The sequence below is a fragment of the Paracoccus tibetensis genome (genome assembly GCF_900102505.1).
Taxonomy (GTDB): domain Bacteria; phylum Pseudomonadota; class Alphaproteobacteria; order Rhodobacterales; family Rhodobacteraceae; genus Paracoccus; species Paracoccus tibetensis.
The window spans coordinates 1-54,955 of record NZ_FMVT01000011.1; the positions used below are offsets into that span (position 1 = coordinate 1).

Sequence of the window (54,955 nt, forward strand, 5' to 3'; positions counted from 1 at the left end):
CTCTATTCCAGCCCCAACAACGACATCGCCCTCCGTCCCGGCGACCTGATCGTGGTCGAGGAAGACCAGCGCAACTTCACCGCGCTTGGCGCTCTCGGCGGGCAGACCCGCGTGCCGCTCGGCAACGAGATGATCAACGCAGTCGAGGCGATCGCGATGGTCGGCGGCCTCAGCTCGACCCTGGCCGACCCGACCGGCGTCTTCATCCTGCGCGACGAGCCGCCTTCGGTCGCCAGCCGCGTGCTGGGCAAGCCCGTCGCCACGACGCAGCGCTTCGCCTATGTGCTGGACCTGACGCGGCCGAACGGGCTGTTCCTGGCGCGTGACTTCATCATCCGCGACGGCGACACGGTCTATGTCACCGAAGCGCCCTACGTGCAGTGGCAGAAGGTGCTCTCGGCCATCACGGGCAGCGCGAGGACTACAAGTGAGCTCTCAAGTATAGGTGGATGAGCAAGCTGATGTTTCGCGGGCGTGCTTGACGCCGCCTCCGGGACGAGACGCAATCCTATCACGGCGCCGGCGCGGGTTGCAGATTGTTCCGCGTCGGCAGGGGGCCAGAGAAGGTCTACCTGAGGTTGACAATAAGATGGGCCAATATCCTACGGCAAGACATGGCAGCGCCTCGCGTAAAGCGGGATGCTTTGGCTCATGCTTGCGCCTCGCACGCGTGAGCCGGCGCCAAGCGTGTCAGGCACTGGCGGTAGATTTACTGCGGGTCGGGCTCTCCCAAGGTTTCGAAGGAAGCTTTCGGCTGATCTGCGGCACGCAACGAAGGGCGCGCCATCATCCAAGCCGAGCATGACAGGCACAAGGTGCCAGTTGGTCCACGACTTGTCGAAACCGGACGGTCTCGAGGAGGGCAAGGAGGCGCTGCGGGCACTGATAGAAGATTTGGCCGGTGCTGATCGCGGGTGAGCGTGGCGCCACGATCCTAGTGATCGACTTAAAGCGCGCTCTGGCAGGCCTTATGCGCTGGGTGACGGGGCAGCCTTTGAACTCGGAGCCGTGGCAAGCGTTTGAGAACCCCGCCGAGGCGGGTTCTTAGACGATTTTTTGTGTCGGGAATAGTGCTGGCTGGGAGGTATGATGTGAACCTGCGACCACCATGCTACAAGTCCGTCAATTGCAGCTGCTCAACTCACTTTGCTGAAATCGGCACCATCGCTAGCCCTAACCCAATTGCGTTGTTTCCTGGACGCTAGACCGGTTTGAAGCTGGCGTTTCCGTGACCTTCCCCTGCCTACCGCTCGCACACGAACATGCGGAACAAGGGAGAGCTGTCGAACATGTCGATGAAGGTCTCGATGGGGATGGCGACGGCAGTGACTACCGATCCTGCGATCCCGTCGGCATTGTATTCTTCCAGCTTCATTGTGCTGCATAAGATGAGGACGCTGAGTGCTCCTGGTCCGAGGTGGAAGGCAGGTATTGATCGACCTTCCTCTGGCGGACGTTGAACCCGGACGTGGCCGGACAAGATAACGAGGATCCGATGGCACGCATCACCAGGCACAAAGACCCGATCCCCGGTCTGGACGATGACGATTTTGCCCGCGGCTTCGAGACCGGCACGGAGGTCCGGCGACAGCCCTCGCAGCAGGGAGAACTGGTCGATCCAGAACGGCACGACCGGCTCGCCATTCCCGGGATCTGCCGGAGCGGGAGCGTCCTTCGCCACCGCCACCGGCACCCGCTCGCCGTTCCGCAATTCCTGCTCCCGCTCGAAGGCCTCCTGGGCGGCGGGCTTGCTCCGGATCCTGAAGCGGTCCATTTTGGATCTGCGCCAGCGTTCCCGTCGGGTGATGATGTCGCGGTAGATCTCTCCGCGGCGCAGCGCTTCCAGTTCCTTCCTAGTCAGATTCTGCCTGACCTCTGCCGGAGGTTCCGGCCATCGACCCTCGTTGAGGCGCTGCTCCAGTTCCCGTTGCTCGAAGCTGTCTTCTGTCACCTGCCACGCCGCGAGGGAGAAGACGGTCATCAGCCTCATGGAAAAGAATAGCGCGAAGTATTCATGAACATCGATCGTCTCGCGCAGCGATTTCTCCTCCTCTGCGTGCTGCGGACGAAGCCGGGAGAGCTTCTCTTTGGCGCGTTCGATTTCCCACCTGAACGACCACAAGGATCCCCACATCCGATCCCACTCGACTTTCTGCTGCAGGTCGGCAGGCCCCCGGATGATCATGTGGCCGGTGGTACGGTCCATGACGATGTGATCCGGATCTGGCACGAGGTCCTCCTCGATGCCGCGCTCCCTGTTCAGGCGCCGGCGCTGCAGCTGGCTGGCGCGCAGAGCGAGGAGTCCCCGGTCGTGCGCCTCGAGGTCTGCCGCCGCCTGGGCGTCGAGTTCGCCTTGGAGAGCGATGACGTGCTGCTGGGCCTGGACATTGCCCTTCATCGCCTGAACACCCAGAGACCGGGTCGTCGCCTCGACGACCGACAGCATCTCGGGTCCATCGGCCCCGCGGATCTCGACGGTGCGGCCGAGCTCCCGTCGCAGGACATCGTTGATCGCCCTGCCTACGAGCTTCGGCTTGTTCTTCGCCCCCCTTGGACGCCCGGCCGGGTTTCCCGATTTCCCCTTGCGGAACTGTGTATTCTTGGGGGGTCGGCCATAACCGACCTCGTAGCCTTTTCCGGCCGGAGGCGCGGGCTGTTCTGTCATCCAAGCATCCTCCGGATCTCGGCATCTGAGGGCGCCACGACCGGGCTCTCCGCCGGAGCGCTGACTTCTTCCCGCCGCTCGACCAAGACCGCCTCGTCCTTTGCCCAGGCTTCATAGCGGGCCAGAATGATGTCACAGTACTGCGGGTCGATCTCGCAGAGCCGGGCCCGACGGCCGGTCTTCTCGGCGGCAATCAGCGTCGAACCGGACCCTCCGAACAGATCTAGGACGATCTCGCTGCGCGCGGAGACATCGCGGATGGCATCCGCAATCATCTGCACCGGCTTCACCGTCGGGTGCAGCTTCAGCTCCTCGAGATTGGCGCCCCGGTACTCCCAGGCATTGGTGCGGTATCGCCCGTGCTGCCCGAGCTCGAAGCTATTGGTGTGCACCGCGGTCCCCAACTTGTAAGCGAAGATCAGCTCGTGCCGGGACCGATAGAAGGTGCCCATGCCCCCACTGTCCTTGACCCAGACGATCAGGTTCTTCAGTTCGCTGTAGACGCCTTCCGCCGCGGCCAAGACCTCGGCGATGTGACGCCAGTCCATGCAGATGAAGTGGATGGACCCATCGAGCGCATGGGCGGCAAGGTTCTCGAAGACCTTGCGGAGAAACTCGGTGAACTCACCGGCAGACATCTCGCCGGAGGCCATGGCGAATTCCCGGTGCTTCAGCTTGCCCGATCCGCCGACGTGGCCATCGATCGGAACGTTGTAAGGGGGGTCGGTGAAGACCATGCGGGCTGTCTCGCCCGCCATGAGGCGGTCGACGGTTGGGCGTTCGAGACTGTCGCCGCAGATCAGCAGGTGGCGCCCCATCTGCCAAATATCCCCGGGCTGCACCCGGGCCGGCGCATTGGCGGGGATGGCATCATCGCGCGGATCCAGGTCCTCCTCCGGCTTGTCGATGGAGAGAAGGCTGTCGACCTCCGCGATGTCGAAGCCGGTGATGCTCAGATCGAAGCCGGCGTCGATGCTGGCCAGCGCTTCCAGTTCCTCGGCCAGCAGCTCCTCGTCCCAGGTGGCGTTGAGGGCCAGCTTGTTGTCCGCAAGGGTATAGGCTCGCTTCTGCGTCGCTGTCATGTGCTCGATCCGGACGCAGGGGACAGTCGCCATGCCGATCAGCTTCGCCGCCTCGACCCGGCCATGACCGGCGAGGATGGTGCCAGTCTCGTCGATCAACACCGGGCTGGTGAAGCCGAACTCCCGCATGCTGTCGGAAATCTGCCGCAACTGCTTGCGCGAATGCTTGCGAGCGTTCCGGGCCCAAGGCTTAAGATCGCTTGGCGCGAGATGCTCAATCCGCAGTCCTGTCGTGGTCATCAACCAGCCCTCCTTCCCGGTCCCAGGCCTCAAGCGCCTTCTGGTCGAGGAGCCGCGCGCACAGGAAGAGCAGGTCCCCCGTCGATTTTTGGCCGTCAGGATCTCCGCTCTCCCGCCGCGGGTCCCCGGCTGCATCGACCACTGCGTCGGGCAAAGATGCCATGTGCTCGAAGGCCCGGCCTTGGGTCAGGAGCACCAGCGTATCCGCTAGGCGGGCGGTCGTGCCTGCTCGCAGATCGGCCCGCACCTCCTTCAGAAAGGCGTGGTAGGAATGCCAAGCTTCCGCCTTCTCCGCAATCGCCTCGACGTCGGTGAGCACCAGCTCCAGGGAGGTCCGGACCCGAGCAGTCGCCGAGGACGCTGCCTCGGCGAGCAGGGCGTCACCAATATCGCGCCAGCGTGCCCGGAGGCGCGCAAGGTCCTTTTCCTGATTCACGTCGTGGTCGCGCAGGAACACTGTAAGGTTAGAGACGTCCTGCCGGACCAGAGCGCCGGCCGCGTCCCGAAGCAAGGCCTCGTCTGCCGCGCGGAACGGTGCAGAGCCCAGCGGACGCCCGGGGCGCCGCGTCGAGAACTCGTCAGAAGGTGTCGGTGCATCCATACATGTTGTCTAGCCCAAGGACGCGGCTAGAACTACTAATTAATCTTCGCGGGCAGAAAAAAAAGTCTTCCTACGGCCCTGACACCGGTCGCGTCCTTAAAGTGCAGGTCCGCCGGGGCAGCGAAATTCCGGCGCTTCCGACTGGACTTTGTCGGCCGACAGAGCGTGATTGTCTGCGATCCCGAATCGCACCTCGGGGTTTTTCGGGTAGCAGGCGGCGCACGCGGCCGTCCCCAATCCGAGGTGACCATGCCAAGAGTTTCCATGACCCTGTCGACGGCTGATGCGCTTCCCGTCGCCGAGATCCTGAGTCTCGACCGCCAGGGCCTCGTCGCCGCCTGGACTGCGCTGCACGGTGCCGCGCCGCCCCGGTCGATCAGCCAGCCGTTGCTGCGCCGGATCCTGGCGCTCGACCTGCAACTGCGCGCGGCAGGCGGTTGGCCCCACGGGCTCGAGGCGCGTCTCGCCAAAGCCGCCGCGCAGGGCGTGCCCGCCAGGACGCCGGAGCCGGTTGCCGGCGGGAGGCTACTGCGCGAGTGGAACGGGATCACCCATGTCGTTGAGATCTCCCCCGACGGCTATCGCTGGAACGGGCAGCACTGGCGGTCACTGTCAGTGATCGCCCGCGAGATCACCGGAGCGCACTGGTCCGGCCCCCGGTTCTTCGGCCTGACGGTCGAAAAGAAGGCCCGGGAGAAACGGACCAGAGAGATACTCGTGCGAGGAGGCAGCGGGACCGGAGCTTCGGCCCGTTCGAGGTCTGCAGCCTCGGCCACCGCCACGTCGCGCGACCAGGTCTCGCCATGAGCAAGGTCGTCCGCTGCGCGATCTACACGCGAAAGTCGACCGAGGAGGGGCTGGAGCAGGGGTTCAACACCCTTGATGCCCAGTACGAGGCCTGTGCCGCCTATGTCGCCAGCCAGAAGCACGAGGGCTGGAAGCTGACGAAGGACCGCTACGACGATGGCGGGTTCTCCGGCGGCAATACTATCAGGCCAGCGCTGCAGTGCCTGCTGGCCGAGGTCGATGCAGGGCGCATCTCGATGATAGTGGTCTACAAGATCGACCGGCTGACCCGCTCGCTCGCCGACTTCGCCCGGCTGGTCGAGCGACTGGAGGCGAAGGGATGCTCCTTCGTCTCGGTCACCCAGGCCTTCAACACCTCGACCTCGATGGGCCGGCTGACGCTGAACGTGCTGCTGTCATTTGCGCAGTTCGAGCGGGAGGTGGCGGGCGAGCGCATCCGCGACAAGATCGCGGCTTCCAAGAAGCGCGGTCTGTGGATGGGCGGCACCTTGCCGCTCGGCTATGACCGGCACCCGGATCCGCGTGAACAGGTGCTGGTCGTCAACGAGGCCGAGGCGGCCGCGGTGCAACAGATCTTCGATCTTTACGAACAGACGGGCTGCCTGCGGCGCCTGACCGAGGAAGTCGCGCGCCGCGATCTGCGCTCGAAGCCCCGAACGGCACGCGACGGGCGCGAGATCGGCAATCGGTCGTTCGGGCGCGGACAGTTGCACTACCTGCTGACCAACCCGGTCTACCGCGGTCGCACCCGGCATGGCAGGACCGATCACAACGGCCGACACCCGGCCATCATCGGGGAAGACCAGTGGCAGCGGGTGCAGCAGATGCTGCAGCAGAAGGCAGGCAGGGGACGGGGCGATCAGGGTCTACATGCCGGCGCCGCCCCACTCACAGGCAAGCTGGTCGACGAGATGGGAGACCGCCTGACCCCGACCCACACGGCGAAGGGCTCACGGCTCTACCGGTACTACGTCTCCAACCGCATGATCTCCGCACCACCGGACCCGGCCGGCTGGCGACTGCCGGCGGCGACGCTGGAGGCGCAGATCGCGGGCGCCGTGCGCGGGCATCTGGCGCGCGCCATAGACGGGCATCAGCTGCTGGCGAGGCCGGACTTGTCCCGGCATGACCCGCTGGCGGAGAAGCTTGACGCCTTGGTGGCACCCGATGCCACGACTGATGTCGTGCGACGGCGCAGGTTGCTGATCCTGGTCGAAAGCGGCACCCTCGATCGCGAGATGACCACGCTGCAGCTTTCGCGACCACGCCTCGCTGCTCTTCTCGGCGTCGAGCTCACCGAGATCGCCGACGCCATTCTGTCAATCACTGCGCCAACCCGCATCCGGCGGCGCGGCGTTGAGGCCAGGTTGGTCATCGGCGAGCGCCCACGCCAGCCTGATCCGAAGCTGGTGGCGGCCTTGGTCCGAGCCCATCGCTGGCTCGACGCCATCCGGGCCGGGCGCGACATTGCCAGCCTCGCCAAGGCCGACGGTGTTTCCGAAGGCTGCCTGCGCGTGCATCTGCAGCTCGCTCTGCTGGCACCCACTATCCAGGCCGCGATCCTCGATGGCACTCAGCCCGAAGGCCTTACCCTGCATCGGCTGACCCGACCCGAGATGCCGTCCGACTGGCACGCGCAGTACCGGCGGACCGGGATCGGACCGGCCTGACCGACACCGCCGGCGTCCCCTGTTCGTCGCTGAACCTTCCGTGTTCCGCCCGGGTTCAATCCCTGATCCGCAAGAGCGAATTCGCTGTTCCTGCGCGCAGGGAATTCTCCCCAACGCTCATTGAAAAGACTGTCTGAAACGGTTCACTCAGTGTCCTCAAGCCACGTCTGGCTAGCGAATTCCCTGTAAATTCCCTGTAAACCGCGCAAAGCGCCTGAAACCGCACGACGGAAAACGCCCGCTGAGACGCGGGCGCGGAATGGGGAGAAAGGCAGGGAAAAACCCCGTCTCGAATATAAAATGCACGCCGTAACAGACCGTAAATGCGGGATTAGCCGCGATCGGTCAGTAGGAGACGAATGTCGAAAAGATGACTGGCTGGGGCGGTAGGATTCGAACCTACGGTACACGGTACCAAAAACCGATGCCTTACCACTTGGCCACGCCCCAACTGTGGGAGGGTGGATACTCAAAGCCGCGAGGGGCTGCAAGACGAAAATGCGGAAAACTTGCCGGCGGCGCGGCTGCGCGGTAGAGGCCGCGGCATGGAAAGTTTCGACCTGACAATCTTGGGCGCGGGGGCCGCCGGCCTCTTTTGCGCGGGCTCTGCCTTGGCGCAGGGGCGGCGCGTGCTGGTGCTGGATCATGCGGCCAAGCCGGCCGAGAAGATCCGCATCTCGGGCGGGGGGCGGTGCAACTTCACCAACATGGCGACGGCGCCGGACCGGTTCCTGTCGGGCAACCCGCGGTTCGCCGCCAGCGCGCTGGCGCGCTACAAGCCGGGCGAGTTCGTGCGGCTGGTCGATGCGGCCGGGATCGCCTGGCACGAGAAGACGCAGGGGCAGCTGTTCTGCGACGGAAAGGCGACGCAGGTCACCGACATGCTGCTGCGCCGGATGACGGGGGCGGAGCTGCGGCTGGAGACGCAGATCACCGGCCTGACGCGGGACACGGATGGGTTCCGGCTGGAGACGGGGACGGGCGTCATTAAGACGCGGCGCGTGGTGGTGGCGACCGGGGGCAAGTCCATTCCGAAGATCGGCGCGACGGGGCTGGCCTATGACATCGCGCGGCAGTTCGGGCTGCGGCTGGTCGAGACGCGGCCGGCCCTGGTGCCCCTGACCTTCGCCGAGCAGGACCTGGCGCTCTGCCGGCCGCTCTCGGGTGTCGCGGTCGAGGCGCGGATCAGCCATGGCGGCGGGACGTTCCGGGATGCGCTGCTCTTCACGCATCGGGGGCTGTCGGGGCCGGCGATCCTGCAGATCTCCAGCTACTGGCGGCCGGGCGAGAGGCTGAGCATCGACCTCTGCCCCGCGCAGGACGTGGCCGAGGCGCTCAAGGCCGCGCGGCAGGTGAATGGGCGGCAACAGGTGGCGACCGCGCTGGCCTCGATGCTGCCCGAGCGGCTGGCCCAGGCCATCGCCGCCGAGGCGGGTCTGGCGCAGGCGCGGCTGGCCGATCAGAACAACGCGCGGCTGGCTGCGGTGGGGAACCGGGTGAACCGCTGGCAGGTCACGCCCGTCGGGACCGAAGGCTACCGGACGGCCGAGGTGACGCTCGGCGGGGTGGACACGCGCGATCTGGATGCGAAGACGATGGAGGCGCGGGGCGTGCCGGGGCTGCATTTCATCGGCGAATGCGTGGACGTGACCGGCTGGCTGGGAGGCTACAACTTCCAGTGGGCCTGGGCCTCGGCGGATGCGGCCGGGCGCGCCTGAACGCGCCCGGCCACAGATCATCGGACGAGGATCAGTAGCGCGCGGCCATCGCCGACAGCGGCAGCGGCTTGATCTTGTCGGCGTTGCCGGCGGTGCCGAAAGCCTCGAAGCGGGCCTCGCAGATCTTCTGCATCGCGGCCATTGCGGGCTTGAGATAGGCGCGCGGGTCGAACTCGGACGGCTTTTCGGCGAAGACGGTGCGGATCGCGGCGGTCATCGCCAGGCGGTTGTCCGTGTCGATGTTCACCTTGCGCACGCCATGGCGAATGCCGCGCTGGATCTCCTCGACCGGCACGCCCCAGGTCGGGCGGATGTCGCCGCCATGGGCGTTGATGATCTGCTGCAGCTCCTCGGGCACCGAGGAGGAGCCGTGCATCACCAGATGCGTGTTCGGCAGGCGGCGGTGGATTTCCTCGATGACATGCATCGCCAGGATCTCGCCGTCGGGCTTGCGGGTGAACTTGTAGGCGCCGTGGCTGGTGCCCATCGCGATGGCGAGGGCGTCGACGCCGGTCTCCTCGACGAAGCGCACGGCTTCGTCCGGGTCGGTCAGCAGCTGGTCTTCGGACAGCTTGCCCTCGGCGCCGTGGCCGTCCTCCTTGTCGCCCATGCCGGTTTCCAGGCTGCCCAGGACGCCTAGCTCGCCCTCGACCGAGACGCCGCAGGCATGGGCCATCTCGGTCACGCGGCGGGTGATGTCGGCGTTGTACGCATAGTCGGCGGGCGTCTTGCCGTCGGCCTTCAGCGAGCCGTCCATCATCACGCTGGTGAAGCTGTTCTGGATCGCGGTCGCGCAGGTCTCCAGCCCGTTGCCGTGGTCCAGATGCATGCAGAGCGGGATCTCGGGGAAGGCCTTCGACAGGCCCATGATCAGGCCGGCCAGCACGGCGTCGTTGGCATAGGCCCGCGCGCCGCGGCTGGCCTGCAGGATCACCGGGCTGTTCGTCGCCTCGGCGGCCTTCATCACCGACAGGCCCTGCTCCATGTTGTTGATGTTGAAGGCCGGCACGCCGTAGCCGTTCTCGGCCGCGTGGTCCAGAAGCTGACGCAGGGTGATCATGGGCATGTGGCGTTATCCTTTGCTGCCAAGATAGGAATGGAGGACGGCGACCTCGTCCGAGGCGCCGAAGATCAGGGGGGTCATCTGGTGCAGGCCCTCCGGCACCAGATCGAGAATGGGCCGGCGCCCGTCCGTCGCCTGCCCGCCCGCCTGCTCGATCAGGAAGGCGATGGGCACGGCCTCGTAGGTCAGGCGCAGGCGGCCGTTGGCATAGCCGGGGCGCGCGTCGTCGGGGTAGAGGAACAGCCCGCCCTTCAAGAGGATGCGGTGCAGCTCGCCCACGGCGGCGGCCAGCCAGCGCATGTTGAAGTCGCGGCCGCGCGGCCCATCGGCGCCAAGGCGCAGGTCGCGCGCCCATTCCTGCAGGCCCGGCGCCCAGTGCCGCTCGTTCGAGGCGTTGTAGGCGATGGTCGAGGCTGTCGGCTTCAGCCGCACCCCCTCGCGCGCGATGCGGAAGCCCGCGCCCGCGTCATGGGTGGCGACATGCACCCCCTGCCCCATCGAGAAGCCGAAATCGACCGAATGCCCGAACGAGCCGTAGCCCGCCGCCACCGCCGTCCGGCCGGGCCGGAGGAAGCTGCCCTCGTCCGCCGGCAGCACGCTGAAGAGAAGGCCCAAGGGGGCGCCGATTCCGATGCTGCCCGAGCCGTCGATGGGGTCGATGGCGACGTCGAAATCGCCGCACTCGTTCAGGGCGATGACCGCCTCGGCCTCCTCGGACAGCACGCGGCGCACGCCGGCGGCGCGCAGGGCGGCCAGCATGTGGTGATGCGCGGCAAGGTCCAGCGCCTTCTGCTTGTCGCCGCTGTCATTGGTGCCGACGATGGCCTCGGGATCGCCGTGCAGCCGCCCCGCCGCCAGCCGCGCCGCCAGGGGCGGGATGGCATCGGCGATGGCGGAGAGGATGTGGCCTGCCGGCGCGCCGTCGAGCGCCTCGGCCAGCAGGGGGCCGGTGGCGGCCCCGTCGGTCGGAAGTCGCAGCATCACGTCTTGTCGCCCTCGCGGTCAGCGCGCGGGCCTGTCTCGCCCGCGATCGTCAGGGTCAAGCCCGCCCGGTCCAGCGCCGCATGGTGATCCGCCGCAGGCGCCGCATCGGTCAGGATGGCGTCGAACTCGGACAGGTCGGCGAGCGCGTGCAGGGCGGTCCGGCCGAAGCGGGCATGGTTGACCATCAGCACCTTCCGCTCGGCCGCCCGCATCATCGCCCGCTTGGCCCGGACCGCATCGTCATCCATGTGATAGGCGCGCAGCCCGGCCACAGCGGGGGTCGAGATGAAGGCCAGGTCGGCATGCAGCCGTGCCAGCGTCTCTTCCGTCACCCGGCCGAAGAAGCCGTTGAACTTCGCGCTGAAGGTGCCGCCGAGCGAGATGAGCGTGACGCGCGACGCCTCGCGCAGCCGGTCCAGCACGGCGGCGTTGTTGGTGATCACCGTCAGGGGCGCGCGCTCGGCCAGCCGCCCGCCCAGAAGCGCCGCCATCGAGCCGTCATTGACCATCACGGTCATGCCGGGCTCGACCATCTGCAGCGCCGCCGCCGCCAGCCGTGCCTTGGACTCGGCGTCCTGAAGCTCGCGGATGCGAAAGTCGCTCTCCAGCTGGGTACCCGCGTCGATGGTGGCGCGGCCGCGGACCTTCCTCAGAAGGCCCGACTGCTCGAGATCGTCGAGGTCGCGGTGGATCGTCATGCGCGAGACCGCGAAGCGCCGCGCCAGATCGTCCAGTTCGATATCGCGCGTCTCGACCAGAAGATCGACGATGGCCTGTCTGCGATCCTCGCGTTTCACGCCCGGCTCCTTCCGCTTCGGTCGCGGATCTATCACGGCAGCCGGTCAACGTAACAGCAGAATTGTGACATTGGGACGAAGTTTGCGATAACAACCGCTCCCGAGCGCGCGCGCCAGCGCGCCACGGCCAAGCGGCAGCGTCCGGGCCAAGGCTTGCCTTGGCCCGTCCTTCGCCTGATGCCTGCCGGAGAAGCAAGCGGGTGCAGGAGACAGTCTTGCCGGCGCGGACCTGCGATCAGGCGGCCTGAGCCTCGTCCAGCGCGGCGACCTGCGCCTCGGCCGCCAGAATCGCCTTGACGGCATGGGCCGCCTCGGCGCCCTTCTTCACGAAATGCTCGCGGAAGAAGGCGGTCAGCAGCTCGGTTTCCTGGTAGTTGTGCGGCGTCAGCGAGACCGAGAAGACCGGGACGCCGGTCTCCATCCCCGCCTGCATCAGGCCGCTCACGACGGCCTGCGCGACGAAGTCGTGGCGGTAGATGCCGCCGTCCACGACCAGCGCGGCAGCGACGACGGCGTCATACTTGCCGGTCTCGGCCAGCTTCTTGGCCAGAAGCGGCATCTCGAAGGCGCCGGGCACGTCGAAAGCGTCCGTGCGCGCGCCGGGCAGGATGCGGGCAGCCTCGGCCATGAAACCGTCATGGGCACGGTCCACGATGTCGGAATGCCAGCGGGCCTTGATGAAGGCGATATGAAGGGTCTTGGTCATCGGTCAGGAACCTTACGTTTGAGTGCGTCAGGCCCCCAAGGCACACCACGGCCGGCGCATGGGGTGCGCCCGTCGCGGTTCTCTTCCATCCGGACTATACCGTCGGCCCCGGAATTCCACCGGATCTGCTGACCCCCTCCGAAGAGGGGCGCTCGCGGGCTGTCACCGCCGGTGGGGAATTGCGCCCCGCCCTGAGAACAGCGTCAGGATATGTCTTCTGCAGGGCCGCGCAAAGGCCGATGCGGCAGGACGCAGACAAAAAGCGACATCAGATCGGTTTGATGTCGCCTTCCGCCCGCGCCGCATGGAAATCGGCCACGAAGGCGTCCAGCCGCCCTGCCGCGATGGCGTCGCGCATCCCCTGCATCAGCTCCTGGTAATAGTGCAGGTTGTGCCAGGTCAGCAGCATGCCGCTGATCATCTCGCCGGCGCGGAAGACGTGGTGCAGATAGGCGCGGGAATAGCCGGTGCAGGCCGGGCAGGTGCAATGCTCGTCCAGGGGGCGCGGGTCGTCCTGGTGGCGGGCGTTCTTGATGTTGACCTGCCCCCGCCGCGTCCAGGCCTGCCCCGTCCGCCCCGAGCGGGATGGCAGCACGCAGTCCATCATGTCGATCCCGCGCTGCACCGCGCCCACGATGTCGTCGGGCTTGCCAACCCCCATCAGGTAGCGCGGCTTGTCCTGCGGCAGGAACCCCGTCGCGTAGTCCAGAACGCCGAACATCGCCTCCTGCCCCTCGCCCACGGCGAGGCCGCCGACCGCGTAGCCGTCGAAGCCGATCTGCTGCAATGCCGCTGCGCTCTCCTCGCGCAACTCGCGCGTGACGCCGCCCTGCATGATCCCGAAGAGGGCGTGCCCCGGCCGGTCCCCGAAGGCGTCGCGCGAGCGCTGCGCCCATCGCATCGACAGGCGCATCGAGGCCGCGACTTCGCCTTCCGTCGCCGGCAGCGCCGGGCATTCGTCGAAGCACATCACGATGTCGCTGCCCAGAAGGCGCTGGATCTCCATGCTGCGCTCAGGCGTCAGCTGGTGCTTGGAGCCGTCGATATGGCTGGAGAAGGTCACCCCCTCCTCGGACAGCTTCCGCAGGCCGGCGAGGCTCATGACCTGGAACCCGCCCGAGTCGGTCAGGATCGGCCGGTCCCAGTTCATGAAGCGATGCAGCCCGCCCATCCGGTCCACCCGCTCGGCCCCCGGCCGCAGCATCAGGTGATAGGTGTTGCCCAGCAGGATGTCGGCCCCCGTCGCGCGCACGCTCTCGGGCAGCATCGCCTTCACCGTCGCCGCCGTGCCGACCGGCATGAAGGCCGGAGTGCGGATCTCGCCGCGGGGCGTCGAGATGGTGCCGGTGCGGGCGCGGCCGTCGGTCGCCGCCAGGGTGAAGGAGAAGCGCGTCGTCATGGAAGGGCCTGCCGCTGGAACCCGGCGGGTCTAGCGCAAGCCCCCTGCCGGCGCAATGCGCGCGGCACTGGACCGCGGGCCTCGGGCAACCTATATAATTGCTCGGAATTGAAGGATGACGCGATGACCGAACCCCTGATGGAAGGCGCCCCGCTGATCGCGCCCTCGTCCACCGACAACCCGCTCTACGAGCCGATCGTCGAGGCCTGCAAGACGGTCTATGACCCCGAGATCCCGGTCAACATCTACGATCTGGGCCTGATCTACACGATCGACATCAACGACGCCTCTGAGGTGCGCGTGGTGATGACGCTGACCGCCCCCGGCTGCCCCGTCGCCGGCGAGATGCCGGGCTGGGTCGCGGACGCGGTCGAGGCCGTGCCCGGCGTCAAGCAGGTCGATGTCGAGATGACCTTCCAGCCGCAATGGGGCATGGACATGATGTCCGACGAGGCCCGGCTGGAGCTGGGCTTCATGTAACTCCTCCGCGCGGCGCGGCCTTGAGCGGTGCCGCCTGCGACCCTATCTTCTGGGGACAGCTGAAGGATTTCCCATGTTCGCCCTGCCCGGCACCAAGCCCGTCACCATCACCCCCGCCGCCGAAGCCCAGATCGCCCGGCTTATGGAGGGCAAGGGCGCCTACGCCCTGCGGATCGGCCTGAAGAAGGGCGGCTGCGCGGGCATGGAATACACGATGGACCTGACCGAGGCCGCCGCCCCGAACGAGGAGATCGTCGAGCAGGGCGCCGCCCGCGTCGTGATCGCCCCGATGGCGCAGATGTTCCTCTTCGGGACCGAGATCGACTTCGAGTCCGGGCTTCTCGACAGCGGCTTCCGCTTCCGCAACCCGAACGTGACCGACAGCTGCGGCTGCGGCGAATCCGTGCGCTTCGAGCCGCTGGAAGGCAGCCGCGCCGCCGGTGCCTGACACGCCGCGCGCCGGGTCCTGTTGGCGCTACCTCGGTTGCGCCCGCGCCCCATGGCCCGTAAGCCCCTGATGAACATGAACGGGGGATGAGCATGGCACCGCGCAAACTGGCCGCTGGCAACTGGAAGATGAACGGGACTCTGGCAAGCCTCGCCGAGATCGACGCCCTGCTCGCGGACCAGCCCGCGCCCGGCTGCGAGGTCCTGATCTGCCCCCCCGCCCTTCTGATCCATCCCCTCGCGCAGCGCGCCGAGGGCCGCATCCTCGTGGGCGGACAGGATTGCCATCCCGCCGCCTCTGGCGCTCATACCGGGGATCTCGCCGCCGAGCAGCTGCGTGACGCGGGCGCCAGCCACGTCATCCTCGGCCATTCCGAGCGCCGCGCCGATCACGGCGAGACCAGCCCGCAGGTCGCCGCCAAGGCCGAGGCCGCCCACCGCGCCCGCCTTGTCGCCGTCATCTGCCTCGGCGAGACCGAGGCGCAGCGTGACGCGGGCGAGACGCTGGAGATCATCGCCGCGCAACTGCGCGACTCGCTGCCCCAAGGCGCCACCGCCGCCAACACCGTCATCGCCTATGAGCCGGTCTGGGCCATCGGGACCGGCCGCACCCCGACCAACGACCAGATCGCCGAGGTCCATGCCCTTTTGCGCGAGAAGCTGGTCGCGGCCCTCGCGGACGGGGCCGAAATGCGCCTTCTCTACGGCGGCAGCGTCAAGCCCGCCAACGCCGCCGAGATCTTCGCGATCGCCGATGTCGACGGCGCGCTCGTCGGCGGCGCCAGCCTGAAGGCGGCGGATTTCGGTCCCATCGTCGCGGCGCTTTCGGCCGCCTGAGCGGCGTCGGCAGGTTTGCTCCACTGCCGCGGCAGGCGCTTTACCCTGCCGCGGCGGCCTCATAGGCTCGCGATCACGCGGCAAGGCGCAGATCGAGGAGACGCCATGAAATATTTTGCAATCGGACTTCTGGCCCTTGCCGGTTGCGCCGCCCCGAAGTTCGACAACCTGGGCGGCGCCGACACCCATCGCTACGGTGGCAAGACCTGGAGCATCCTCGACCAGCAGGACCGGATCGCCATCGTGGCCGTCACGGGCGGGCCCATGGACGCCGAGCGCGAGCATCGCGCGGCGGCGCTCGACTACCTTCTGCGCAGCCAGCGCGGCTGCTCGCTCGGCAATGGCGGCCCGGTGGGGGATGGGCGCTACGTTTTCGACTACGCCTGCCGCTGAGGCCGCCCGACAGATTGCCATTGCACCTTGCGCGCCGGACGGCTATCCAGCGCGCATCGGCACCCGTAGCTCAGCTGGATAGAGCGCTGCCCTCCGAAGGCAGAGGTCAGAGGTTCGAATCCTCTCGGGTGCGCCATCTCCCCACGATCATCCGCCACGTCGCCACGCGTCACGAAGCCGTGGACAGGACCGCCACGTGGCGCAGGATGTCGCCCTGGCTGCTGCAGCCCGACTTGCGGAAGATGCTCTTCAACTGCGTCCTGACCGTGTCCGGCGAGGTCCGGCGCTCTGCCGCGATCTGTTCGAGCCGCGCCCCCTCGGCCAGCCGGCGGACGATCAGCGCCTCGGCCCCGGACAGGCGGTGGATCGCGCCGAACCTGCGGGCGCCTGCGCGCAGACTGGGCATCGGGCATTCCAGCCGCAGGAAGCAGTCCTGCGCGCCCACATGCGCGGCGGCGGTCGGTCCCGGCCGGTAGATGCAGACGCGCAGGGGCAGCGCGCCGTCGCGCCGGCGCAGGTGGCCGTGCCAGATCGCGGGCCGGGCGCCCGCCTCGTCGTCCGGCGCCAGCATCAGCCGGATGATCCGCAACACTTCGGCATCCGTGCAGGACAGCCGGCCGAGCGGCCCGACGGCAAGATCCTCGGTCTGGGCCAGAAGCTCCAGCGCCAGGCTGTCGGCGGCAAGGACCCGCAGCCTGCCGTCGATCCGTAGCGTGCCCGCCGACGACCGCGCCTCGGTCAGCGCCCGGAAGCTGCCGAAGGCGCGCATCAGATGCGGCATGACCCGGCCCATGGCCCACTTCGCCCCCGCGATCCGATCCGGCGGCGCATCCGCGCAGACGATGCTGAAGAGGAAATGGCGATCCTCGTCGCGGCTGAGGGTGACGCCCAGCCCGGTGACCACGTCCTGCGGGCGAAGATACTCGGCATAGAAGTCGGTCCGCAGAAGATCGGCGCGCGGCAGCATCTCGTCGGCCTGCATGACCACGCCGAGCGGGCGCCGCGTCGCGTGGTCCATCCACGGATTGATCGCGTGGTAGCGGCGGTTGTACCGCTCGACCGCTGACGGATCGAGGCCGCCCGCCAGCGTGAAGGCGCCGCAGCAGGACTTGCGGTCGTGGTGGAAGAGCACCGTCTGCCCGTTGGGAAGCAACTCGCGGCTGCGGTCCATGAAGACCTGCCACGGCGCCTCGCCGTACGCGGCCGCATAGAGATGGTCGATCAGGTCGCTCGCGAGATGGGCGTTCCTTTCAGCCTCCATCGCCTCTCCTCCCCTGCCGAAGGCGGCCGTCGATACCCCGGCCAGGGTATTCGGCCAAGGCGCAGCCTAGCATAGATTCGGATCAGGCAGACAGGGTGAGAGCCACCAGGCAGCGTCTGCGGGATGTCGCAAGTCCGTTGTAACCAGTGACAGAGGAGCCTTCTCGTGATCGAGCTTCTGATCAGCGCCTGCGCGCTTGCCGCGCAGATGTCGCAGCCGTCCGGCCAGTGCCGCGACTTCAGCCTTCTTTACGATCCGCGCGAAGTCAGCGTCATGACCTGCATGATGCACGGGCAGGCCCAGGTCGCCCGCTGGCAGGACAGCCACCCCCGTTGGCAGGTCGAGCGCTGGCAGTGCCGCAGCCGCGACATGCGCGAATCGCGCGCCTGACAAGCCCGCGGTGAGGCCCGGCTACAGGTCCTTGCAGAAGGCCTCGTAGAGCGCGGCCATCAGGATCTCGAGATCGGGATCGTCGATGCGGTAGTGGATCGTCTGGCTCTCGCGCCGCGTCGCCACCATCCCGGCCTCGCGCAGCTTCGCCAGATGCTGGCTGAGCGCGGATTGGCCGAGGCCGACCGCCTGCTGAAGCGCCCCGACCGAGCGCTCGCCCTTGGCCAGCTCGCACAGGATCAGCAGCCGGTTGGCGTTCGCAAGCAGCGCCAGCCGGCTCGCGACATGATCGGCCCGCTCTTGCAGGGCGCTGGCGGTCGTGGTGTCGGTCGTCATATTAGTTCTTGCTTATTTAGGTACTCCTCATGTATACCTCGCACCGTCGCGCGGGGCAAGTCGCCCGCGCCGCGCTGGAGGTGTCGGATGGAAATGCAGATCGAAACGGCATTCACGCTTTGGGCATCGCTTGCCGGCGGGGTGCTGATCGGGCTGAGCGCGGTCATGGTCATGGCGCTTTTCGGGCGGATCGCCGGGATCGCCGGGATCACCCAAGGCGCGCTCGGCGGGGTCATCCCCATGTCCGGAGCCGCCAGGGACCGCGACTGGAGGTGGACGTTCCTGCTGGGTCTGCTTGCGGCGCCGGTGCTCGTCCTGATGGCGGGCAGCCAAGTGGCGCAGAGCGTGCCGACGAACCTGCCGGCGATGGTCCTTGCCGGGCTGCTGGTCGGCATCGGCACCGCGCTCGGCTCGGGCTGCACCTCGGGCCACGGGGTCTGCGGGCTGGCGCGGCTGTCGCGCCGCTCGCTGGCGGCGACCCTGACCTTCATGGCGGCGGGCTTCCTGACCGTCTTCCTTCTGCGCCACGTTGTCGGAGGCTGAACATGCGCATGATGTGGGGCTTTCTCAGCGGTCTGGTCTTCGGCCTCGGGCTGATCCTGTCGGGCATGGCTGACCCTGCGAAGGTGCTGAATTTCCTCGACCTGGCGGGCAGCTGGGACCCGAGCCTCGCCTTCGTCATGGGCGGGGCGAGCGTCACCGCCTTCATCGGCTACCGGCTGGCGTGGCGCCGGGGCGCGCCGGTCCTCGGCGGCGAGTTCGACATCCCGCAGAGCCGCCGCATCGACCGCCCGCTGCTGACGGGCGCGGCCCTCTTCGGGATCGGGTGGGGCATCGGCGGCTTCTGCCCCGGCCCGGCCCTCACCGCGCTGCCGCTGCTCGCGCCCGGCACGCTGGTCTTCGTTCCGGCCATGCTGGCGGGTCTCTGGCTGGGCGCGCAGCTGAAACGCGCACCCATCTTCGCCGCCCGCGGGGCCGCGACATGAGCGGCACGCAGCTCGAGACGCCCGTGGTCCGGCACTCGCCGTCGCGCGGGCCGGGCAGTCCCGATGTCTGGGGCATCTACGAGCCGGACACGGGCTCGATCCAGTATGTCTGCGCGAATCCGGCGACGAGGAAGGCGGCGCTGATCGACGTGGTCTGGAACCTCGACGTGCAGCACTACCGCTTCTCGACCCAGAGCATGGACCAGGTGCTGGACCTCGTGCGCGAGAACGGGTTGAGGGTGCAGTGGGTGCTGGACACGCATCCCCATGCCGATCACGTCATGGCCTCGGCGCTTCTGCGCGCGCGCATCGGCGCGCCGAATGGCATCGGCGAGAGGGTCCGCGACATCGCCGGCATCTGGGCGAAGCTCTACAACCTGCCCGGCACGTTCGATCCGGCGCGCGACTTCGACCGGCTCTTCGTCGAGGGCGAGACCTTCCGCATCGGCGATCTTCCGGTGCGGGTGATGCTGTCGCCGGGCCACACGCTCGGGTCGGTCACCTATGTCTGCGGCGACGCGGCCTTCACCCACGACACGCTGATGCAGCCCGATGCCGGCACCTCGCGCGCCGATTTCCCGGGCGGCACCACCGAGGAGTTGTGGGACTCGATCCAGGCAATCCTTGCGTTGCCAAAGGAGACGCGCCTGTTCGTCGGCCACGACTACGGCACGGACAGCCGGGACGAGCCGGAATGGGAGGCGACAGTCGGCGAGCACCGCGCTACGAACCGCCACGTCAGGGACGGCACGGTGCGCGAGGACTGGATCAGCCTGCGCAACGCGCGCGACGCCACCCTGCCCCTGCCCGACCGCATCCTTGCGGCGATGCAGATCAACCTGCGCGGGGGCCGCCTGCCTGAACCCGAGGCGGACGGCCACAGCTACCTGAAGATCCCCGTCGACAGGTTCTAGCCGTCCCGGCGCGGCGTGCCGCCTGCCGCGCGGCCAGGCCTAGCTGACGAGCATCTTGATGCTCTCGGCGAGGCGGGTGACACGGTCGCGGGTCTCGGTGAGCTTGGCGTTGATCTGGTCCGCCGCCTCGCGCGACTTCTCGGCCAGCATGCGGATCTCGGCCGCGACCACGGTGAAGCCCTTGCCCGCCTCGCCCGCGCGGGCCGCCTCGATCGAGGCGTTCAGCGACAGGAGCGAGGTCTGGCGGGCGATCGTGTCGATCGTCTCGACCACGAGCGCGGTCTGCTCGCTGGACTGGGTCACGTCGCGGACCGCCTCGTCCGTATCCGAGATGGCGCGCGCCCGCATCGTGACGTCGGGCCCGTACATCAGGAACTTCTGCACCTTGCCCGCCAAGTCGGTCATCACCGAGAAGTAGCCGTCCAGCACGGGCACGGTCCCCTCCACCGGCGGCAGCTCCACATGGTGGCGGCACTCGCCCTGCTGCACCAGCTGCTCGAGCTTCTCGGCGGTGAGGCAGGCCGAGAGAACCGGCAGCCTGCCGCCCGCCAGCGTGTTGGCGAGGTAGGTGTTCATCTTCAGCGGCTGGCCCAGATGATCCCATTCCGCGATGGCCGCGGACTTGGAGATGGCGTCGAACTGCCGCGTGTATTCCAGCGAGGACAGCTTGACCGTGTCGATATTGGCCTGGATCGAGATGTATTTCTCGATCTTGCCGCCCTCGCCGAAGATCGGGTTGATCGTCAGCGAGATCCAGTAGGGGCGGCCGTGGCGGTCGTAGTTCAGGATCTCCTCGTAGACCGGGGCGCCGGAGTCGAGCGATTCGCGGATGCGCTTGGCGGTGGCGCGGTCGGTGCCCGGCCCCTGCAGCAGCTCGCCCGGCTTGCGGCCGATCGCCTCCTTGGCCGTGTAGCCGGTCAGCCGCGTGAAGCCCGAGTTGACGTAGACCAGCCGCCGGTTCGCGTCCGTGATCAGGACCGAGTTGTCGGTCTCGTCGGCGACCAGCGACAGCAGGCGGATGCGTTCGCGCCGGTCGACCTCGGCGGTAACGTCGCGCAGGAAGGCCGTGTAGGTGATCGAGCCGTCCGCGCGCGGAACCTTGGACAGCGACAGGCTGACCCACCGGCGGGTGCCGTCCTTGCGGATCAGCTCGACCTCGCGCGAGGTGCCGACGATCTTGTTGACGCCCGTCCTGCGGTTGCGGTTCACCAGCTCGTCATGGTTGCGCGCGTGCTGGGGCGGGACCAGCATGTCGACGTTGCGGCCCAGAACCTCGTCGGCGGTGTAGCCCCAGAGACGCTCGGCCGCGGGGTTGTAGAAGATCACGCAGTTGTTCGCGTCGATCTCGACCACCGCATCCAGCGCCTGCTCGAGCGTCTGGCGCAGGCGCGTCTCGGCCGCCTTCACGGCCGAGATGTCCTTGAGGAAGGCGGTGTAGCAGATGCCGGTGGCGGTCGCGATCTTCGAGAGGGTCAGGCCGACCTTCACGGTGCTGCCGTCGCGCCGCTCGATGTCGACCTCGCGCATGGTGCCGACGATGCGGTTCTGGCCCGTGGTCCGGTTGCGGTTCACCATCGCGTCGTGATCGCCGCGCATAAAGGCCGGCACCAGCTTCGAGACGTTGCGCCCCAAGACCTCATCGCGCGGATAGCCCCACAGGGCCTCGGCCGCGGCGTTGAAGAAAGTCACGTTGTTCTGCGGGTCGATGGACACGACCGCGTCGATCGCCTGCTCCAGCGTCGCCTCGAGATGATCGCTCTTCTCGGCGGGAAAGCAGACAAGCCGCAGCCGCGAGGCAGGGCTGAACGGCCTCAGCACCTCGGCCCCGCTGCCCTCGAGCGCCGGCAGACCCGCCTGCGCCAGGGCCTCGGCCAGCCGGCGTCCGCGCAGTTGGCCGTCCTCGGCCCGCAGATGCTGCGCGAAGGCCGAGTTGTGATGAACGATCGCGCCCGCCTCGTCGATGACGACGGCAGGCTGCGGAAAATGCGCGATGAACCGGAAGTCGGGAAGCGCTTCCGGCTTCGCCCCGATCTGACCGAACCTGAAGTGCCGCATGCCGAAAACCCTCCGACTCTGAATGGCGATTCTTCTCACATGGCCGGATTAAGATTCGGTTGATGCGGCATCAAAAGTTAGCCGAAAGAGCCGCGCGGGTAGTCGACAAAAAGACTTCTTGCTTTGCGGATCGTCCGGCACTACCAGAAGCCAACTTTTCTTGTCGGAAATCCTCCCATGTCGACCAAGACCCTTGCCGCGCTCGGCTGCCTCGTCACCGCGGCGCTCGGCGCTCCTGCCGTTGCGGCCCCGACCGCCTATCCCCTCACGCTCGAGAACTGCGGGCAGCAGGTCACCTTCGACAAGGCGCCCGAACGCGCTGTCGCTCTTGGCCAGAACAGCGCCGAGATCCTGCTGATGCTGGGGCTCGAGGACCGCATGGCCGCCACTGCCTTCTGGCCCAACGCGGTCCTGCCCGAGCTGGCGGAGGCCAATGCCAAGGTCGAGGTGCTGACCGTCGAGTTCCCGACGCTGGAGGCGGTGCTGGCCAAGCAGCCGGACTTCGTGCCGGCCATGCTGCTGACGCTGATGGGGCCGGACAGCAAGGTCGCCAAGCGCGAGGACTTCGCTGCGCTCGACATTCCGACCTACCTTTCGCCCAGTGCCTGCTCGACCGAGATGGACGGCGCGGATGCCTATGGCAGCCGGGACGAGCTGTGGACGATGGACCTCCTCTACAAGGAGATCGAGGAGCTGGCGCAGATATTCGACGTGGCCGACCGCGGCACCGCGCTGATCGAGGACTTCAGGTCCCGCGAGGCCGCCCTGCGGGCCGAATTCGGCGACCGCGAGGACCTGACCTTCCTCTTCTGGTTCTCCAGCCCGTCCCCGGCTGACGATGCCTATCTCGGGGGCGGCCATGGCCCGTCGAGCTACATCGCCGACGTGCTGGGCGGCACCAACGCCATCACGACCGACGCCGAGTGGCCGACGCTTGGCTGGGAGGGCATCATGGCGTCCGACCCGACCGTCTTCGTTGCGGCGCAGGTGGACCGCAACCGGTGGGACCTCGACAAGGCCGAGAACAAGGTCGCCTATCTCACCACCGATCCCGCCGTCAGCCAGATGCAGGCGGTGAAGGCCGGCCGCATCGTGGTCATGAGCGGCGCGGCCATGAATCCCAGCATCCGCACCCTCTACGGCGCCGAAGAGGTGGCCGAGCAGATCCGCACGCTCGAGCTGCCGTGACAGCCGCCGCCGACAGGGAGGGCGGGGCCGGCTGGCCCGCCCTCTTCATTCTGCTGGTCCTTGCCGGGCTTGCCTTCGCCGTCGCGCTTGCGGCGGCGATCGGCGATTACAGCATCTCGCTCTCGACGGTCGTGCTGGCGGTCACCAACGGCCTCGGGCTGACCGGGGCCGAGATCCTGCCGATCGAGCAGAGCATTGTGTGGGACCTGCGCCTCAGCCGCGCGCTGGTCGCGGCCCTCGCCGGCGCGGGGCTGGCGATCTGCGGGGCGATCCTGCAGGCGCTGCTGCGCAACGCGCTGGCCGAGCCCTTCGTGCTGGGTGTCTCGGCCGGCGCCTCCACCGGGGCGGTCTGCGTCATCGTGCTGGGCATCGGGGCGGGCGGGCTGTCGCTGTCGGTCGGCGCCTTCATCGGCGCCTTCGCAGCCTTCGCCCTGGTGGCGCTGCTCTCGAACGGCGCGACCAGCGGGCCGAACCACACCATCCTGGCGGGCGTCGTCGCCTCGCAGCTGTTCAACGCGCTGACCTCCTACATCGTCACCACCTCGGGCAACGCCCAGCAGGCGCGGGACGTGATGTTCTGGCTGCTGGGCAGCTTCGGCGGCGTGCGCTGGCCCGACTTCCAGCTGCTGATCGTCGTCGTCCTTCTGGGCCTCGCCATCTGCCTGTGGATGGCGCAGTCGCTCGACGCCTTCACCTTTGGGGACGAGGATGCCGCCGCGCTCGGCGTGCCGGTGGCGCGCATCCGGCTGATCCTCTTCGCGGTGACGGCGATGATGACCGCCACCATCGTCAGCATGGTCGGGACCATCGGCTTCGTGGGGCTGGTGGTGCCCCATGCGGTCCGCCACGTGGTCGGGCCGCTGCACCTGCGCCTGCTGCCCGCCTGCGCGGCGGTGGGCGCGCTGTTCATGGTGCTGGCCGACATCGCCTCGCGCGTGCTGGTGGCGCAGCAGACCATCCCCATCGGCGTCGTGACCGCGCTGGTCGGCGTGCCGTTCTTCGCCCTTATCCTCTATCGGTCCCGGCCCCAGACATGAGCGCAGCCATGAGCCAAGACATGACCGTCATCGCGGAAAACCTGGTCTGGGGCGTGCGCCGCCGGGTCATCGTGGACAACGTCTCGCTGACGGTTCGGCAGGGCGAGACGCTCGGCCTGATCGGGCCGAACGGGTCGGGCAAGTCCTCGCTGTTGCGGCTGCTGGCGGGGCTGAAGCGGCCGCAATCGGGCCGGGTCGAGATCAACGGCCGCGACATCGCCGGCATCCCCCGGCGCATCCTGGCGCAGCAGCTGGCCTTCGTGCAGCAGAACGCGGCGACGGACACGAACGTGTCGGTGCGCGACGTGGTGCGGCTTGGCCGCACGCCGCACCGCTCGGCCCTGTCGGGCTGGTCGGGCGCGGACGAGGCGGCCGTGGCGAAGGCGCTCGAGCGGGTGGACATGGCCGACCGGCGCGGGCAGCCCTGGCAGACCCTGTCGGGCGGCGAGCGACAACGCGTCCACATTGCGCGGGCGCTGGCGCAGTCGCCGCGGGTGATGTTCCTCGACGAGCCGACGAACCATCTCGACATCCACCACCAGATCGAGATCCTGCGGATGGTGCGCGATCTCGACCTGACCAGCATCGTGGCGCTTCACGACATGAACCTGGCGGCGATGTTCTGCGACCGGATCGTGGTCCTGCGCGCGGGCGCGATCGTCGCCTGCGGCACCCCGCGCGAGGTGCTGACCGCGCCGCTGCTTCGCGACGTCTTCCGCGTCGATGCCGCCGTGGCGGCCGTCGCGGGCACGGATCGCCCGCATATCCGCTTCCAGCCGGGCTGAAGAGCGCCCCGCCCCCCCTCAGGGGTGCGGCAGGCCGTAGAAGCGCAGGCCGTTGGTGTGCATGATCCCGGCCATCTCCTCGGGGCCGAACATCTCGGAGAGAAGTCCGCGGGCAAGGTCCACGACCTCGGCATAGGAGGCGGCCAGCGTGCAGACGGGCCAGTCCGAGCCGAAGACCAGGCGGTCCGGCCCGAAGGCCTCGGTCACGTGCTGCACGAAGGGGCGGATGCGAGCCGCGCTCCAGTCCGGCCCCGCCTCGGTCACCAGACCCGAGATCTTGCAGTGGAGGCCCGGCACCGCAGCCAGCGCATCGATGCCGGCCCGCCAGCCCTCGTCCATCGGCGCAGTCATGTCCGGCTTCGAGATGTGGTCGAGGATGGCGTGCAGGCCCGGCACGGCGCGCAGCGCCTCGATCATCGCGGGCAGATGTGCGGGCCGGGTCAGGATGTCGAAGGGCACGCGCCGCCGCGCCACATGCGCCAGCGCATCACGGAAGCGCGGATCGGCGATCAGCGCGGGGTCGTGGTCCTGCAGCACCGGGCGCAGGCCCAGCCATTTGGGCCGCGCGCGGAAGGCGTCCAGCCGCGCGGCGAAATCCGGCGCCAGCATGTCCAGCCAGCCGACGACCCCGGCGACGAAGCCGGTGCGGGCGGCGATGTCCAGCAGGTGATCCGTCTCGGCCTCGGTCTCGGCGGCCTGCACGAGGATCGTCTGCGTGATCCCGGCGGCCTGCATCTGCGGCCAGAGATCATCGGGGCCGAAGTCGCGGTAGAGTGCGGCGTCCTCGGGCGTCAGCCAGCCATAGTCGCCGCGCGCGAGGGTCCAGAAATGCTGGTGGGCATCAAGCATCGGCGGTCCTGACGACCCCCTTCTTCAGGATGATGTTGGCATAGAGACGCCGCTCGCCCGTCGCGACGACGGCATAGGCCTGCTGCGTGCGGGCGTAGAAGGCGAAACGCTCGACCGGCTCCAGCGTCAGGGCGCGGCCCTCGGCGCGTTCCAGCGCGGCCTCGAACTCGGGGTAGATCGCCGGGCGCTCGCCGGGCGCGTCCATCGCGGCGGCCGGATGATCGACGAAATCGTCCAGCGGCAGCAGCGACAGGATCGCGTCAAGGGCGTCCGTCGCGCTGATGCCCGGCAGCCGCACGAGGCGCTGCGCCATGCTGTCGGCGGGGAAGTTGGCGTCCACGATGGCGATGTCGTCGCCTTGGCCCATGTCGGCCAGGATCGCCAGCAGCTCTCCGGTCAGCAGCGGGTTCAGGGTTTTCAGCATCACGACATCCTTTCGAGGGCGGCATCGAGGTCGGCCCAGATGGCGCCGGGCAGCGGCGTGTCGAACCATTCGACGTTCTGGCGCAGCTGGGCGGCAGTTTTCGCGCCGATGACGGTGGCGGTGACGGCGGGATGGCGCATCGGGAACTGGATCGCCGCGGCCGCGAGCGGCACGCCGTGGCCCTCGCACACGCCCCGCAGCGCCTCGACCCGCGCCACCACTTGGGGGTCCGCATCGGCATAGTTGAACTTCTTGCGGCCCTCGCGCGGCTTGGCGAGGATGCCCGAGTTGAAGACGCCCGCCACCACCAGCGCCATGCCCCGCGCCTCGGCCAGCGGCAGGAAGACCTCGGCCGCGTCGCGGTCCAGCAGCGAATAGCGCCCCGCCAGCATCGAGCAGTCCAGCTCGGCCTCCTCCAGCGCGTCGCGGATCACCTCCCACTCGTTCACGCCAAGGCCGAAGCCGCGGATGTCGCCGGCGGCGCGCAGCTCCTCTAGGGCGCGGAAGCCGCCGCCGCGGGTCAGCTGCTGCCAGTGGTGATCATGCAGATCCGCATGGGTGACGCGGCCGATGTCGTGGACATAGAGCAGGTCGATCCGGTCCATGCCGAGGCGCTGCTGGCTGTCGTCGAAGCTGCGCAGGATGCCGTCGCGCGAGTAGTCGAAGACCTCGCGGAAGGGCAGCCCGTTGTGCCAGCCGGGGTCCAGCGGGTTCTTCGGCGGCGCGGGCGGCAGGCGGCGGCCGGCGCGCTCGGTCGTCATCAGCCGTCCGACCTTGGTGGACAGGACATGGCTGCCGTCATGCTCGCGCAGGACCTGGCCCGTCAGGTGCTCGGACCGGGTGGTGCCGTACATCGGCGCGGTGTCGAAGTAGCGCAGGCCCAGCTGCCAGGCGCAGTCCAGCATCTCGACCGCCTGCGCGGCCGGCACGTCGGAATAGAGCCCGCCAAGCGGCGCCGTCCCCACCCCGAGCGCGGTGACCTGAAGCCCAGTCCGCCCAAGCGTGCGGGCGGTGGTGGCGGTGATGGTCATGTCGTCTCCCCCGGTGATCAAAGGCGCCCCTGCTGCGCCAACCAGCAACACCGGCATCGGCGCGTCAAGCGAATACACGGCGCGCCGCCTCAGGCCATCCGCTCCAGAAGATCGCCCGCCAGGTCCAGCCGGTCGTCGGGCCCGTCATCGTGCAGCGTCACGCGCCGCCCCTCGATGGTCAGCCCGCTCAGGCGTGGTGACAGCCGCGCGCGATCCTCCAGGTCCACGTCCGCACGGAAGGACAGCGCCACGCCCTCGGGCCCCATGCTCAGGCTCTCGACCCCCAGCCCCGCGCCGAGCGCACGCAGCCCGGCCGCCCGCAGCAGCGTCTCGACCGGCTCGGGCGGCGGGCCGAAGCGGTCGGCGATCTCGTCCGACAGGCGGGCGATCTCGGCGGCGTCCGCGGCACGCGCGATGCGGTGATAGAGGTCGAAGCGGTTCTCGGGCTCGGGGATGTAGTCGGCCGGGATGTGGCCCGGCTCGCCCGGGACCTGCGGAGGCACGGCCGGCCCGGCCTCGCCCTTCGCCCGCTCGAGCGCCTCTACCAGCATCTGCTGGTAGAGGCCGAGGCCGACCCGCTGCACATGGCCCGCCTGCCGGTCGCCCAGCAGGTCCCCTGCCCCGCGCTGGTCCAGATCGGCGGCGCTGATCGCCATGCCCGCGCCGAGCCGGTCCATCGCCTGAAGCGTGCCGAGGCGCTTCTCGGCCTCGTCGGAAAGATCCTCGCCCTCGGGGCTGAGCAGGTGGCAATAGGCCTGGGCCGGGCCGCGGCCGACCCGGCCCCGCAGCTGGTGCAGCTGCGCCAGCCCGAAGAGCGCCGGCCGCAGGATCACCATCGTGTTCGCGCGCCCCACGTCGAGGCCGCTCTCGATGATCCCCGTCGCCAGAAGCACGTCGCCCTCGCCGGCGGCGAACCCCACCATCACCTCGTCGATCTCGCGCGCGGACAGATCGCCATGAGCAACGCGCAGCGCCACGCCCGGCAGCAGTCGACCGAGCCGCTCGGCGGTGGGCGCGATGTCCTCGATCCGCGGCACGACGACGAAGCTCTGCCCCGAGCGGCGCTGCTCGCGCAGCAGCGCCTGGCGCAGGATCGTGTCGCCGTCCTCGGCGATCAGCGTGCGGATGGGCCGGCGCCGCGCCGGGGGCGTCAGCAGGTAGCTGAGGTCCTGAAGCCCGACCAGCGCAGTCTGAAGCGTCCGCGGGATCGGCGTCGCGCTCATCGACAGGACATGCAGGCCGCGGCCCAGCTCGCGCAGCTTCTGCTTCTGGGCCGCGCCGAAGCGCTGCTCCTCGTCGATCACCAGAAGCCCGAGGTCCTGGAAGACGACCCCCTTCCCCAGAAGCGCATGGGTGCCGACGGCGATGCGGATCGAGCCGTCGGCCAGCCCCGCCCGCACCGCGGCGGCCGGCTTGCCCGTGACCAGCCGCGAGAGATGCCCGACCTCGATCCCGAAGGGCGCGAAGCGGCGGCGGAAGGTCTCGGCATGCTGCCGCGCGAGGACCGTCGTCGGCGCGCAGATGGCGACCTGCCGGCCCGCCAGGGCAGCCGCCGCGGCGGCGCGCAGGGCGATCTCGGTCTTGCCGAAGCCCACGTCGCCGATCACCAGCCGGTCCATCGGCCGCCCCGAGGCCATGTCGTCCAGCACCGCGCGCACCGCCGCCGCCTGGTCCGGCGTCGGCTGGAACGGGAAGCGCGAGACGAAGCGCTCGAAGTCGCGGGGCGGCGGCGACAGCTTCGGGGCGGTCGCCGCCTCGCGCGCGCGCGCCAGCGCGACCAGGTGATCGGCCAGCCCCGCCAGCGCCTCGGCCGTGGCCTTCCGGCGCTTGGGCCAGGCCGCGCCGCGCAGGCGGTCGGCCTTCACCCCCGCCTCGGCCGTCCCGTAGCGCCAGATCCGGCCCGCGTCATGGGTCGGCACCATCAGGCGCTCGTCGCGGGCGAAGGTCAGGCGGATCGCCTCGGGGCTGGGGGACGCGGGGTCCAGCGGCTCCAGCCCGTCCAGCCGCGCGAGGCCATGATCTTCGTGCACCACCATATCGCCCAGCTCGAGCGGCAAGGCCGGCAGCGCCGGAAGCGGGACGGCTTGCCGCGCCCGCCCTGCCCGGCTGCCAAGCAGATCCTGCGCCGTGACCACGACCAGATCCTCGGTCACCGCGCCCTGCGCCAGCTCGGCCAGGACGACCGCCCGCGGGTGCTCCGGCACCTCGGACCAGCCAGCGACCTCGGCCGGCGCGTCGCCCTCGGCCTGCGCAGCCATGCGGACGAGCCGGCGCCGCTCGAGCGCCGAGCCCGCGACGAACAGCACGCGCCGCCCGGCCAGCGGACCGGCCCCGAGGAACTGCGCCAGCTTCGCGCGCGGCCGGGCGGCGGCGGCGAAATAGGGCAGCTCGCGCCACTCGCCCGCCGTCAGCGTCTCGATGCGCCCGGCCAGCTCCGCCCATTCCTGCGCGCCGAGATAGAGCGCATCGACCGGCAGCGGATAGGCGCCATCCGCCTCGGCCTCGGCGCGCGCCTCCTCCAGCCGCGCCAGCCGCCGCTCGGCCAGCGCCAGCGTCTCGGGCAGCGCGGTGAGACGGGCGCCCGCCATGTGATTGGGCAGCGTGCCGAGCGACGGCCACGCCTTCGGCAGGCGATGCTCGGCGCCCCGTTCCCACGGCTCATCGGCCGGCGGCAGTTCGGAGACGGGCACGATGTCCAGGCGCTCGATCTCGCTGATCGAGCGCTGCGTGACCGGGTCATAGCAGCGCAGGGCCGTGACGCGGCCGTCGGTCAGCTCGATCCGGCAGGGCAGCGCGTTGCCGCCGCCGAAGACCTCGACCGTCCCGCCGCGCAGCGCGATCTCGCCCGGCTCGTCGATGCGCTCGTCGGCCTCGTATCCCGCGCCGCGGGCGAAATCCTCGAGCGCCGCCATGTCCAGCGGCTCGCCCGCGCGGATGGTCATGCTGCGCACGCCCTCTTGCGGCGGCAGCCGTTGCAGCAGGACCGAAAGCGGGGCCACAACGACATCGCCCGCCTGCGCCTCGGCGATCTGGTGCAGCACGGCCATGCGGCGCCCCATCGCGTCTGGCGTGGGCGAGGCGCCATCGAAGGGCAGACAGTCCCAAGGCGGCATCAGCAGCACGCGCCGGCCCGGCAGCATGTCCTTCAGGAAGGTCGCCAGCGCCTCGGCCGCGCGCTCGTCACGGGCGACATGAAGCACGCGCTCGTCGGGACCGAGCGCGCGCAGCAGGGCCAGCGCTTCGACGCTGGCGGGAATGGGATCGGACATCTGCACCTCTGCTTGCCGCCTTGGCCAGAGGATCTGCCCGCGTCGCCGGACCAGAACCACGCCGCCGAAAAGATGTTCCTGCCGTCGCGGCGGGCAAAGGCGTTCAGGCGGGGCTGCGGCGGGCCGGCCCGGGAAGGACGAACAGCCAGCGCACCGCGGCCCATCGGTCCATGCCGGTGGCCAGCGCCCAGCCCCCGGTCAGGCTCAGGGCAATGGCGGCGGCCGCCGTTGCGGCGTAGCTGGTCACGCCCGCGCCCTCGGCCAGCCGGGCGATCAGGAGGATGAAGATCGCGTGGCTCACGTAGAAGACGATCGACCGCTGCCCGATCCAGACCAGCGGGCGGGCGATCTGCACCCCTTCCAGCCGCTGCGCGATGGCGGCGAAGAAGAGGAAGCCGACCGCCGACACGACGACCCAGTTGGGTCCGAAGTTCAGGTCGTGGCGCGCGGTAGCGTAGCCCGCGGCCGCCACGAGGGGCGTCAGAACCCAGATCCAGGGCGACCTGAGGACCTGCCCGATCAGCTCGCCGTGGCGCGAGACCGCGCTGCCGAGGAAGAAGAGCGACATCAGGTAGAGGATCCGCTCGGAGTATTTCGCGCCATCTGGCGAGATCATCGACAGCGTGAAGGCTGCGGCGGCGACCAGCAGCGGGTCCACCCGGCTCAGCGGCTTCGCCGCGATGTAGTAGACGAAGATGAAGCCCAGGAACCACAGATGGCTGCCGCCGGTATAGAGGTGTCGCACCTCGTAGGGGCTGGTCAGGTCGACCCCGGCCGCGCCGGCATAGATCGTCGACCACAGGAAGAACGGCCAGAGGATCGCGCGGACCTTTCCCCAGAAATACTCGGGCATCGGCTTTGCCAGCGAGCGCGGCAGCAACATGCCCGACAGGAAGATCAGGATCGGCATCCGGAACAGCTTCAGCGTCTCGTTGAGGTTCCGCCACACGAGGCCGGCCTCGAACTCATAGCGCTCGACGATCGTCACCGAGTGGAAGGTGATGACGGCCAGGATCGCGGCGCCGCGCACGATGTCCATCCAGAGCAGGCGGGACCGCGACGCTGTGTGGTCCCCTTGCACGGGGGCGGCCTGAAGGGAGAGGGCCATGATGATGCTTGTCCCGCGTTGCCGGCGCGCCAGCAGGCGCCGCCTGTTTCCTTGGCCGCTGACCCGTCAGGGACCGCGGCATGAGCAGGCATAACCGCAGACAAATGGGTGGCGACAGGTCGCCCCGCCGCATTCTTCCGTGATGGGCGAAAGACCGCGGACGACGGCCTGTCGCACCGGCGGCTGCCTGCGTATGGGGCAAGGGTCCGGGGCGCGCGGCGCGTGGCAAGTCCTTTACGCGATCCTTACGCCGTCCCCCGGCATCCCGCATGGCATCCTTACGCGCCCCGCGCCCAGATTGTGGACAGCACAACACGAAGGTGACGCATGTCCGACATCATCTATCTCGCGCTCGGCGCCGGCGGGTTCCTGGCCTTCATGGCCGCCACCCGCGCGCTGACGCGCCTGTGACGGAGGCGCGGATGTTCGATCTGATCCTCGGCCTTGCCGTCGCGGCGGGGCTTCTGGGCTATCTCGTCGTGGCGCTGATGCGTCCCGACAGGTTCTGAGGAGGCGCCCATGTCCACCAGCCTTCTGGTCCTCACCCTCTATGCCGCGGCGACCGTGGGCCTGGCCTGGCTTCTCGCCGGGTACATGCACCGCGTCTTCACCGGCCAGCGCGTCTGGCTGAGCCCGATCATCGGCCCGCTGGAGCGCGGCTTTCGCGGCGCTGCGGGGCCGGCCGCCAGCCGCGCGCAAGGCTGGGCCGCCTACTCGATGGCGGTGCTTGTCTTCAACCTCTGCGGCTTTCTCTTCCTCTATGCCGTGCTGCGCCTGCAGGGCGCCTTGCCGTGGAACCCCGAAGGGATCCGCGCGATGGCCCCGGACCTGGCCTTCAACACCGCGATCAGCTTCGTCACCAACACCAACTGGCAGGCCTATTCTGGCGAGGTCCAGCTGAGCTACCTAGCGCAGATGGTCGGGCTGACCGTGCAGAACTTCGTCTCGGCCGCGACCGGGATGGCGGTGGCCGTCGCGGTGATCCGGGGCTTTGTCGCCAAGGGCGACGGGCGGGTCGGCAACTTCTGGACCGACATGGTCCGCGCGGTGCTCTACGTGCTGCTGCCGATCTCGATCCTGACCGCCATGCTGCTGATCTGGCAGGGCGTGCCGCAATCGCTTGGCGCCTATATCCGCGCGAGCACGCTGGAGGGTGCAAGCCAAGTCATCGCGCAGGGGCCGGCAGCCAGCCAGATCGCGATCAAGCAGCTCGGGACCAATGGCGGCGGCTTCTTCGGCGTCAACTCGGCCCATCCGCTGGAAAACCCGACGATCTTGTCGAACATGGTCCAGTCGATGCTGATCCTGCTGATCCCGGTCGCCTTCTGCTTCCTCTTCGGCCGGATGGTGGGCGACCGTCGGCAGGGCTGGGCGATCTTCGCCGCTATGGGCGTGCTGTTCGTCACCGGCCTCCTGCTGATCCACGGCTTCGAGCAGGCGGGCAACCCGATGCTGACCGTGCTGACCGGCATCACCGGCCCGAACATGGAGGGCAAGGAGCTTCGCTTCGGCGCCACCCTCTCGGCGCTCTGGGCGCAGGCGACGACGGCGGCCTCGAACGGGTCGATCAACGCGATGCATGACAGCTTCATGCCGCTGTCGGGCCTCGTCATGCTGCTGAACATGCAGGTGGGCGAGGTGATCTTCGGCGGCGTCGGCGCGGGCTTCTACGGAATGCTTCTTTATGTCGTGCTGGCGGTGTTCCTGGCCGGGCTGATGGTCGGCCGGACGCCCGAATATCTGGGCAAGAAGATCGAGGGGCGCGAGGTGACGCTGGCCGTGCTGGCCTTCCTGTCGATGCCGCTCGGCATCCTCGTGCTCAGTGCGCTGTCGGCGGTGGTCCCGGCGGGGCTGGCGGCGGTGCAGGATGCCGGGCCGCATGGCCTGTCCGAAATCCTCTATGCCTACAGCTCGGCCACGGGCAACAACGGCTCGGCCTTCGCCGGCTTCGGCGCGGGTGCGCCCTTCCACACCACGCTGCAAGGCATTGCCATGCTGCTGGGCCGCTACGCGATCATCATCCCGATGCTGGCCATCGCCGGCTCGCTGGCAACGAAGCGCCCGGCGCCCGCCACGGCGGGGACCTTCCCGACCCACGGGCCGCTTTTCGTGACCCTTCTGGTCATCACCGTCCTGATCCTAGGCGCGCTGACCTTCTTCCCGGCCCTCGTCCTGGGCCCCATCGCCGAGCATGTGTCCATGCTGGGCGGGCAAAGCTTCTGAGGCGGAACCATGAGCAGAACCACCCTCCCCCTGCCGTCAATGACGGCCCTTGCCCCGGCGGCGGCGCGGCAGGCGCTGGCCAAGCTGGCGCCCCGCACCCTGATCCGCAACCCGGTCATCTTCGCCACCGCCGTGGTCGCGCTGATGGTCACGCTGATGGGGCTGCGCGACCTTGCGCTCGGCGTGACGGGCGCGGGCGTCGCGGTGCAGATCGCGATCTGGCTCTGGGCCGCGGTGCTCATCTCGAACTTCGCCGAGAGCCTGGCCGAGGGGCGCGGCCGCGCCCGCGCCGACAGCCTGCGCGCCACCAAGTCCGAGACGATGGTCCGCGTCCTGCCCGCCCCCGACAGCCCGCATGAGGCGGCCACGCAGGTCTCATCGGCCAGCCTGAAGCAGGGCCAGATCGTGCTGGTCGCGGCCGGCGACATCATCCCGGCGGATGCCGAGGTGATCCAGGGCGTCGCCTCGGTCGACGAAAGCGCCATCACCGGCGAAAGCGCTCCGGTCATCCGCGAATCCGGTGGCGATTTCAGCTCGGTCACGGGCGGCACGCGGATCGTCTCGGACTGGCTGGTCCTGCGCGTCACGGCCGAGCCGGGGCGCAGCTTCCTCGACCGCATGATCGCGCTGGTCGAGGGGGCCGAACGCGGCCGCACCCCGAACGAGATCGCGCTGAACATCCTGCTGGCCGGGCTGACGCTGATCTTCCTCTTCGTGGTCGTCACGCTCGAGCCCTTCGCGCGCTATTCCGGCACCTCGATCCCGGTCGTGTTCCTCGCCGCGCTCTTCGTGACGCTGATCCCGACGACCATCGGGGGCCTTCTGTCCGCCATCGGCATCGCCGGGATGGACCGCCTGGCCCGCGCCAACGTGGTCGCCAAATCCGGCCGCGCGGTCGAGGCGGCGGGCGACGTGGACGTGCTGCTGCTGGACAAGACCGGCACGATCACCTTCGGCAACCGCATGGCCGACGCGCTGATCCCGGCGCAGGGCGTCAGCCCGGCGGCGCTGGCCCGCGCCGCGCTCGGCGCCAGCCGCGCGGACGACACGCCCGAGGGCAAGTCCATCGTCGAGATCGCCCGCAAGCAGCCCGGCGCCGCCGACGGCCAGGCCGAAGTCGCCGAGGCCATCGCCTTCTCGGCCCAGACCCGGCTCTCGGGCGCGAACCTCGTGGGCGGCACGCAGCTGCGCAAGGGCTCGGTCGACGCGATCCTGCGCCACACCGGCGCGGCGCTGGACGCCTCGCTCGCGGCCAGCGTGGACCAGATCGCCCGCTCGGGCGGCACGCCGCTGCTGGTCAGCGAGGGGCAGCGCATCCTGGGCGCGGTCCATCTGAAGGACATCATCAAGCCCGGCGTGCGCGAGCGCTTTGCCGAGCTGCGCGCGATGGGCATCCGCACGGTGATGATCACCGGCGACAACCCCCTGACCGCCGCCGCCATCGCCGCCGAGGCGGGTGTGGACGACTTCCTTGCCGAGGCGACGCCCGAGAACAAGCTGGAGCTGATCCGCGCCGAGCAGGCCAAGGGCCAGCTGGTCGCCATGTGCGGCGACGGCAGCAACGACGCGCCCGCGCTGGCGCAGGCAGATGTGGGCGTCGCGATGAACTCGGGCACCTCGGCCGCAAAGGAGGCCGCGAACCTGATCGATCTGGACAGCGATCCCACGAAGCTGATCGAGGTCGTGCTGGTCGGCAAGCAGCTGCTGATCAGCCGGGGCGCGCTGACCACCTTCAGCATCGCCAACGACGTCGCGAAGTACTTCGCCATCCTGCCGGCGCTGTTCATCGCCGCCTATCCGGGCCTTGCTGTGCTGAACCTGATGGGCCTTGAAAGCGCGCAGAGCGCGATCCTGTCGGCGGTCATCTTCAACGCGTTGGTGATCCTGGCGCTGATCCCGCTGGCTCTGCGCGGCGTCAAATACGCCCCCGCCAGCGCCGCCGCCCTTCTGCGGCGGAACCTGACCATCTACGGGCTCGGCGGGCTGGTCGTCCCGTTCCTCGGGATCAAGGCCATCGACATGGCCGTGACCGCCCTCGGCCTCGCCTGAAGGAGAAGATCATGAACGAACACATCCGTCCCGCGCTGGCCACCCTCGGCCTGATGGTGGTGCTGACCGGCCTCGCCTACCCGCTGGCGATCACCGGCCTCGGGCAGGCGCTGATGCCCCAGCAGGCCAATGCCAGCCTGATCGAGCGGAACGGCCGGATCGTCGGCTCGGCCCTCGTCGGGCAGGCCTTCGCCGCGCCGCGCTACCTGCACCCGCGCCCCTCGGCGGTGGACTACGACGCCGCCGCAGCCGGCGCGAGCAACCTCGGCCCGACCAGCGCCGAGCTTCTGGCCCTGCAGGTCGCCCGCGCCGAGGCGTTTCGCGCCGAGACGGGCGCGGCGCGGGTGCCGGTCGACGCCGTCACCGCCTCGGCCAGCGGGCTCGACCCGCATGTCTCGCCGCAGAACGCGCTGGCGCAGGCCGCCCGGATCGCCGCCGCGCGCGGCGCCCCCGAGGCCGCCATCCGCAGCATGATCGCCAGCCATGTCGAGCCGCCCCTGCTGGGCCTATTCGGCGAGCCGCGCGTGAACGTCCTGTCGGTGAACCTGGCTCTTGACGCGGCCTTCCCCTTGGCGGCCACTCTACCGGAAACCGAAGGCTGAGCCATGATCGCGACCGACCTGCGGCCCGAACCCGAGGCCCTGCTGGCAGAGGCCGGGCGCGAGGGGCGCGGGCGGCTGAAGATCTTTCTGGGCGCCGCGCCCGGCGTCGGCAAGACCTATGCCATGCTCGAGGCCGCCCGCCGCCGCGCGGCCGAGGGTGTGGACGTGGTGGCCGCCGTCGTCGAGACCCATGGCCGCGCCGAGACCGAGGCGCTGCTGCAGGGCCTCGAGCTGCTGCCGAAGCGCGCGCAGTTCTACCGCGACCGCATCCTGCACGAGATGGATCTGGATGCCCTGCTGGAACGGCGTCCGGCGCTGGCGCTGATCGACGAGCTGGCGCATTCCAACATCCCCGGCAGCCGCCATGAGAAGCGCTGGCAGGATGTCGAGGAGGTGCTGGCCGCCGGCATCGACGTGCTGACCACGCTGAACGTGCAGCACCTGGAAACGCTGAACGACCGCGTCGCCCGCATCTCGGGCGTGCGCGTGCGCGAAACCGTGCCCGACGCGGTGCTGGAGCGCGCCGACGAGGTCGAGCTGATCGACCTGCCGACCGAGGAGCTGATCGAGCGGCTGCGCGCCGGCAAGGTCTATGTGCAGGACCAGATCGCGCGGGCGGTGCAGAACTTCTTCTCCAAGGGCAACCTGACCGCGCTGCGCGAGATGGCAATGCGCGCCGCCGCCGACCGGGTGGACGCGCAGCTGCAGGAACACATGCGCGCCAACGCCATCGGCGGCCCCTGGCCCGCGCAGGAGCGGATCCTGGTCGCGCTGACCGAAAGCCCGGTCGCGCGCACGCTGGTCCGCACCGCCAAGCGCATGGCCGACCGGGCGCGGGTCGAATGGGTGGCCGTCACCGTGGCACCGGCCGATGCCGAGGCGGTGTCGGACGCGGACCGCGATGCCGTCGCGCAGGCGCTGCGCCTGGCCGAACGCCTCGGCGCCGAGGTGGCGACGCTGCAGGCGGCCGGTCCCGTCGCGGCCGAGATCCTGGACTATGCGCGCCGCCGCAATGTCAGCCGCATCCTTCTGGGGCGCGCGCGGCCCCGCCCGTGGTGGCGGCGGTTCTGGCGCGAGGACGTCGCCCGCGCCGTGGCCGAGGACGGGCGCGACTTCGAGGTGACGGTCGTCTCCGAGCCGCAGCGCGAGGCGGCCCCGCCGCCGCCGCGCCGCTGGCCGCGAGAGCGCGACCCCCGCGCCTATGGCAAGGCGACGTTGACCGTGGCTGCGACCGGGCTGATCGCCTTCGCGGCGGACTGGGTCTTCCCGGTCCCCTCGCTGGCGCTGATCTTCATGACCGGGGTGATCGGCGTCGCGGTGCGGCAGGGGCTCTGGCCCTCGCTCTACGCCTCCTGCCTCAGCTTCCTGACCTACAACTTCTTCTTCACCCACCCGCGCAGCACCTTCTTCGTGATCCAGCAGGACCACATCCTGACGCTGGTCCTGTTCCTCATCGCGTCGATGCTGACCGGCAACCTGGCGGCGCGGCTGCGCGAGCGGGCGCTGGCGCAGCGCGAGATCGCGCTGCGGACGAACCTGCTCTACGACTTCGCGCGCCAGGTGGCCGGCGCCACCTCATCGGCCGAGGTGCTGCGCGCGGCCGCCAGCCATGTCCGCGCCGCGCTGAGCTGCGAGACGGTGCTGCTGCGCCCGGGCCCCGCCGGACGGCCGGCCATCGAGGCCGCCGAGCCGCCGCGCGACGTGCTGGACCTGCGGGACGCCTCGGCCGCCGACTACGCCTGGCGCCGGGGCGAAGAAGCCGGGCGCGGCTCGGGGACGCTGCCGGCCAGCGCCTGGCTGTTCCTGCCTGTGGGGCGGGGCGACCGGCGGCTGGCCGTGCTGGGCGTCGCCTTCCCCGACGGCCGCCCCCTCGCCCCCGCCGACCGCCGCCTTCTGGACGCGATGACCGACCAGCTGGGCGTCGCGCTGGAGCGGATCGAGCTGCAGGGCGATCTGGAACAGGCGCTCGTCGCCTCCGAGGCCGAGCGGCTGCGCGCCGCGCTGCTCTCCTCGGTCAGCCACGATCTGCGCACACCGCTCGTCTCGATCATCGGCGCCGCCTCCACGCTGGCCGATCCCGCGCTGGTCCTGCCCGCGGACTCCCGCGCCGCCATGGCCGAGACGATCCGCGACGAGGGCGAGCGGCTGGACCGCTACATCCAGAACCTTCTCGACATGACGCGGCTCGGCCACGGCGCGCTGGTGCCCAAGCGCCTTGCCGTGGACCTGCGCGAGATCGCCGGCAGCGCCCGCCACCGCCTGCGCGGCGCGCTGCGGGGCCACCAGGTCTCGGTCGAGGTGCCCGAGGGCCTGCCGCCGGTGCTGGCCGATCCGCTGCTGATCGAGCAGGTGGTGATGAACCTTCTGGACAATGCCGCAAAATACGCGCCCGAGGGCAGCGCGATCACCGTCTCGGGCGGCATTAGGGGCATCGAGGCGGAACTGGCCGTCAGCGACACCGGCCCCGGCATCCCGCCCGAGGCGCGCGCCCGCGTCTTCGACATGTTCTACCGCGTGGGCGAGGGCGACGGGCAACGTGCCGGCACCGGGCTCGGCCTTGCCATCGCCCGCGGGATCGTCGAAGCCCATGGCGGGCGCATCGCGGCCCTTCCCGCGCAGGCCGATGGCAGCGGCACCCGCATTGCGCTGACCCTGCCGCTGGCCAATCCGGAAGCCCCCGCATGACGACCTCGCCCGCCCGCATCCTCGTCATCGACGACGAGACCCCGATCCGCCGCTTCCTGCGCATCGCGCTGGAGGCCGAGGGCCATCATGTGACCGAGGCCGCCACCGGCCGCGACGGCATCAAGGCCGCCGCGCTGACGACGCCAGAGGCGGTGATCCTGGACCTCGGCCTGCCGGATCTCGACGGCCGCGAGGTGCTGGCGCGCCTGCGGGACTGGAGCCGGGTGCCGGTCCTGGTCCTGTCGGTCCGCGCCGACGAGGCCGAGAAGGTCGCCCTGCTGGACGCCGGCGCGCAGGACTATGTCACCAAGCCCTTCGCCATCGGCGAGCTGCTGGCGCGCCTGCGGGGCCTTCTGCGCGACCGCGGCACGGGCGCGCAGCACGGCGCCGTCCTGGAAATCGCGGACCTGACGATCGACGCCGCCGCCCGCACCGTCGGCAAGAACGGCGCGCCGATCCACCTGACCCGCAAGGAGTTCGACCTGCTGTGGCTGCTGGCCTCGAATGCGGGCCGGCTGGTGACGCAGGGCGCGGCGCTGGAGCATGTCTGGGGCCCGGCGCATCGCGAGGACAGCCAGTACCTGCGCGTCTTCATCCGCCAGCTGCGCGCCAAGATCGGGGACGACGCGGGCGACCCGCGCTACATTTTCACCGAGGCCGGCGTGGGCTACCGCTTCGCGGACGCGTGACGACGCGCGCTGACGCAGCCTGTCGAAGGGCGGGGATACCGGGGAGAGGGCTTCCTGCTTGCGCTTGCGGCGGCCGAGGAAGTCAATGGCGGACCCGGAGCGATTCGAACGCCCGACCCCCAGATTCGTAGTCTGGTGCTCTATCCAGCTGAGCTACGGGTCCGTCTTGAGGCGGTGATCTACCGATGCCTTCGGGGGAGCGCAAGGGCGAAAACGAAGTTTCTTCCCGCGGTCGTCGCAGGTGCGTTTCAGCGGGCCTCAGCGGGCCGCGGTGACGTGGCGCTGCGGCAGGATCGCCATCGCGCGCGGGATCAGGATGCAGAACTGGCTGCCCTCGCCATCGCTGCGCAGCAGCTCCAGCCGGCCGCCATGGCCGCGCACCAGATCGGCCGCGATGGTCAGGCCGAGGCCGGTGCCGCCCTTCCGCGCGCTGCCGGTGAAGGGCTGGAACAGGTACTCGCGCGCCTTGTCGGGCAGGCCCGGCCCGGTGTCGCCGACCCGGATCCACCAGTCGGTGTCGCTTTCGCCGGCGCCGATCTCGATCGTGCCGGACTGGCGGGTGCCCTCGATCGCCTGGCGCGCGTTGCGCACGAGATTGGCCAGAACGCGGTAGAGCTGGTCGCGGTCGGCGCGGATCGTCAGGCTGGGCGGGATGTCGGTGAGGAAGTCGACCTGGCCCGCGGCCTCGCCCGCAAGGCTCTCGGCCTCGACCACCTCGGCGGCCAGCTGCGCCAGGTTGAAGCGGGACAGGGTCGGCGATGGCTCCTCGGCCTTGCCGAAGGCCAGCGTCGTCTCGCAGAGATTGACGGCGCGGGTGATCGAGTTGACCAGCTTCGGCGCGGCCCGGCGTACCTTGGGATCGGCGCTGTCCTCCAGCCGGTCCGCGAAGATCTGCGCCGTTGTCAGGATGTTGCGCAGATCGTGGCTGATCTTGGCGACCGCCTGCCCCAGCTGCGCCATCCGTTCCTTCTGCTTCAGTGACGAGGTGACGGTCTTCTGCATCGCCTCCAGCGCCGTCTCGGCCTCGCGCAGCTCGGCCAGGTGGGCGTCGGGAATGATGATGTGGCGCGCATCCTCGGGCGCGCTGGCATAGGCGGACATGTGGCTGATCACCCGCCGGATCGGCGCCAGGATCAGCCGCTGCGCCGCCAGAAACAGCAGCACCGCCGTCAGGATCGAGAAGGCCGCCGACAGGGCCAGCAGCCGCAGCCCGTAGTCGATCATCGCCTCACGCAGCGGGGCGGTCTCCATCGTGATCTCGATGAGCTGGCCGGCCTGGTTGACCGGTGCGCCGATCACGCGGATCACCTCGTTCTGGGGGCGGAAGAGCGTCGCCAGCGCGTCGTCGATCGTCTGCAGGATCCCCTCGGAGCGCAGATCGTAGGTCGCCGCGATGGGACCGGGTATCGGCGAAGACAGCACCAGCTGCCGGATGTCGTCCCGCCGCAGCACGACGTTGAAGACGCCGGCGTTCTGCAGCAGCTCGGATTCGAGGTCCGCGGCAAGCGAGTCGTCCGTCGCCAGCAGCGCGAGCGAGGCGATCTGCGCCCGCTCCAGCCGCGATTCGAGATGATCCAGACGGAAGCTCGCCAGCGAGGGCAGCAGGATGAACAGCTCTGCAAGAATGACGAACATGATCGTCAACGCAGCGAATCGGCCAGAGATCGTGTTCAGTCGCATGTGATCCGGGTTATGAAGACGGCCTGTCGCCTTGTCAGCCGCTTGCAGACGGCGCTACCGATCAAACGAATGTGATCGAATGCGGGTTCCCAAGACGGAACATTGCATCCTTGCGGCAAAAAGGTCAAATCCCGTGATCTAGCGGTTGACGCGGAAGCCCGTTCGCCCTATCTGGCGGGCTTCGAACAACCGGCGCGTCTGCGCAGGGCAACGGCCTGTCAGCTGCGCCCGGCATCCCGCGTCAACCGCAAGCATCGACCCGGAGACTGACCATGAAGCGCACCTTCCAACCTTCGAACCTCGTTCGTGCGCGCCGGCACGGCTTCCGCGCCCGCATGGCCACCAAGGGCGGCCGTCTGGTGCTGAACCGCCGTCGCGCCAAGGGCCGCAAGCGTCTTTCGGCGTAAGCTGCCGCACCGCACGGGCAGCCTCCTGCCCGGAAAAGGCTCCGACATGCCGCCTGTGCCTCATCCTTCCGCTGATATGCAGCCCGGGGGTGACGGCGCGGCGGCATGTGGCGTTTCAGGGGCGCGAATGCCCGAGGTCCTGCGCAAGCGCGCGGATTTCCTCTCCGCCGCGCGCGCTCGGCGCCAGGGAATGCCGGGCTTCCTGCTCCAGGCCCGCGACCGGGGCGACGACAAACCCTTCCGTATCGGCTTCACCTGCTCGAAGAAGCTGGGAAACGCCGTGGCCCGCAACCGCGCCAAGCGCCGCCTGCGCGAGATCGCGCGGCTGGTGGCACCTGGCCTTGCGCGGCCGGGCTGGGATTACGTCCTCGTCGGGCGTCCGACCGCCACGATCGCGCTTCCCTTCGCGGATCTCCGCGCTGACCTGGAGCGCGCGCTGCGCAAGGTCCACGGATGAGCCCGCTGGCGCGCATCCTCGCCCTGCCCGTGCGCGGATACCGCCTGGTCGCCTCGCCTTGGGTCGGGCATGGCTGCCGCTTCCAGCCCACCTGCTCGGCCTACGCGCTTGATGCCCTGGCCCGGCATGGCGGGCTCCGGGGCGGCTGGCTGACGCTGCGCCGGATCGGCCGCTGCCATCCCTGGGGCGGGTTCGGCTACGATCCCGTGCCGGGCGCCGATCCCGAACATGACAAGGAGCACCGCGATGCTGGACGACGTTGACGAGACCGAGATCCACCCGCTCTTCGCCGGCGCCCCGGATTCGCTGGAGTTCCGCAAGCTGCGCAAGCGCCTCGTGCGCGAGACGCGCGCGGCGATCGAGGATTTCGGCATGGTGCGACCGGGCGATCGCTGGCTGGTCTGCCTGTCGGGCGGCAAGGACAGCTACGCCCTGCTGGCGATCCTGCACGAGCTGCAATGGCGCGGCCTGCTTCCGGTCGACCTGCTGGCCTGCAACCTCGACCAGGGCCAGCCCGGCTTTCCGGCGACCGTCCTGCCCGACTTCCTGAAGGCCCGTGGCGTGCCGCACCGGATCGAGTATCAGGACACCTATTCCATCGTGAAGGAGAAGGTGCCGGCCGGCCGCACCTATTGCGCGCTCTGCTCGCGCCTGCGCCGCGGCAATCTCTACCGCATCGCGCGCGAGGAAGGCTGCGCCGCGGTGGTGCTGGGCCATCACCGCGACGACATCCTCGAGACGTTCTTCATGAACCTGTTCCACGGCGGCCGGCTGGCCACGATGCCGCCGAAGCTGCTGAACGAGGATGGCGATCTGACCGTCCTGCGCCCGCTCGCTTATGTGGCCGAGGCCGATTGCGAGCGCTTCTCGCGCGCGATGGGCTACCCGATCATCCCGTGCGATCTCTGCGGCAGCCAGGAGGGGCTGCAGCGAGTCCAGGTCAAGCGGCTGCTGGACGAGTGGGAATCGCGCAGCCCCGGCCGGCGGCAGGTGATGTTCCGCGCGCTGATGAACGTGCGCCCGTCGCATCTTCTGGACGCAAAACTCTTCGACTTTGAATCTCTTTTTCCGCAAGCCATTGATCCGGCGGCGGATGATGTCCCCCTGCTTCGGCAACGCGGCGGTGAACTTTAATCGAACGGCAATGATTACGGGCTAAAGATGCTGCGATGATGTCCGCTGAAGGGCTCCGCATGTTCAAGCAAGTCTCCAGTCTCCTGTCGCCCTTCAGGTCGCTCCTCCAGCGGCCGGAACCCGCAAGTCCCGCCTCGCGCAGCCTGTTGCTGTTCCGGCTAGAAAACAGCTCGTTCCTGTCCGAACTTCTGGGCAAGGCGGGCATGGGACACCTGCTGGTGCGCCTGTCGATGATCTTCAGCCGCGCCATCCGCCCCGAGGATCCGGTCCAGCTTGTCGCGCAGGGGCTCTTCGCGGTCGTTCTGACGGACCGCTCGGATCGTGAGGCGATGCTGGTCGCGCGGCGCCTGCAGCGCCAGGCACAGGTCCCGCTTCCCGTCTCCGGGCACGATGTCTGCCCGGTGGTGACGGGCATCCTCGTCCATGACGAGGGCCCGCGCCTGGCCGAACGCAGCGCGCTGATCCGCAATGCCCGGCGCCGCCTCGAAGCGCTGCAAAGCGAGGATCTGGGGCTTGTCCATCTCTTTGCCTTCGACGACGCGCTCGGGCAGACCAGTCAGGTCAGCACCGTGGGCGAGGCGGCGGAATGCGGGCAGCTGATCGCCCATTTCCAGCCGCAGATCTCCTGCCACTCGGGCGCCGTCACGGGCTTCGAGCTGCTGGCGCGCTGGAACCACCCGAGCCGCGGCACCCTCCTGCCGGGCGCCTTCCTGTCCGGCATGACCGAATCCGACCACAGCGCACTGACCCTGGCGATGCTGGATCAGGGCTTGCGCGCGCTGCAGGACTGGGACGCCGCCGGACTGGACGTGCCGACGATCTCGATCAACATCTCGAACTGCGAGCTGTCGGACCCCAATTTCGCCGCCTGCATCCTGTGGGAGCTGGATCGCCACGAGCTGCGCCCCCACCGGCTGACTATCGAGGTGCTGGAGAGCGTCGGCCCGATCACCAGCAACGCCGAGGCCCGGCGCAACCTGCGCCTCCTGGCCGAGGCGGGCTGCCGGATCGACCTTGACGACTTCGGGACCGGCTATGCCAGCCTCGATGCGATCCGCCAGTTCGGCGTCCACCGCATCAAGATCGACCGCAGCTTCGTCACCGCCTGCGACGTGGACGACAGCCAGCAACGGATGATCCTCGCGGTGCTGGCGCTGGCTGAACGTCTCGGCATCTCGGCCCTGGCCGAAGGCGTCGAGACACGCGAGGAGCTAGGCTTCCTCGCGCAGATGGGCTGCGACGAGGTGCAGGGCTACGCGATCGCACGGCCGATGCCCTTCGATGCCGCGACCGGCTTCCTGCGCCGCCGCGCCGCCGAGGCGACTGGCCGCGACTCGCTTGCGATCGACCGCCTTCTGCGCCGCGGCAGCGCCTGAGCCAAGGCACACTCGCGACGTCGTCCCTGGCCGAGCCAGGGCGCGTCCTGCCGCGGCGCCGCGGCGGTAAGCGTGCGCGTGCTGACCTTCATGCGCCTGCGTCAGGTCGCCCCTTCGGGCAAATTCGCTTGACCTTTACTGGCCCCTTCTGTTGAACCGGCGCGACTGACGCGATGACAGTGGTGACGCCATGGAAGACAACAACCGAAATCTGATCCTGGCGACGGTCCTGTCGTTCCTGGTGATCCTGGTCTGGTACACGGTCTTCGCGCCCGAGCCCGTCTCGGATCAACCATCCGGCCAGCCGCTGGCCGAGCAAAGCATCGGCGACCAGCCACTGGCGCCGGCAGCCGGCACCACCGCCGCGCCGGCCGACCTTGCCGGAGACGCGCCGACCGACCTGGCCGAGCCCGCCGGCCGCGTCGCCATCCGGTCCGAGGCGCTCGAGGGCTCGATCTCGCTGGTCGGCGGGCGGCTCGACGATCTCATGCTGACGCGCTACCGCGAGACGCTGGACCCCGGCGCTCCCGAGGTTCGGCTGCTCAGCCCCTCGTCCGCGACCGCCGACGACCGCATCAGCGTCAACCTGACCAAGCCCTATTACGCCGTCTACGGCTGGACCCCCGGCGCAGGCGTCGATCCCGCGCTGGTCCCCGGCCCCGCCACGGTGTGGGAGCTGGAATCCGGCGAGACCCTCTCGCCCGGCCACCCGGTGACGCTGGCCTGGGACAACGGCGCCGGCCAGATCTTCCGCCGGACCTTCCAACTGGACGAGAACTACCTCTTTTCGATCTCGCAGACCCTCGAGAACAACGGTGCCGCCGCCTTCGCCGCCGCGCCCTATGGCATCATCGCCCGCCACGGCCGCCCGGACACGCAGAACTTCTTCATCCTGCACGAGGGCGTCGTCGGGATGCATGACGGCAGCCTCGTCGAGATGAAGTACAACGCGGTCGCCGAGCTCGACGTGAACCCGCGCGAAGGCCGGGCCGAGATCTTCGAGGTGAACGGCAACGGCTGGATCGGCTTCACCGACAAGTACTGGATGACCACGCTCGCCCCGGCGCCGGGCCAGGCCTTCACCGCCGTGGTGAAATATGCCGAAGGCGCCGACATCTACCAGACCGAGGCGCGCTTCCCGATGCAGACCGTCGCGCCGGGCACGACCCTCAGCGCCGACAGCTACCTCTTCGCCGGCGCCAAGGTCTGGGAAGTCATCCGCGGCTACGAGGAAAACCCGGGCATCCAGCGCTTCGTCGACTCGATCGATTGGGGGTGGTTCTACTTCCTGACGAAGCCGATCTTCCGCCTGCTGCACTGGTTGCACGGCATCATCGGCAACATGGGCTGGGCCATCATCGCGCTGACCTTCGTCCTGAAGACGCTGGTCTTCCCGCTCGCGCGCAAGTCCTACATCTCGATGGCGAAGATGAAGGAACTGCAGCCGCAGATGGAGGAGATCAAGACCCGCACCGGCGACGACCGCATGAAGTTCCAGCGCGAGGTGATGGAGCTTTACAAGCGCGAGAAGGTGAACCCCGCCGCCGGCTGTCTTCCCATCCTGCTGCAGATCCCGATCTTCTTCTCGCTCTACAAGGTGATCTTCGTCACGATCGAGCTGCGGCACGCGCCGTGGTTCGGCTGGATTCAGGACCTTTCCGCCCCCGATCCGTCGAGCCTGCTGAACCTCTACGGCCTGCTGAACTTCGGCGTGCCGGCGCAGGGCACGCTGCTGCACTCGCTGACGCTGCCGGTCCTTGCGATCTTCCTGGGCGTCAGCATGTGGCTGCAGCAGAAGCTGAACCCGGCCCCCACCGATCCCACGCAGAAGATGATCTTCGCCTGGATGCCGTGGATCTTCATGTTCATGCTGGGCGGCTTCGCCTCGGGGCTGGTGCTCTACTGGATCACCAACAACGTGATCACGATCATCCAGCAATACACGATCATGTCCATGCACGGCGCGCGGCCCGATCTCTTCGGCAACATCCGTGCATCCATCCCGGCACGGGGCAAGGACGCGGCGAAGACCAAGTCTGCCAAGCCGGCGGCCACCAAGGACGCCGGAAAGTGAGCATCCGCCTGGCCCTGATCCGCCGTCACCCGGTCAAGTCGGTCGGCGGCGAGGGGCTGGAGCGGGTGCACCTGACCCCGGCGCGGCGGCTTCCGGGCGATCGCGAATGGGCCATCCTGACCGAGAGCGGCGAGCGGCTGGCCTTGGCCAGCCAGACGGAGGGTGCGCCCGACCGATGGCTTCCGAAGTCGGCCTTCCTGCGCGGCGTCCTCTCGCCGGCGGTGCAGGCCGTCGAGGGCGGCTGGCAGGACGGCCGCCTGACCCTGCGCCACCCTTCCCAAGGCAGCCTCAGCATCGATCCCGAGACCGAGGGCCAGCTGCTGATCGACTGGCTCCGCCCGCTCTGGCCGGCTGACGCCGCGCCGCCGACGCGGCTTGTCCGGGGCGCGGCGATCTGGACCGACCAGAAATGGCCGTGGATCTCGATCCTGTCGCTGGACAGCCTGCAAGATCTGGAGAACCGGCTCGGCCGGCCGCTCGGCACCCACCGCTGGCGCGCGAACCTGTGGATCGAGGGCGCGTCGCCCTTCGCCGAGCGCGACTGGATGGGCCGCGTCATCCGCATCGGCGCGGCCGAGCTGCGCGTGACGGACCATGTCGGCCGCTGCGACGCCACTTCGGCGGATACCAGCACCGGGACGCGCGACGGCGACATGGTCGCCGACCTCCGTCGCCTTTACGGGCACACGCAATTCGGGATCTTCGCCGAGGTGGTCACCGGCGCCGAGATCCGCATCCAAGACGAGGTGCTGCCATGAAGGTCGCCTTCCCCATCGCCGCCGAGCCCGAGGCCGATCTTGCCGAGGCCGCGCGGCTTCTGTTCGCCGGTCCCGTGGACTTCGTGAAGGGCGTCGTCGCGATGGACGGCCTGCCCCCCGCGGATCGCCCCGAGGTCTGCTTCGCCGGCCGCAGCAATGTGGGCAAGTCCAGCCTCATCAACGCGCTGACCGGTCGCAAGGGCATCGCCCGCGCCTCGAACACGCCCGGCCGCACGCAAGAGATCAACTACTTCGCCTTGGGCGAGCAGGCCTATCTGGTCGACCTTCCGGGCTACGGCTTTGCCAAGGCGCCGGTCGCGGTGGTCGCCAAGTGGCAGGCGCTGCTGAAGAACTACCTGGCGGGCCGGCCGACCCTGCGCCGCGCCTTCTGCCTGATCGACGCCCGGCACGGCGTGAAGGATGTCGACCACGAGATCATGAAGCTGCTCGACCGCTCGGCCGTGCCCTTCCAGGTCGTGCTGACCAAGACCGACAAGCTGGGGCCCAACGCGATCAAGCCGGTCATCGCGCAGGTCGAGGAGGCGCTGCAGAAGCACCCCGCCGCCTATCCCGAGCTAGTCGTGACCTCGTCCGAGAAGGGGCAGGGCATCGCCACGCTGCGCGCGATCATTGCCGGGCTGGACTGATCCCCGCCTGCGTCCTAGGGTCCGCCCCGCAGCAAGGGGCCAAGGATGAGAACGCAGAACATGAATCGTGACTGGATCGCCACCGCTCGCACCCTCTCGGAGGCGCTGCCCTATCTTCAGCGATATTCGGGCGCGGTCGTCGTCGTCAAGTTCGGCGGCAACGCGATGGGCGACGACGCGGCGATGGCCGAGTTCGCCCGCGACATCGTCCTGATGAAGCAGGTCGGCATGAACCCGGTCGTCTGCCACGGCGGCGGGCCGATGATCAACGACCTGCTGGGCAAGCTGGGCATCGAGAGCCGCTTCGTGCGTGGCAAGCGCGTGACGACCAAGGAGACCGTCGAGGTGGTCGAGATGGTCCTCTCGGGACTGGTCAACAAGCGCATCGTGCAGGCGATCAACGACGCGGGCGGGCGCGCGGTCGGCATCTCGGGCAAGGATGACGACATGATGGTCTGCGAGGCGGACGATCCCGAACTGGGCTTCGTCGGCCGCCCGGTCGAGATGAACGTCCAGATCATCCGCGACCTCTACAGCGCCGGCATGATCCCAGTCATCGCCCCCGTCGCCACGGGGATGGAGGACAACGAGACCTTCAACGTCAACGGCGACACGGCCGCGGGCGCCATCGCGGGCGCGCTTAAGGCGGACCGGCTGCTGCTGCTGACCGACGTGGCGGGCGTCAAGGACGCCTCGGGCGAGGTGGTCACGCAGCTTCATCCCGACCAAGTGCGCACGATGATCGCGGACGGCCAGATCGGCGGCGGCATGATCCCGAAGACCGAGACGGCGCTGATGGCGCTGGACGAGGGCGTGCGGGCGGTGGTGATCCTGGATGGCCGGGTGCCCCATGCCTGCCTTCTCGAGCTGTTCACCGAGCATGGCGCCGGCTCGCTGATCCGCTCGACCGAGCCGCGCGTCAAGCCGCACGGCCTGCGCCAGGGCGAGGCCGGGCTCTAGCCGGGCGCAGCGGCGGGCCGGCAGCCGGCCTGCCGATGGGCGCTTGCAGCCGCGTCGGCGGCTGTGGCAGGCTGCGTGTCAACGGGCATGGCAACAAGGCAGCACATCATGACTCCTCTCGGGCACCGCCGACTGATCCTGACGCGCCATGCCAAGTCGGCCTGGGACGACCCGACTCTCGACGATCACGACCGCCCGCTGAACGAGCGCGGGCGCCGCTCGGCCCGCGCCTTGGGCGACTGGATCGCCTCGCGCGGCTACGAGCCGGAAGAGGTGCTCTGCTCCTCCTCGACCCGCACCCGCGAGACCTGGGACCTGATCGCCGGCGCCCCGCTCGAGACGCGCCCGCCGGGCAGGATCGAGCCCGCTCTGTACCACGCCGGCCCGGACCGGATGCTGGCGGTGCTGAAGACGGCCACCATGCCGACGGTGATGATGATCGGCCACAATCCGGGCATTTCAGAATTCGCGGCGATGCTGCCCGCGCGGCCGCCGCTGGACCCTGACTTCCGCCGCTTCCCGACGGCCGCGACGCTGGTCGTCGACTTCCAGAGCGACAGCTGGGCCGATGTCGAGCCGGGCCAAGGCAGCTCGCTGGATTTCGTCCGCTTCGACGGACGCAGCTGAGCCGCCACGTCTTCTTCGCGCAGGGATCCAGGGACCAGCCGCAGGGCCGGGGGCGAGGCCCCCTGCCCTGCCCGGTCAGTGCCCCAGGATCTGGCTGAGAAACAGCTTCGTGCGCTCGGACCGCGGGTTGTTGAAGAACTCGCGCGGCGAGTTCTGCTCGACGATCTGGCCCTGGTCCATGAAGATCACCCGGTTCGCGACGGCCTGGGCGAAGCCCATCTCGTGCGTCACGCAGATCATGGTCATCCCCTCCTCGGCCAGCTGGATCATCGTGTCCAGCACCTCCTTGATCATCTCGGGATCGAGCGCGCTGGTCGGCTCGTCGAAGAGCATGATCTTCGGCTGCATGCAGAGCGACCGGGCGATCGCGACCCGCTGCTGCTGACCGCCCGACAGCTGCCCGGGATATTTCAGCGCCTGCTCGGGGATCTTCACCTTCTCGAGGAAGCGCATGGCCGTCGCCTCGGCCTGCTTCTTGGGGACCTTCCGCACCCAGATCGGCGCCAGCGTGCAGTTCTCCAGCACGGTCAGGTGCGGGAACAGGTTGAAGTGCTGGAACACCATCCCGACATCCGAGCGCACCTTGTCGATGTTCTTGATGTCGCTGGTCAGCTCGACCCCGTCGACCGAGATGTGGCCTGACTGGTGCTCCTCCAGCCGGTTGATGCAGCGGATCAGCGTGGACTTGCCCGACCCCGACGGGCCGGCGATCACGATCCGCTCGCCCCGGTGGACGGTCAGGTCGATGTCGCGCAGGACGTGGAAGCTGCCGAACCACTTGTTCATGCCGCGGATGTCGATGGCGACCTCGTCGCTGACCTTCATCTGGCTGCGGTCGATCTTCCGCTCGATGGTTTCCATGGCCCGGTCCTACCTGTGATCGCGCTGCAGCCGCCGCTCGAGATACATCGAGTATCGCGACATGCCGAAGCAGATGAGAAAGAAGATGGCGCCGACGAAGATGTACGGCTCCCAGTAGATGCCCTTCCAGTCGGTCGAGGCGCGCACCGCGTCCGACATCGACTTCAGCGGGTCGTAGAGCCCGACGAAGGTCACCAGCGTCGTGTCCTTGAACATGCCGATGAAGGTCGAGACGATCCCGGGGATCGAGATCTTCAGCGCCTGCGGCAGGATGATCAGCCGCTGCGCCTTCCAGTAGTCGAGACCGAGCGCGTCCGCGGCCTCGTACTGACCCTTGGGCAGGGCGGCGAGGCCGCCGCGGATCACCTCGGCCATGTAGGCGGCCGCGAAGATCGTCACCATGATGATGACGCGCAGGATGATGTCGAAGCTGGTGCCCGGCGGCAGGAAGTAGTTCAGCAGCAGCGACGCCACGAAGAGAAGCGTGATCAGCGGCACGCCGCGGATGAACTCGATGAAGATCACCGAGAGCGTCTTCACGAGGAACATGTCGGACTGCCGCGCCAGCGCCAGGATGATCCCGAGCGGCAGGGACAGCGCGATGCCGGCGACGCCGATGGTGACCGACAGAAGGAAGCCCCCGAACCGGTCCGAGCGGACGGTCTGGATCGACAGCGACAGCAGGCGCTCGGCATCCGCCGCCGCGTCCCCGGCATAGAGCAGCCAGAACAGCACCGTCACCAGGATTGCCGCGACGACGCCCAGCATCGGCGCGATGCGCGAGACCAGCGTCCAGGCGATCCAGCCGAGCAGCGGCCCGACCAGCACGAAGATCGGCCCCCAGAGCGAGCCGCCCCACAGGAACCACACGCCCAGCAGCGGATAGACGATCGAGAAGGGCAGCAGCCACAGCACGTGGCGCTCGGAGATCAGGAAGCCGCCGATCAGCACGGCCGCGGCGAAGGCCAGCCAGCCCGCCGGTGCGCCCAGCACGACCATCGCCCAGAGCGTCAGGACCGCGGTGATGGCCAGCACGGTCCGGCGGATGGTCCGCGAGGCGCTGAAGAGGACCGGCGCCAGCGCGACCATCAGCAGCCCGAAGGTCATGGTCGGCCGCCAGTAGAGATCCATCGGGTAGAAGCCGAACACATACTGGTTCCAGCGGTCGCGGATCACGGCCCAGCAGGCGCCGCGGGCACTCTCGCCCCAGGTCGCGGCGATGATCTGGCGGCACTCGGCCAGGCTGCCGGCATTCCAGACGGAATGGGCGAACCAGTCCCAGAAGGTCGCGATGAGGAACCAGACGATGGCGAAGCCGAGTAGCGTCAGGATCGTGTTGACCGGCCCCGAGAACAGGTTCTCGCGCAGCCACTTGATCGCCCCCGCCTCGCGCACGGGCGGCGTGGCCGCGGGCAGCATCGTGTCGCGCACGAAGGAGACGGTCTGGGCGTGGGTGTCGCTCATGTCACCGCTCCTTCAGCTTCACGCTGGCGTTGAAGACGTTCATGCCCGCCGAGATGATCAGGCTGAGGATCAGGTAGATCAGCATCATCAGGACGATCGCCTCGAGCTCGCGCCCGGTCTGGTTCAGCGTGGTCCCGCCAAGCGTGCCGCGCAGGTCCATGTAGCCGACCGCGATGGCGAGCGAGCTGTTCTTCATCAGGTTCAGGTATTGCGAGATCAGCGGCGGCACGATCACCCGCAGCGCCTGCGGCAGGATCACCAGGTTCATCGTCCGGTTCGGGCGCAGGCCGAGGGCGAAGGCGGCCTCGGTCTGGCCGCGGCTGACGGCCAGGATGCCGGCGCGCACAATCTCGGCAATGAAGGCCGCGGTGTAGAGCGTCAGCGCCAGCCACAGCGCGACCAGCGCGTTCGAGACGTTGAGCCCGCCGGTGAAGTTGAAGCCGGTCAGCGCGGGCCGCTCGAGATGCAGGCCGAAATGCCAGATCAGCAGCAGCGAGGGGATGGTCATGATGGCGAGGTTGATCCACCAGGTCGTCGGCCGGTCGCCGGTACGGTCCTGCACCCGCTGCGCCCAGGCCTTGATCGCCCGCCGCGCCAGAAGGCCGCCGATCAGCACGGTGGCGAAGGCGATCGTCGCCCAGTTGAACGTCACCCGCGCGCCAAGGTCCAGGCTGCCCGGATCGTTGGTCATCGCCAGTGTCGGCAGCGCGGTGTAGCGGTTCGTCAGCGCGACATGGTCGAAGAAGATCATCGACCATTCGGGGTTCTCGCCGCGATAGGCGGCCGGCGTCGGCAGGATCTCGGTGAAGATCGCGTAGACGATCAGGATCCACAGCAGCAGCGGCATGTTGCGGAAGATCTCGACGAAGACCGTCATGAGGCGGGCGAAGAGCCAGTTCTTCGACAGCCGCGCCACGCCGACGATGACGCCAAGGATCGTGGCCGAGATGCAGCCCAGAATCGACACGATCAGCGTGTTCAGCAGGCCGACGACCGTCGCGCGCAGATGCGTGTCGTCCGAAGTGTAGGGAATCGGCGTCTGCGGGATGTCGTAGCCCGCGCGCTGGAAGAGGAAGCCGAAGTTGAAGTTCTTGCCCATCAGGGCAAGGTTGCGGATCGTGTTGTCCACCAGCCACCAGGCGGCGGCCATGACCAGGATGAAGACGATCACCTGGAAGGTCAGCGAGCGATAGCGCCGATCATAGATCAGCATGCTCGGCCGGAACGGCGGGCTCGCCGGCGCCGGAACATCCGTCATCAATTTCTACCCCTGTTGTCCCGCCGCTCGGCTTTGCGCCGTATCTTTCGCGGGATCTTCCTGCGTTCCGGACTGGAACTGCGGGCCGGGGCGTAGAACCCCGGCCCGCGCTTGTCAACCGATCAGCGGAACGGCGGCGCGTAGAGCAGCCCGCCTTGCGTCCATTGCGCGTTCAGACCGCGCGCCAGCCCGATCGGGGTCTGCTCGCCGATGTTGGCGGCGAAGATCTCGCCGTAGTTGCCGCCTGCCAGGATCGCGCGGCGCGCCCATTCGGCGTCGAGGCCCAGCATGGCGCCCAAGTCGTCCGTCGTGCCCAGAAGGCGCTGGACCTCGGGGTTGGTGGACGAGCGGACGAGTTCCTCGAGGTTGCGCGAGGTGACGCCGTATTCCTCGGCGGCGACCAGCGCGTTCAGCGTCCAGCGGACGATGTCGCCCCAGTTGTTGTCGCCATGGCGCACGGCCGGCCCGAGCGGCTCCTTCGAGATGATCTCGGGCAGGATGATGTGGTTTTCCGGGTCCGCGAAGGCGGCACGGGTCGCGGCCAGGCCCGACACGTCGGTCGTGTAGGCGTCACAGGCGCCGGCCATGTACTGCTGCTCGCCCTCGGCGTTGCTGTCGATGTTGACCGGCGTGTAGCTGAGGTTGTTGGCGCGGAAGTAGTCCGCCAGGTTCAGCTCGGTCGTGGTGCCGGTCTGGATGCAGACGGTCGCCCCGTCCAGTTCCTTGGCCGAGGTGACGCCCAGCTCGCGGTTCACCATGAAGCCCTGGCCGTCGTAGTAGTTGACGCCAACGAAATCCAGCGCGAGGTCCGTGTCGCGCGAGAAGGTCCAGGTCGAGTTCCGCGCCAGCACGTCAACCTCGCCCGAGCTGAGGGCGGTGAAGCGCGTCTGGCCGGTCGTCGGCACGAAGCGGACCTTGTTCGGATCGCCCAGCACCGCGGCCGCGACCGCGCGGCAGAGCGCGATGTCGAAGCCCGTCCAGTTGCCGCTGGCATCCGGGGCGGCGAAGCCCACGAGGCCGGTGTTCACGCCGCAGTTCAGCTCGTCCCGCTGCTGCACCTGCTGGAGGGTGCTGCCCTCCTGCGCCAGTGCGGCGCCGGTCGTGAGCGCCACCGCGGCCACCGTCCCCAGGAAAACCGTCTTTGTCATATCTACCTCTGTGTTGCAGCACCGCCGGCCCTTTGCCGTTGTCGATGCAGTTCAGGCCTTGCACGGCCCCTTATGTGACGGGAGCTTGCAGCAAAATGCCGTCCCGATAGGCGGTATTGTGCTGATACAACTTCATCCGTCAAGAACCCGCTGCCGCGCGGCGGCGGTTTCAACTGGGGCGGGACAGGGTCCAGAGGCGCGCTGCCGAAAGAATGGCCTCACGGCGTCCTTCCGCGGCCTCTTGTGCCTCCTCGTCGGCACCCCAACGCTCGGCCTGGAAATCCTCGTCGATGCGAGACAGGCGATGCGCCTCGGCGGCGTCGAGCCGGCCTTC

Annotated in this window: 52 protein-coding genes, 3 tRNA genes, 1 pseudogene and 1 riboswitch (1 of these 57 cut by a window edge); of the genes and pseudogenes, 32 read left to right on the forward strand and 24 right to left on the reverse strand. The window is 68.9% G+C overall.

Annotated features, from left to right (window positions below; genetic code table 11):
* A pseudogene (locus tag BLP73_RS14635) lies at window positions 1–453 on the forward strand (polysaccharide biosynthesis/export family protein); the annotation flags it as partial.
* A 790-nt stretch (window positions 454–1,243) separates the two neighbouring features.
* Here the strand turns inward: BLP73_RS14635 and BLP73_RS14640 are convergent.
* From BLP73_RS14640 to BLP73_RS14650, 3 genes are read right to left on the reverse strand one after another with little or no spacing between them, the layout of a single operon-like run.
* A complete protein-coding gene (locus BLP73_RS14640) occupies window positions 1,244–2,665 on the reverse strand; it encodes a DUF5681 domain-containing protein (RefSeq protein ID WP_139165981.1) in 1,422 nt (473 codons plus the stop codon).
* A complete protein-coding gene (locus tag BLP73_RS14645) occupies window positions 2,662–3,987 on the reverse strand; it encodes a site-specific DNA-methyltransferase (protein WP_090746254.1) in 1,326 nt (441 codons plus the stop codon). Before BLP73_RS14645 ends, BLP73_RS14640 begins: the two co-directional genes overlap by 4 nt.
* Window positions 3,962–4,444: a hypothetical protein gene (locus BLP73_RS14650; RefSeq protein WP_139165982.1), complete on the reverse strand. Its 483-nt coding sequence runs from the start codon at window positions 4,442–4,444 to the stop codon at window positions 3,962–3,964. The genes BLP73_RS14645 and BLP73_RS14650 overlap by 26 nt, the downstream gene beginning before the upstream one ends.
* A 408-nt stretch (window positions 4,445–4,852) precedes the next feature.
* Here BLP73_RS14650 and BLP73_RS14655 point away from each other — a divergent pair, with 408 nt between their 5' ends.
* Window positions 4,853–5,395 carry a DUF2924 domain-containing protein gene (locus BLP73_RS14655; RefSeq protein WP_090746260.1) on the forward strand — a complete coding sequence of 181 codons (543 nt, stop codon included), beginning with the start codon at window positions 4,853–4,855 and terminating at the stop codon, window positions 5,393–5,395.
* Entirely contained in the window at window positions 5,392–7,065 is a 1,674-nt protein-coding gene (locus tag BLP73_RS14660) for a recombinase family protein (protein ID WP_090746263.1), read from the forward strand. The genes BLP73_RS14655 and BLP73_RS14660 overlap by 4 nt, the downstream gene beginning before the upstream one ends.
* A 375-nt stretch (window positions 7,066–7,440) precedes the next feature.
* Here the strand turns inward: BLP73_RS14660 and BLP73_RS14665 are convergent.
* Window positions 7,441–7,515: transfer RNA gene (locus BLP73_RS14665), tRNA-Gln, on the reverse strand.
* Window positions 7,516–7,610: 95 nt separating this feature from the next.
* Here BLP73_RS14665 and BLP73_RS14670 point away from each other — a divergent pair.
* Window positions 7,611–8,783 carry a BaiN/RdsA family NAD(P)/FAD-dependent oxidoreductase gene (locus BLP73_RS14670; RefSeq protein WP_090746266.1) on the forward strand — a complete coding sequence of 391 codons (1,173 nt, stop codon included), beginning with the start codon at window positions 7,611–7,613 and terminating at the stop codon, window positions 8,781–8,783.
* 31 nt (window positions 8,784–8,814) lie between these two features.
* On the opposite strand, the gene fba is transcribed toward BLP73_RS14670, so the two are convergent.
* The 5 genes from fba to tgt form a co-directional block, all read right to left on the reverse strand.
* Window positions 8,815–9,849, reverse strand: coding sequence for a class II fructose-bisphosphate aldolase (gene fba, locus BLP73_RS14675; protein WP_090746270.1), 1,035 nt, complete (start codon window positions 9,847–9,849; stop codon window positions 8,815–8,817).
* Between the two features lie 6 nt (window positions 9,850–9,855).
* Complete coding sequence (locus BLP73_RS14680) at window positions 9,856–10,827, reverse strand: class 1 fructose-bisphosphatase (protein ID WP_090746273.1); 972 nt, start codon at window positions 10,825–10,827, stop codon at window positions 9,856–9,858.
* Window positions 10,827–11,627 (reverse strand): DeoR/GlpR family DNA-binding transcription regulator, encoded by an 801-nt coding sequence (locus tag BLP73_RS14685; protein ID WP_090746276.1) that lies wholly within the window; start codon window positions 11,625–11,627, stop codon window positions 10,827–10,829. The genes BLP73_RS14680 and BLP73_RS14685 overlap by 1 nt, the downstream gene beginning before the upstream one ends.
* Window positions 11,628–11,862: 235 nt before the next feature.
* Window positions 11,863–12,333 carry a 6,7-dimethyl-8-ribityllumazine synthase gene (locus BLP73_RS14690; protein ID WP_090746279.1) on the reverse strand — a complete coding sequence of 157 codons (471 nt, stop codon included), beginning with the start codon at window positions 12,331–12,333 and terminating at the stop codon, window positions 11,863–11,865.
* A 73-nt stretch (window positions 12,334–12,406) separates the two neighbouring features.
* A riboswitch (FMN riboswitch) is annotated at window positions 12,407–12,536 on the reverse strand.
* Between the two features lie 65 nt (window positions 12,537–12,601).
* On the reverse strand, window positions 12,602–13,732 hold the full coding sequence (gene tgt / locus BLP73_RS14695; protein WP_090746282.1) for a tRNA guanosine(34) transglycosylase Tgt: 1,131 nt from the start codon (window positions 13,730–13,732) through the stop codon (window positions 12,602–12,604).
* Between the two features lie 123 nt (window positions 13,733–13,855).
* Here tgt and BLP73_RS14700 point away from each other — a divergent pair, with 123 nt between their 5' ends.
* From BLP73_RS14700 to BLP73_RS14720, 5 genes are all read left to right on the forward strand, one after another.
* Window positions 13,856–14,212 (forward strand): SUF system Fe-S cluster assembly protein, encoded by a 357-nt coding sequence (locus tag BLP73_RS14700; RefSeq protein WP_090746286.1) that lies wholly within the window; start codon window positions 13,856–13,858, stop codon window positions 14,210–14,212.
* A gap of 73 nt (window positions 14,213–14,285) precedes the next feature.
* Window positions 14,286–14,660, forward strand: coding sequence for a HesB/IscA family protein (locus BLP73_RS14705; protein WP_090746289.1), 375 nt, complete (start codon window positions 14,286–14,288; stop codon window positions 14,658–14,660).
* Between the two features lie 92 nt (window positions 14,661–14,752).
* Window positions 14,753–15,496 carry a triose-phosphate isomerase gene (gene tpiA, locus BLP73_RS14710; RefSeq protein WP_090746628.1) on the forward strand — a complete coding sequence of 248 codons (744 nt, stop codon included), beginning with the start codon at window positions 14,753–14,755 and terminating at the stop codon, window positions 15,494–15,496.
* A 105-nt stretch (window positions 15,497–15,601) separates the two neighbouring features.
* Complete coding sequence (locus BLP73_RS14715; protein ID WP_090746292.1) at window positions 15,602–15,889, forward strand: hypothetical protein; 288 nt, start codon at window positions 15,602–15,604, stop codon at window positions 15,887–15,889.
* A 59-nt stretch (window positions 15,890–15,948) separates the two neighbouring features.
* Window positions 15,949–16,025 (forward strand) — tRNA-Arg (locus tag BLP73_RS14720).
* Between the two features lie 33 nt (window positions 16,026–16,058).
* Here BLP73_RS14720 and BLP73_RS14725 read toward each other — a convergent pair.
* The gene (locus tag BLP73_RS14725) at window positions 16,059–17,150 is read right to left on the reverse strand and encodes a helix-turn-helix transcriptional regulator (protein WP_090746295.1); all 1,092 of its coding nucleotides are present in this window, start codon (window positions 17,148–17,150) and stop codon (window positions 16,059–16,061) included.
* A gap of 165 nt (window positions 17,151–17,315) precedes the next feature.
* On the opposite strand from BLP73_RS14725, the gene BLP73_RS14730 reads away from it, so the two are divergent.
* On the forward strand, window positions 17,316–17,540 hold the full coding sequence (locus BLP73_RS14730; RefSeq protein ID WP_090746298.1) for a hypothetical protein: 225 nt from the start codon (window positions 17,316–17,318) through the stop codon (window positions 17,538–17,540).
* Between the two features lie 21 nt (window positions 17,541–17,561).
* On the opposite strand, the gene BLP73_RS14735 is transcribed toward BLP73_RS14730, so the two are convergent.
* Window positions 17,562–17,876: an ArsR/SmtB family transcription factor gene (locus BLP73_RS14735; protein ID WP_090746300.1), complete on the reverse strand. Its 315-nt coding sequence runs from the start codon at window positions 17,874–17,876 to the stop codon at window positions 17,562–17,564.
* A gap of 87 nt (window positions 17,877–17,963) precedes the next feature.
* Between BLP73_RS14735 and BLP73_RS14740 the strand changes: the two genes are divergently transcribed.
* From BLP73_RS14740 to BLP73_RS14750, 3 genes are read left to right on the forward strand one after another with little or no spacing between them, the layout of a single operon-like run.
* The gene (locus BLP73_RS14740; RefSeq protein WP_090746303.1) at window positions 17,964–18,419 is read left to right on the forward strand and encodes a YeeE/YedE family protein; all 456 of its coding nucleotides are present in this window, start codon (window positions 17,964–17,966) and stop codon (window positions 18,417–18,419) included.
* 2 nt (window positions 18,420–18,421) lie between these two features.
* The gene (locus BLP73_RS14745) at window positions 18,422–18,862 is read left to right on the forward strand and encodes a DUF6691 family protein (RefSeq protein WP_090746306.1); all 441 of its coding nucleotides are present in this window, start codon (window positions 18,422–18,424) and stop codon (window positions 18,860–18,862) included.
* Window positions 18,859–19,776, forward strand: coding sequence for an MBL fold metallo-hydrolase (locus tag BLP73_RS14750; RefSeq protein ID WP_090746309.1), 918 nt, complete (start codon window positions 18,859–18,861; stop codon window positions 19,774–19,776). Before BLP73_RS14745 ends, BLP73_RS14750 begins: the two co-directional genes overlap by 4 nt.
* 39 nt (window positions 19,777–19,815) lie before the next feature.
* On the opposite strand, the gene BLP73_RS14755 is transcribed toward BLP73_RS14750, so the two are convergent.
* A complete protein-coding gene (locus BLP73_RS14755) occupies window positions 19,816–21,831 on the reverse strand; it encodes a PAS domain S-box protein (RefSeq protein WP_090746311.1) in 2,016 nt (671 codons plus the stop codon).
* Between the two features lie 177 nt (window positions 21,832–22,008).
* On the opposite strand from BLP73_RS14755, the gene BLP73_RS14760 reads away from it, so the two are divergent.
* The 3 genes from BLP73_RS14760 to BLP73_RS14770 are packed head-to-tail and all read left to right on the forward strand — an operon-like array spanning window position 22,009 to window position 24,841.
* Window positions 22,009–23,019 (forward strand): ABC transporter substrate-binding protein, encoded by a 1,011-nt coding sequence (locus BLP73_RS14760; RefSeq protein ID WP_090746314.1) that lies wholly within the window; start codon window positions 22,009–22,011, stop codon window positions 23,017–23,019.
* On the forward strand, window positions 23,016–24,056 hold the full coding sequence (locus BLP73_RS14765; protein WP_090746317.1) for a FecCD family ABC transporter permease: 1,041 nt from the start codon (window positions 23,016–23,018) through the stop codon (window positions 24,054–24,056). The genes BLP73_RS14760 and BLP73_RS14765 overlap by 4 nt, the downstream gene beginning before the upstream one ends.
* Window positions 24,057–24,076: 20 nt before the next feature.
* On the forward strand, window positions 24,077–24,841 hold the full coding sequence (locus tag BLP73_RS14770; protein WP_090746631.1) for an ABC transporter ATP-binding protein: 765 nt from the start codon (window positions 24,077–24,079) through the stop codon (window positions 24,839–24,841).
* Window positions 24,842–24,859: 18 nt separating this feature from the next.
* Here BLP73_RS14770 and BLP73_RS14775 read toward each other — a convergent pair whose 3' ends face one another.
* The 5 genes from BLP73_RS14775 to BLP73_RS14795 form a co-directional block, all read right to left on the reverse strand.
* Window positions 24,860–25,690, reverse strand: a complete 831-nt coding sequence (locus tag BLP73_RS14775; RefSeq protein WP_090746321.1) for an amidohydrolase family protein — start codon at window positions 25,688–25,690, stop codon at window positions 24,860–24,862.
* Complete coding sequence (locus BLP73_RS14780) at window positions 25,683–26,114, reverse strand: RbsD/FucU family protein (protein ID WP_090746323.1); 432 nt, start codon at window positions 26,112–26,114, stop codon at window positions 25,683–25,685. The genes BLP73_RS14775 and BLP73_RS14780 overlap by 8 nt, the downstream gene beginning before the upstream one ends.
* Window positions 26,114–27,145 carry an aldo/keto reductase gene (locus tag BLP73_RS14785; protein WP_090746634.1) on the reverse strand — a complete coding sequence of 344 codons (1,032 nt, stop codon included), beginning with the start codon at window positions 27,143–27,145 and terminating at the stop codon, window positions 26,114–26,116. Before BLP73_RS14785 ends, BLP73_RS14780 begins: the two co-directional genes overlap by 1 nt.
* Window positions 27,146–27,234: 89 nt before the next feature.
* The gene (locus BLP73_RS14790; protein ID WP_090746326.1) at window positions 27,235–30,414 is read right to left on the reverse strand and encodes a DEAD/DEAH box helicase; all 3,180 of its coding nucleotides are present in this window, start codon (window positions 30,412–30,414) and stop codon (window positions 27,235–27,237) included.
* Window positions 30,415–30,517: 103 nt separating this feature from the next.
* Window positions 30,518–31,522, reverse strand: a complete 1,005-nt coding sequence (locus BLP73_RS14795) for an acyltransferase family protein (protein WP_090746328.1) — start codon at window positions 31,520–31,522, stop codon at window positions 30,518–30,520.
* 407 nt (window positions 31,523–31,929) lie between these two features.
* On the opposite strand from BLP73_RS14795, the gene kdpF reads away from it, so the two are divergent.
* From kdpF to BLP73_RS14825, 6 genes are read left to right on the forward strand one after another with little or no spacing between them, the layout of a single operon-like run.
* Window positions 31,930–32,031 carry a K(+)-transporting ATPase subunit F gene (gene kdpF / locus BLP73_RS19110; RefSeq protein ID WP_217630698.1) on the forward strand — a complete coding sequence of 34 codons (102 nt, stop codon included), beginning with the start codon at window positions 31,930–31,932 and terminating at the stop codon, window positions 32,029–32,031.
* A gap of 10 nt (window positions 32,032–32,041) precedes the next feature.
* On the forward strand, window positions 32,042–33,745 hold the full coding sequence (kdpA, locus tag BLP73_RS14805; RefSeq protein ID WP_090746334.1) for a potassium-transporting ATPase subunit KdpA: 1,704 nt from the start codon (window positions 32,042–32,044) through the stop codon (window positions 33,743–33,745).
* Window positions 33,746–33,754: 9 nt separating this feature from the next.
* Window positions 33,755–35,794, forward strand: coding sequence for a potassium-transporting ATPase subunit KdpB (kdpB, locus tag BLP73_RS14810; RefSeq protein WP_090746337.1), 2,040 nt, complete (start codon window positions 33,755–33,757; stop codon window positions 35,792–35,794).
* 11 nt (window positions 35,795–35,805) lie between these two features.
* Complete coding sequence (gene kdpC, locus BLP73_RS14815; RefSeq protein ID WP_090746340.1) at window positions 35,806–36,396, forward strand: potassium-transporting ATPase subunit KdpC; 591 nt, start codon at window positions 35,806–35,808, stop codon at window positions 36,394–36,396.
* Between the two features lie 3 nt (window positions 36,397–36,399).
* The gene (locus BLP73_RS14820) at window positions 36,400–39,081 is read left to right on the forward strand and encodes a sensor histidine kinase (RefSeq protein WP_090746343.1); all 2,682 of its coding nucleotides are present in this window, start codon (window positions 36,400–36,402) and stop codon (window positions 39,079–39,081) included.
* Entirely contained in the window at window positions 39,078–39,770 is a 693-nt protein-coding gene (locus BLP73_RS14825) for a response regulator (protein ID WP_090746346.1), read from the forward strand. The genes BLP73_RS14820 and BLP73_RS14825 overlap by 4 nt, the downstream gene beginning before the upstream one ends.
* Window positions 39,771–39,856: 86 nt before the next feature.
* On the opposite strand, the gene BLP73_RS14830 is transcribed toward BLP73_RS14825, so the two are convergent.
* Both BLP73_RS14830 and BLP73_RS14835 read right to left on the reverse strand, forming a co-directional pair.
* Window positions 39,857–39,933, reverse strand: a tRNA-Arg gene (locus BLP73_RS14830).
* Window positions 39,934–40,028: 95 nt separating this feature from the next.
* On the reverse strand, window positions 40,029–41,450 hold the full coding sequence (locus BLP73_RS14835) for a sensor histidine kinase (RefSeq protein WP_090746350.1): 1,422 nt from the start codon (window positions 41,448–41,450) through the stop codon (window positions 40,029–40,031).
* A gap of 272 nt (window positions 41,451–41,722) precedes the next feature.
* Between BLP73_RS14835 and rpmH the strand changes: the two genes are divergently transcribed.
* The 10 genes from rpmH (at window position 41,723) to BLP73_RS14885 (ending at window position 49,890) form a co-directional block, all read left to right on the forward strand.
* Entirely contained in the window at window positions 41,723–41,857 is a 135-nt protein-coding gene (gene rpmH / locus BLP73_RS14840; RefSeq protein ID WP_042247969.1) for a 50S ribosomal protein L34, read from the forward strand.
* A 76-nt stretch (window positions 41,858–41,933) separates the two neighbouring features.
* Window positions 41,934–42,314 (forward strand): ribonuclease P protein component, encoded by a 381-nt coding sequence (rnpA, locus tag BLP73_RS14845; RefSeq protein ID WP_090746353.1) that lies wholly within the window; start codon window positions 41,934–41,936, stop codon window positions 42,312–42,314.
* Window positions 42,311–42,577, forward strand: coding sequence for a membrane protein insertion efficiency factor YidD (yidD, locus tag BLP73_RS14850; RefSeq protein WP_090746355.1), 267 nt, complete (start codon window positions 42,311–42,313; stop codon window positions 42,575–42,577). Before rnpA ends, yidD begins: the two co-directional genes overlap by 4 nt.
* On the forward strand, window positions 42,561–43,448 hold the full coding sequence (gene ttcA, locus BLP73_RS14855; protein WP_090746358.1) for a tRNA 2-thiocytidine(32) synthetase TtcA: 888 nt from the start codon (window positions 42,561–42,563) through the stop codon (window positions 43,446–43,448). Before yidD ends, ttcA begins: the two co-directional genes overlap by 17 nt.
* 59 nt (window positions 43,449–43,507) lie before the next feature.
* Window positions 43,508–44,824, forward strand: coding sequence for a GGDEF domain-containing phosphodiesterase (locus tag BLP73_RS14860; RefSeq protein ID WP_175453380.1), 1,317 nt, complete (start codon window positions 43,508–43,510; stop codon window positions 44,822–44,824).
* A gap of 190 nt (window positions 44,825–45,014) precedes the next feature.
* Complete coding sequence (yidC, locus tag BLP73_RS14865; RefSeq protein ID WP_090746363.1) at window positions 45,015–46,898, forward strand: membrane protein insertase YidC; 1,884 nt, start codon at window positions 45,015–45,017, stop codon at window positions 46,896–46,898.
* A complete protein-coding gene (locus tag BLP73_RS14870; protein WP_090746366.1) occupies window positions 46,895–47,656 on the forward strand; it encodes an MOSC domain-containing protein in 762 nt (253 codons plus the stop codon). Before yidC ends, BLP73_RS14870 begins: the two co-directional genes overlap by 4 nt.
* The gene (yihA, locus tag BLP73_RS14875; RefSeq protein WP_090746369.1) at window positions 47,653–48,303 is read left to right on the forward strand and encodes a ribosome biogenesis GTP-binding protein YihA/YsxC; all 651 of its coding nucleotides are present in this window, start codon (window positions 47,653–47,655) and stop codon (window positions 48,301–48,303) included. Before BLP73_RS14870 ends, yihA begins: the two co-directional genes overlap by 4 nt.
* Window positions 48,304–48,363: 60 nt before the next feature.
* Window positions 48,364–49,263: an acetylglutamate kinase gene (gene argB / locus BLP73_RS14880; RefSeq protein WP_090746372.1), complete on the forward strand. Its 900-nt coding sequence runs from the start codon at window positions 48,364–48,366 to the stop codon at window positions 49,261–49,263.
* Window positions 49,264–49,371: 108 nt separating this feature from the next.
* Window positions 49,372–49,890 (forward strand): SixA phosphatase family protein, encoded by a 519-nt coding sequence (locus BLP73_RS14885; RefSeq protein ID WP_090746374.1) that lies wholly within the window; start codon window positions 49,372–49,374, stop codon window positions 49,888–49,890.
* 75 nt (window positions 49,891–49,965) lie between these two features.
* Here BLP73_RS14885 and BLP73_RS14890 read toward each other — a convergent pair whose 3' ends face one another.
* From BLP73_RS14890 to BLP73_RS14910, 5 genes are all read right to left on the reverse strand, one after another.
* The gene (locus BLP73_RS14890; protein ID WP_090746377.1) at window positions 49,966–50,751 is read right to left on the reverse strand and encodes an amino acid ABC transporter ATP-binding protein; all 786 of its coding nucleotides are present in this window, start codon (window positions 50,749–50,751) and stop codon (window positions 49,966–49,968) included.
* A 9-nt stretch (window positions 50,752–50,760) separates the two neighbouring features.
* The gene (locus BLP73_RS14895; protein WP_090746380.1) at window positions 50,761–52,215 is read right to left on the reverse strand and encodes an amino acid ABC transporter permease; all 1,455 of its coding nucleotides are present in this window, start codon (window positions 52,213–52,215) and stop codon (window positions 50,761–50,763) included.
* Between the two features lies 1 nt (window position 52,216).
* Window positions 52,217–53,473 (reverse strand): amino acid ABC transporter permease, encoded by a 1,257-nt coding sequence (locus tag BLP73_RS14900; RefSeq protein WP_425415698.1) that lies wholly within the window; start codon window positions 53,471–53,473, stop codon window positions 52,217–52,219.
* Window positions 53,474–53,595: 122 nt separating this feature from the next.
* Window positions 53,596–54,621, reverse strand: coding sequence for an amino acid ABC transporter substrate-binding protein (locus tag BLP73_RS14905; RefSeq protein ID WP_090746385.1), 1,026 nt, complete (start codon window positions 54,619–54,621; stop codon window positions 53,596–53,598).
* 169 nt (window positions 54,622–54,790) lie between these two features.
* On the reverse strand, window positions 54,791–54,955 hold the end of the coding sequence (locus tag BLP73_RS14910; RefSeq protein ID WP_090746387.1) for an ATP12 family chaperone protein. It continues 549 nt past the right edge of the window; the window shows 165 of its 714 coding nt (coding positions 550–714); the start codon falls outside the window, past its right edge — the gene reads right to left on this strand; it ends in the stop codon at window positions 54,791–54,793.

Excerpts from the sequence above, each read along its gene's own strand:
- rpmH (WP_042247969.1), top strand. The coding sequence starts at position 41,723 with ATGAAGCGCACCTTCCAACCTTCGAACCTCGTTCGTGCGCGCCGGCAC.
- yidC (WP_090746363.1), top strand. The coding sequence starts at position 45,015 with ATGGAAGACAACAACCGAAATCTGATCCTGGCGACGGTCCTGTCGTTC.
- BLP73_RS14740 (WP_090746303.1), top strand. The coding sequence starts at position 17,964 with ATGGAAATGCAGATCGAAACGGCATTCACGCTTTGGGCATCGCTTGCC.
- BLP73_RS14895 (WP_090746380.1), bottom strand. The coding sequence starts at position 52,215 with ATGAGCGACACCCACGCCCAGACCGTCTCCTTCGTGCGCGACACGATG.
- kdpC (WP_090746340.1), top strand. The coding sequence starts at position 35,806 with ATGAACGAACACATCCGTCCCGCGCTGGCCACCCTCGGCCTGATGGTG.
- BLP73_RS14785 (WP_090746634.1), bottom strand. The coding sequence starts at position 27,145 with ATGACCATCACCGCCACCACCGCCCGCACGCTTGGGCGGACTGGGCTT.
- BLP73_RS14820 (WP_090746343.1), top strand. The coding sequence starts at position 36,400 with ATGATCGCGACCGACCTGCGGCCCGAACCCGAGGCCCTGCTGGCAGAG.
- kdpA (WP_090746334.1), top strand. The coding sequence starts at position 32,042 with ATGTCCACCAGCCTTCTGGTCCTCACCCTCTATGCCGCGGCGACCGTG.
- BLP73_RS14670 (WP_090746266.1), top strand. The coding sequence starts at position 7,611 with ATGGAAAGTTTCGACCTGACAATCTTGGGCGCGGGGGCCGCCGGCCTC.
- BLP73_RS14725 (WP_090746295.1), bottom strand. The coding sequence starts at position 17,150 with ATGGAGGCTGAAAGGAACGCCCATCTCGCGAGCGACCTGATCGACCAT.
- BLP73_RS14640 (WP_139165981.1), bottom strand. The coding sequence starts at position 2,665 with ATGACAGAACAGCCCGCGCCTCCGGCCGGAAAAGGCTACGAGGTCGGT.
- BLP73_RS14680 (WP_090746273.1), bottom strand. The coding sequence starts at position 10,827 with ATGCTGCGACTTCCGACCGACGGGGCCGCCACCGGCCCCCTGCTGGCC.
- BLP73_RS14715 (WP_090746292.1), top strand. The coding sequence starts at position 15,602 with ATGAAATATTTTGCAATCGGACTTCTGGCCCTTGCCGGTTGCGCCGCC.
- BLP73_RS14700 (WP_090746286.1), top strand. The coding sequence starts at position 13,856 with ATGACCGAACCCCTGATGGAAGGCGCCCCGCTGATCGCGCCCTCGTCC.
- tpiA (WP_090746628.1), top strand. The coding sequence starts at position 14,753 with ATGGCACCGCGCAAACTGGCCGCTGGCAACTGGAAGATGAACGGGACT.
- BLP73_RS14825 (WP_090746346.1), top strand. The coding sequence starts at position 39,078 with ATGACGACCTCGCCCGCCCGCATCCTCGTCATCGACGACGAGACCCCG.
- ttcA (WP_090746358.1), top strand. The coding sequence starts at position 42,561 with ATGCTGGACGACGTTGACGAGACCGAGATCCACCCGCTCTTCGCCGGC.
- BLP73_RS14750 (WP_090746309.1), top strand. The coding sequence starts at position 18,859 with ATGAGCGGCACGCAGCTCGAGACGCCCGTGGTCCGGCACTCGCCGTCG.
- BLP73_RS14885 (WP_090746374.1), top strand. The coding sequence starts at position 49,372 with ATGACTCCTCTCGGGCACCGCCGACTGATCCTGACGCGCCATGCCAAG.
- BLP73_RS14705 (WP_090746289.1), top strand. The coding sequence starts at position 14,286 with ATGTTCGCCCTGCCCGGCACCAAGCCCGTCACCATCACCCCCGCCGCC.
- argB (WP_090746372.1), top strand. The coding sequence starts at position 48,364 with ATGAATCGTGACTGGATCGCCACCGCTCGCACCCTCTCGGAGGCGCTG.
- BLP73_RS14860 (WP_175453380.1), top strand. The coding sequence starts at position 43,508 with ATGTTCAAGCAAGTCTCCAGTCTCCTGTCGCCCTTCAGGTCGCTCCTC.
- tgt (WP_090746282.1), bottom strand. The coding sequence starts at position 13,732 with ATGACGACGCGCTTCTCCTTCACCCTGGCGGCGACCGACGGCCGCGCC.
- BLP73_RS14655 (WP_090746260.1), top strand. The coding sequence starts at position 4,853 with ATGACCCTGTCGACGGCTGATGCGCTTCCCGTCGCCGAGATCCTGAGT.
- BLP73_RS14890 (WP_090746377.1), bottom strand. The coding sequence starts at position 50,751 with ATGGAAACCATCGAGCGGAAGATCGACCGCAGCCAGATGAAGGTCAGC.
- BLP73_RS14835 (WP_090746350.1), bottom strand. The coding sequence starts at position 41,450 with ATGCGACTGAACACGATCTCTGGCCGATTCGCTGCGTTGACGATCATG.
- yidD (WP_090746355.1), top strand. The coding sequence starts at position 42,311 with ATGAGCCCGCTGGCGCGCATCCTCGCCCTGCCCGTGCGCGGATACCGC.
- BLP73_RS14770 (WP_090746631.1), top strand. The coding sequence starts at position 24,077 with ATGACCGTCATCGCGGAAAACCTGGTCTGGGGCGTGCGCCGCCGGGTC.
- BLP73_RS14905 (WP_090746385.1), bottom strand. The coding sequence starts at position 54,621 with ATGACAAAGACGGTTTTCCTGGGGACGGTGGCCGCGGTGGCGCTCACG.
- BLP73_RS14775 (WP_090746321.1), bottom strand. The coding sequence starts at position 25,690 with ATGCTTGATGCCCACCAGCATTTCTGGACCCTCGCGCGCGGCGACTAT.
- BLP73_RS14795 (WP_090746328.1), bottom strand. The coding sequence starts at position 31,522 with ATGGCCCTCTCCCTTCAGGCCGCCCCCGTGCAAGGGGACCACACAGCG.
- rnpA (WP_090746353.1), top strand. The coding sequence starts at position 41,934 with ATGCAGCCCGGGGGTGACGGCGCGGCGGCATGTGGCGTTTCAGGGGCG.
- BLP73_RS14690 (WP_090746279.1), bottom strand. The coding sequence starts at position 12,333 with ATGACCAAGACCCTTCATATCGCCTTCATCAAGGCCCGCTGGCATTCC.
- fba (WP_090746270.1), bottom strand. The coding sequence starts at position 9,849 with ATGCCCATGATCACCCTGCGTCAGCTTCTGGACCACGCGGCCGAGAAC.
- BLP73_RS14645 (WP_090746254.1), bottom strand. The coding sequence starts at position 3,987 with ATGACCACGACAGGACTGCGGATTGAGCATCTCGCGCCAAGCGATCTT.
- BLP73_RS14745 (WP_090746306.1), top strand. The coding sequence starts at position 18,422 with ATGCGCATGATGTGGGGCTTTCTCAGCGGTCTGGTCTTCGGCCTCGGG.
- BLP73_RS14755 (WP_090746311.1), bottom strand. The coding sequence starts at position 21,831 with ATGCGGCACTTCAGGTTCGGTCAGATCGGGGCGAAGCCGGAAGCGCTT.
- BLP73_RS14900 (WP_425415698.1), bottom strand. The coding sequence starts at position 53,473 with ATGACGGATGTTCCGGCGCCGGCGAGCCCGCCGTTCCGGCCGAGCATG.
- BLP73_RS14735 (WP_090746300.1), bottom strand. The coding sequence starts at position 17,876 with ATGACGACCGACACCACGACCGCCAGCGCCCTGCAAGAGCGGGCCGAT.
- BLP73_RS14660 (WP_090746263.1), top strand. The coding sequence starts at position 5,392 with ATGAGCAAGGTCGTCCGCTGCGCGATCTACACGCGAAAGTCGACCGAG.
- yihA (WP_090746369.1), top strand. The coding sequence starts at position 47,653 with ATGAAGGTCGCCTTCCCCATCGCCGCCGAGCCCGAGGCCGATCTTGCC.
- BLP73_RS14780 (WP_090746323.1), bottom strand. The coding sequence starts at position 26,114 with ATGCTGAAAACCCTGAACCCGCTGCTGACCGGAGAGCTGCTGGCGATC.
- kdpB (WP_090746337.1), top strand. The coding sequence starts at position 33,755 with ATGAGCAGAACCACCCTCCCCCTGCCGTCAATGACGGCCCTTGCCCCG.
- BLP73_RS14760 (WP_090746314.1), top strand. The coding sequence starts at position 22,009 with ATGTCGACCAAGACCCTTGCCGCGCTCGGCTGCCTCGTCACCGCGGCG.
- BLP73_RS14790 (WP_090746326.1), bottom strand. The coding sequence starts at position 30,414 with ATGTCCGATCCCATTCCCGCCAGCGTCGAAGCGCTGGCCCTGCTGCGC.